This is a genomic window from Vibrio galatheae (assembly GCF_000967545.1).
Classification (GTDB): domain Bacteria; phylum Pseudomonadota; class Gammaproteobacteria; order Enterobacterales; family Vibrionaceae; genus Vibrio; species Vibrio galatheae.
Genome location: NZ_JXXV01000003.1, coordinates 1 through 57671, shown reverse-complemented (window position 1 = coordinate 57671; position 57671 = coordinate 1). Strand labels below are relative to the sequence as shown.

53 protein-coding genes, 1 tRNA gene and 1 other RNA gene (1 of these 55 running past the window's edge) are annotated in these 57671 nt (G+C 45.2%); 27 read left to right on the top strand and 28 right to left on the bottom strand.

Annotated elements, in window-relative coordinates; all coding sequences use genetic code 11:
- The 5 genes from sucA to sdhC form a co-directional block, all read right to left on the bottom strand.
- Window positions 1-2654: the 5' portion of a 2-oxoglutarate dehydrogenase E1 component gene (gene sucA, locus TW81_RS00630; RefSeq protein WP_045953795.1), read on the bottom strand. The gene continues 172 nt to the left of window position 1, outside the view; 2654 of the gene's 2826 nt are visible here — the first part of the coding sequence; the start codon lies at window positions 2652-2654; its stop codon lies beyond the left edge, outside the window.
- A 91-nt stretch (window positions 2655-2745) separates the two neighbouring features.
- Window positions 2746-3456: a succinate dehydrogenase iron-sulfur subunit gene (locus tag TW81_RS00625; RefSeq protein ID WP_045953794.1), complete on the bottom strand. Its 711-nt coding sequence runs from the start codon at window positions 3454-3456 to the stop codon at window positions 2746-2748.
- Window positions 3457-3474: 18 nt separating this feature from the next.
- Window positions 3475-5241 carry a succinate dehydrogenase flavoprotein subunit gene (gene sdhA / locus TW81_RS00620; RefSeq protein WP_045953793.1) on the bottom strand — a complete coding sequence of 589 codons (1767 nt, stop codon included), beginning with the start codon at window positions 5239-5241 and terminating at the stop codon, window positions 3475-3477.
- The gene (gene sdhD / locus TW81_RS00615) at window positions 5242-5586 is read right to left on the bottom strand and encodes a succinate dehydrogenase, hydrophobic membrane anchor protein (RefSeq protein ID WP_004744512.1); all 345 of its coding nucleotides are present in this window, start codon (window positions 5584-5586) and stop codon (window positions 5242-5244) included.
- Window positions 5580-5972, bottom strand: a complete 393-nt coding sequence (sdhC, locus tag TW81_RS00610; protein ID WP_045953792.1) for a succinate dehydrogenase cytochrome b556 subunit — start codon at window positions 5970-5972, stop codon at window positions 5580-5582. Before sdhC ends, sdhD begins: the two co-directional genes overlap by 7 nt.
- Before the next feature lie 395 nt (window positions 5973-6367).
- On the opposite strand from sdhC, the gene TW81_RS00605 reads away from it, so the two are divergent.
- Window positions 6368-7657 carry a citrate synthase gene (locus tag TW81_RS00605; protein WP_045953791.1) on the top strand — a complete coding sequence of 430 codons (1290 nt, stop codon included), beginning with the start codon at window positions 6368-6370 and terminating at the stop codon, window positions 7655-7657.
- An 82-nt stretch (window positions 7658-7739) separates the two neighbouring features.
- Here the strand turns inward: TW81_RS00605 and TW81_RS00600 are convergent, their stop codons facing one another.
- Window positions 7740-8498, bottom strand: coding sequence for a Nif3-like dinuclear metal center hexameric protein (locus TW81_RS00600; protein ID WP_045953790.1), 759 nt, complete (start codon window positions 8496-8498; stop codon window positions 7740-7742).
- Window positions 8499-8625: 127 nt separating this feature from the next.
- Here TW81_RS00600 and TW81_RS00595 point away from each other — a divergent pair, with 127 nt between their 5' ends.
- Entirely contained in the window at window positions 8626-9378 is a 753-nt protein-coding gene (locus tag TW81_RS00595; RefSeq protein WP_045953789.1) for a DUF1853 family protein, read from the top strand.
- Between the two features lie 73 nt (window positions 9379-9451).
- Here TW81_RS00595 and pgm read toward each other — a convergent pair whose 3' ends face one another.
- On the bottom strand, window positions 9452-11098 hold the full coding sequence (gene pgm / locus TW81_RS00590) for a phosphoglucomutase (alpha-D-glucose-1,6-bisphosphate-dependent) (protein ID WP_045953788.1): 1647 nt from the start codon (window positions 11096-11098) through the stop codon (window positions 9452-9454).
- Window positions 11099-11190: 92 nt separating this feature from the next.
- Window positions 11191-11730 carry a replication initiation negative regulator SeqA gene (gene seqA / locus TW81_RS00585; protein WP_045953787.1) on the bottom strand — a complete coding sequence of 180 codons (540 nt, stop codon included), beginning with the start codon at window positions 11728-11730 and terminating at the stop codon, window positions 11191-11193.
- Between the two features lie 92 nt (window positions 11731-11822).
- Here seqA and TW81_RS00580 point away from each other — a divergent pair, with 92 nt between their 5' ends.
- The 3 genes from TW81_RS00580 to fldA all read left to right on the top strand — a co-directional run bounded on the left by TW81_RS00580 (window position 11823) and on the right by fldA (window position 13479).
- Window positions 11823-12587 carry an alpha/beta fold hydrolase gene (locus TW81_RS00580; protein ID WP_045953786.1) on the top strand — a complete coding sequence of 255 codons (765 nt, stop codon included), beginning with the start codon at window positions 11823-11825 and terminating at the stop codon, window positions 12585-12587.
- 92 nt (window positions 12588-12679) lie between these two features.
- Entirely contained in the window at window positions 12680-12901 is a 222-nt protein-coding gene (locus tag TW81_RS00575) for a DUF2788 domain-containing protein (protein WP_045953785.1), read from the top strand.
- 44 nt (window positions 12902-12945) lie between these two features.
- The gene (fldA, locus tag TW81_RS00570) at window positions 12946-13479 is read left to right on the top strand and encodes a flavodoxin FldA (protein ID WP_045953784.1); all 534 of its coding nucleotides are present in this window, start codon (window positions 12946-12948) and stop codon (window positions 13477-13479) included.
- A gap of 37 nt (window positions 13480-13516) precedes the next feature.
- On the opposite strand, the gene TW81_RS00565 is transcribed toward fldA, so the two are convergent.
- A complete protein-coding gene (locus TW81_RS00565) occupies window positions 13517-14020 on the bottom strand; it encodes a DUF4442 domain-containing protein (protein WP_045953783.1) in 504 nt (167 codons plus the stop codon).
- 201 nt (window positions 14021-14221) lie between these two features.
- On the opposite strand from TW81_RS00565, the gene fcrX reads away from it, so the two are divergent.
- Window positions 14222-14671, top strand: a complete 450-nt coding sequence (gene fcrX / locus TW81_RS00560) for a ferric iron uptake transcriptional regulator FcrX (RefSeq protein WP_045953782.1) — start codon at window positions 14222-14224, stop codon at window positions 14669-14671.
- Between the two features lie 100 nt (window positions 14672-14771).
- On the opposite strand, the gene glnS is transcribed toward fcrX, so the two are convergent.
- Both glnS and nagE read right to left on the bottom strand, forming a co-directional pair.
- The gene (gene glnS / locus TW81_RS00555; RefSeq protein ID WP_045953781.1) at window positions 14772-16442 is read right to left on the bottom strand and encodes a glutamine--tRNA ligase; all 1671 of its coding nucleotides are present in this window, start codon (window positions 16440-16442) and stop codon (window positions 14772-14774) included.
- A 270-nt stretch (window positions 16443-16712) separates the two neighbouring features.
- Complete coding sequence (nagE, locus tag TW81_RS00550) at window positions 16713-18287, bottom strand: N-acetylglucosamine-specific PTS transporter subunit IIBC (protein ID WP_045953780.1); 1575 nt, start codon at window positions 18285-18287, stop codon at window positions 16713-16715.
- Between the two features lie 482 nt (window positions 18288-18769).
- On the opposite strand from nagE, the gene nagA reads away from it, so the two are divergent.
- From nagA to TW81_RS00525, 5 genes are all read left to right on the top strand, one after another.
- A complete protein-coding gene (nagA, locus tag TW81_RS00545; protein ID WP_045953779.1) occupies window positions 18770-19906 on the top strand; it encodes an N-acetylglucosamine-6-phosphate deacetylase in 1137 nt (378 codons plus the stop codon).
- A 2-nt stretch (window positions 19907-19908) separates the two neighbouring features.
- The gene (nagC, locus tag TW81_RS00540) at window positions 19909-21123 is read left to right on the top strand and encodes a DNA-binding transcriptional regulator NagC (RefSeq protein ID WP_045953778.1); all 1215 of its coding nucleotides are present in this window, start codon (window positions 19909-19911) and stop codon (window positions 21121-21123) included.
- A gap of 86 nt (window positions 21124-21209) precedes the next feature.
- Window positions 21210-22793, top strand: coding sequence for a cation:proton antiporter family protein (locus tag TW81_RS00535; RefSeq protein WP_045953777.1), 1584 nt, complete (start codon window positions 21210-21212; stop codon window positions 22791-22793).
- A gap of 214 nt (window positions 22794-23007) precedes the next feature.
- Window positions 23008-24672, top strand: coding sequence for an asparagine synthase B (gene asnB, locus TW81_RS00530; RefSeq protein ID WP_045953776.1), 1665 nt, complete (start codon window positions 23008-23010; stop codon window positions 24670-24672).
- 266 nt (window positions 24673-24938) lie between these two features.
- A complete protein-coding gene (locus tag TW81_RS00525; protein WP_045953775.1) occupies window positions 24939-25808 on the top strand; it encodes a TraB/GumN family protein in 870 nt (289 codons plus the stop codon).
- 209 nt (window positions 25809-26017) lie between these two features.
- On the opposite strand, the gene TW81_RS00520 is transcribed toward TW81_RS00525, so the two are convergent.
- Window positions 26018-26094 (bottom strand) — tRNA-Pro (locus TW81_RS00520).
- Between the two features lie 265 nt (window positions 26095-26359).
- On the opposite strand from TW81_RS00520, the gene TW81_RS18910 reads away from it, so the two are divergent.
- The 3 genes from TW81_RS18910 to rluF all read left to right on the top strand — a co-directional run bounded on the left by TW81_RS18910 (window position 26360) and on the right by rluF (window position 28363).
- Window positions 26360-26500 carry a DUF3149 domain-containing protein gene (locus tag TW81_RS18910; RefSeq protein ID WP_011078358.1) on the top strand — a complete coding sequence of 47 codons (141 nt, stop codon included), beginning with the start codon at window positions 26360-26362 and terminating at the stop codon, window positions 26498-26500.
- A gap of 158 nt (window positions 26501-26658) precedes the next feature.
- Complete coding sequence (gene smrA / locus TW81_RS00510) at window positions 26659-27240, top strand: DNA endonuclease SmrA (RefSeq protein WP_045953774.1); 582 nt, start codon at window positions 26659-26661, stop codon at window positions 27238-27240.
- A 97-nt stretch (window positions 27241-27337) separates the two neighbouring features.
- Complete coding sequence (rluF, locus tag TW81_RS00505; protein ID WP_045953773.1) at window positions 27338-28363, top strand: 23S rRNA pseudouridine(2604) synthase RluF; 1026 nt, start codon at window positions 27338-27340, stop codon at window positions 28361-28363.
- An 87-nt stretch (window positions 28364-28450) separates the two neighbouring features.
- Here the strand turns inward: rluF and upp are convergent, their stop codons facing one another.
- A complete protein-coding gene (upp, locus tag TW81_RS00500) occupies window positions 28451-29077 on the bottom strand; it encodes a uracil phosphoribosyltransferase (RefSeq protein WP_045953772.1) in 627 nt (208 codons plus the stop codon).
- Window positions 29078-29255: 178 nt separating this feature from the next.
- Between upp and purM the strand changes: the two genes are divergently transcribed.
- From purM to TW81_RS00480, 4 genes are all read left to right on the top strand, one after another.
- Window positions 29256-30296, top strand: a complete 1041-nt coding sequence (gene purM, locus TW81_RS00495; protein WP_045953771.1) for a phosphoribosylformylglycinamidine cyclo-ligase — start codon at window positions 29256-29258, stop codon at window positions 30294-30296.
- Between the two features lie 2 nt (window positions 30297-30298).
- The gene (gene purN, locus TW81_RS00490) at window positions 30299-30940 is read left to right on the top strand and encodes a phosphoribosylglycinamide formyltransferase (RefSeq protein WP_045953770.1); all 642 of its coding nucleotides are present in this window, start codon (window positions 30299-30301) and stop codon (window positions 30938-30940) included.
- Window positions 30941-31138: 198 nt separating this feature from the next.
- Window positions 31139-31345: a YaeP family protein gene (locus tag TW81_RS00485; RefSeq protein WP_045953769.1), complete on the top strand. Its 207-nt coding sequence runs from the start codon at window positions 31139-31141 to the stop codon at window positions 31343-31345.
- The gene (locus TW81_RS00480) at window positions 31345-31536 is read left to right on the top strand and encodes a DUF4250 domain-containing protein (protein ID WP_045953768.1); all 192 of its coding nucleotides are present in this window, start codon (window positions 31345-31347) and stop codon (window positions 31534-31536) included. Before TW81_RS00485 ends, TW81_RS00480 begins: the two co-directional genes overlap by 1 nt.
- Window positions 31537-31597: 61 nt before the next feature.
- On the opposite strand, the gene TW81_RS00475 is transcribed toward TW81_RS00480, so the two are convergent.
- Together TW81_RS00475 and purL are read right to left on the bottom strand one after the other, a co-directional pair.
- On the bottom strand, window positions 31598-31945 hold the full coding sequence (locus TW81_RS00475) for a DUF3622 domain-containing protein (RefSeq protein ID WP_045953767.1): 348 nt from the start codon (window positions 31943-31945) through the stop codon (window positions 31598-31600).
- Between the two features lie 158 nt (window positions 31946-32103).
- Window positions 32104-36000, bottom strand: coding sequence for a phosphoribosylformylglycinamidine synthase (purL, locus tag TW81_RS00470; RefSeq protein WP_045953766.1), 3897 nt, complete (start codon window positions 35998-36000; stop codon window positions 32104-32106).
- A gap of 280 nt (window positions 36001-36280) precedes the next feature.
- On the opposite strand from purL, the gene mltF reads away from it, so the two are divergent.
- Complete coding sequence (mltF, locus tag TW81_RS00465) at window positions 36281-37828, top strand: membrane-bound lytic murein transglycosylase MltF (RefSeq protein ID WP_045953765.1); 1548 nt, start codon at window positions 36281-36283, stop codon at window positions 37826-37828.
- Between the two features lie 198 nt (window positions 37829-38026).
- Window positions 38027-38161 (top strand): hypothetical protein, encoded by a 135-nt coding sequence (locus TW81_RS19590; protein ID WP_272786552.1) that lies wholly within the window; start codon window positions 38027-38029, stop codon window positions 38159-38161.
- Between the two features lie 46 nt (window positions 38162-38207).
- On the opposite strand, the gene tadA is transcribed toward TW81_RS19590, so the two are convergent.
- From tadA to TW81_RS00435, 6 genes are all read right to left on the bottom strand, one after another.
- Window positions 38208-38726 carry a tRNA adenosine(34) deaminase TadA gene (tadA, locus tag TW81_RS00460; RefSeq protein WP_084715780.1) on the bottom strand — a complete coding sequence of 173 codons (519 nt, stop codon included), beginning with the start codon at window positions 38724-38726 and terminating at the stop codon, window positions 38208-38210.
- 168 nt (window positions 38727-38894) lie between these two features.
- A complete protein-coding gene (locus TW81_RS00455) occupies window positions 38895-40454 on the bottom strand; it encodes an AbgT family transporter (protein ID WP_045953764.1) in 1560 nt (519 codons plus the stop codon).
- Between the two features lie 272 nt (window positions 40455-40726).
- Window positions 40727-41146, bottom strand: a complete 420-nt coding sequence (locus tag TW81_RS00450; RefSeq protein ID WP_045953763.1) for a prepilin-type N-terminal cleavage/methylation domain-containing protein — start codon at window positions 41144-41146, stop codon at window positions 40727-40729.
- On the bottom strand, window positions 41136-41558 hold the full coding sequence (locus TW81_RS00445; RefSeq protein ID WP_045953762.1) for a hypothetical protein: 423 nt from the start codon (window positions 41556-41558) through the stop codon (window positions 41136-41138). Before TW81_RS00445 ends, TW81_RS00450 begins: the two co-directional genes overlap by 11 nt.
- A complete protein-coding gene (locus TW81_RS00440) occupies window positions 41555-42205 on the bottom strand; it encodes a pilus assembly protein PilW (protein WP_045953761.1) in 651 nt (216 codons plus the stop codon). The genes TW81_RS00445 and TW81_RS00440 overlap by 4 nt, the downstream gene beginning before the upstream one ends.
- On the bottom strand, window positions 42186-42704 hold the full coding sequence (locus TW81_RS00435) for a GspH/FimT family pseudopilin (protein WP_045953760.1): 519 nt from the start codon (window positions 42702-42704) through the stop codon (window positions 42186-42188). The genes TW81_RS00440 and TW81_RS00435 overlap by 20 nt, the downstream gene beginning before the upstream one ends.
- Window positions 42705-42840: 136 nt before the next feature.
- Between TW81_RS00435 and TW81_RS00430 the strand changes: the two genes are divergently transcribed.
- Window positions 42841-43224, top strand: a complete 384-nt coding sequence (locus tag TW81_RS00430) for a type IV pilin protein (protein WP_275041431.1) — start codon at window positions 42841-42843, stop codon at window positions 43222-43224.
- 43 nt (window positions 43225-43267) lie between these two features.
- On the opposite strand, the gene dnaJ is transcribed toward TW81_RS00430, so the two are convergent.
- The 4 genes from dnaJ to grpE form a co-directional block, all read right to left on the bottom strand.
- A complete protein-coding gene (dnaJ, locus tag TW81_RS00425) occupies window positions 43268-44413 on the bottom strand; it encodes a molecular chaperone DnaJ (protein WP_045953758.1) in 1146 nt (381 codons plus the stop codon).
- Between the two features lie 212 nt (window positions 44414-44625).
- A complete protein-coding gene (gene dnaK / locus TW81_RS00420) occupies window positions 44626-46536 on the bottom strand; it encodes a molecular chaperone DnaK (protein ID WP_045953757.1) in 1911 nt (636 codons plus the stop codon).
- Between the two features lie 241 nt (window positions 46537-46777).
- Window positions 46778-48052 carry a dicarboxylate/amino acid:cation symporter gene (locus TW81_RS00415; RefSeq protein WP_045953756.1) on the bottom strand — a complete coding sequence of 425 codons (1275 nt, stop codon included), beginning with the start codon at window positions 48050-48052 and terminating at the stop codon, window positions 46778-46780.
- Between the two features lie 289 nt (window positions 48053-48341).
- Entirely contained in the window at window positions 48342-48938 is a 597-nt protein-coding gene (grpE, locus tag TW81_RS00410; protein WP_045953755.1) for a nucleotide exchange factor GrpE, read from the bottom strand.
- Between the two features lie 145 nt (window positions 48939-49083).
- Between grpE and nadK the strand changes: the two genes are divergently transcribed.
- The 3 genes from nadK to bamE all read left to right on the top strand — a co-directional run bounded on the left by nadK (window position 49084) and on the right by bamE (window position 52547).
- On the top strand, window positions 49084-49968 hold the full coding sequence (gene nadK, locus TW81_RS00405; protein ID WP_045953754.1) for an NAD(+) kinase: 885 nt from the start codon (window positions 49084-49086) through the stop codon (window positions 49966-49968).
- A gap of 380 nt (window positions 49969-50348) precedes the next feature.
- On the top strand, window positions 50349-52013 hold the full coding sequence (recN, locus tag TW81_RS00400) for a DNA repair protein RecN (protein ID WP_045953753.1): 1665 nt from the start codon (window positions 50349-50351) through the stop codon (window positions 52011-52013).
- Between the two features lie 174 nt (window positions 52014-52187).
- Entirely contained in the window at window positions 52188-52547 is a 360-nt protein-coding gene (bamE, locus tag TW81_RS00395) for an outer membrane protein assembly factor BamE (protein ID WP_045953752.1), read from the top strand.
- Between the two features lie 66 nt (window positions 52548-52613).
- Here bamE and TW81_RS00390 read toward each other — a convergent pair whose 3' ends face one another.
- Complete coding sequence (locus tag TW81_RS00390) at window positions 52614-52967, bottom strand: RnfH family protein (RefSeq protein ID WP_045953751.1); 354 nt, start codon at window positions 52965-52967, stop codon at window positions 52614-52616.
- Window positions 52957-53400, bottom strand: a complete 444-nt coding sequence (locus TW81_RS00385) for an SRPBCC family protein (protein WP_045953750.1) — start codon at window positions 53398-53400, stop codon at window positions 52957-52959. The genes TW81_RS00390 and TW81_RS00385 overlap by 11 nt, the downstream gene beginning before the upstream one ends.
- A gap of 118 nt (window positions 53401-53518) precedes the next feature.
- Between TW81_RS00385 and smpB the strand changes: the two genes are divergently transcribed.
- From smpB to TW81_RS00375, 3 genes are all read left to right on the top strand, one after another.
- Window positions 53519-54004: an SsrA-binding protein SmpB gene (smpB, locus tag TW81_RS00380; protein ID WP_045953749.1), complete on the top strand. Its 486-nt coding sequence runs from the start codon at window positions 53519-53521 to the stop codon at window positions 54002-54004.
- Between the two features lie 67 nt (window positions 54005-54071).
- Window positions 54072-54438: a transfer-messenger RNA gene (gene ssrA / locus TW81_RS18905) on the top strand.
- A gap of 165 nt (window positions 54439-54603) precedes the next feature.
- Window positions 54604-55842 (top strand): integrase domain-containing protein, encoded by a 1239-nt coding sequence (locus TW81_RS00375; protein WP_045953748.1) that lies wholly within the window; start codon window positions 54604-54606, stop codon window positions 55840-55842.
- Window positions 55843-55883: 41 nt separating this feature from the next.
- Here the strand turns inward: TW81_RS00375 and TW81_RS00370 are convergent, their stop codons facing one another.
- A complete protein-coding gene (locus tag TW81_RS00370) occupies window positions 55884-57422 on the bottom strand; it encodes a class I SAM-dependent DNA methyltransferase (RefSeq protein ID WP_045953747.1) in 1539 nt (512 codons plus the stop codon).
- Window positions 57423-57671: the final 249 nt, after the last annotated feature.

The following is a 57671-nucleotide window of genomic DNA, read 5'->3' as shown; positions in this document are numbered from 1 at the left end:
CAAGCACCTTGGTTTTGCGGCTCTTCTTGACACCAAACGTAGTCTTCTACATTGGTGTATTGCTCGATCGCTGCTTGAACCTCTTCCAGAGGGAATGGGTAGAGCTGCTCAATACGAACAATCGCCACATCATCTTGCTCATTGTTACGACGCTGCTCTAGCAGATCGAAGTAAACTTTACCTGAACAGAAGACAACGCGTTTCACCTTAGATGCTTCTAAGTTGTCAATCTCACCGATCGCTGCCTGGAAAGTCCCTTCTGCTAAGTCTTCAATAGAAGAGGTACACAGAGGATGGCGTAGCAGTGACTTAGGCGACATCACCACAAGCGGACGACGCATTGGTCTTACAACCTGGCGACGGATCATGTGGTAAACCTGAGCTGGCGTTGAAGGCACAACGACTTGCATGTTCTGCTCAGCACACAACTGCAAGTAACGCTCTAGACGCGCAGATGAGTGTTCTGGGCCTTGACCTTCGTAGCCATGAGGAAGAAGCATAGTCAGGCCACACAAACGTGCCCATTTTTGCTCACCTGATGAGATAAATTGGTCTATAACCACTTGAGCGCCGTTAGCAAAGTCACCAAACTGAGCTTCCCAAAGTGTTAAACCACCGGGTTCTGCTGTTGCATAGCCGTACTCAAATGCAAGAACAGCCTCTTCAGACAGCACGGAGTCGAATACTTCGAATGGCCCCTGCTTGTCATGAATGTTCGCCAATGGAACATAAGTGCTGGCGTCGTTCTGGTTGTGTAAAACCGAGTGACGGTGGAAGAAAGTACCACGACCCGAATCCTGACCAGAAATACGAATTCGCTTGCCATCATCGACCAGAGTTGCGTAGGCCAATGTTTCAGCCATCCCCCAGTCAATCGCTTTTTCACCACTCAGCATTGCTTGACGATCGTTGTAAAGCTTGTTGACGCGGCTTTGTAATTTATGGCTATCTGGGTAGCTACATAGGCGCTGACCAAGTTCAATCAGGCGCTGAGTGTCAAATTTGCTGTTCCACTCTGTATCCCAGTCATGACCAAGATAAGGAGACCAGTCCACCGAGTGCATTGCCATTGGGCGCCACTCTTTGACCACAACTTCGCCGCGATCTAACGCATCGCGATACTCGTTGACCAGTTGTGTGGCGGTATCAATACCAAAATCACCGCGTTCGATCAGTACATCAGCATAGAGCTTGCGTGGCGTCGGATGCTTTTTGATCTTCTGGTACATCAATGGCTGTGTTGCGTTTGGCTCGTCAGCTTCGTTGTGACCATGACGGCGGTAACAAACTAGGTCGATAACGACATCACGCTTAAATTCGTTACGGTAGTCAAGCGCAATACGAGTAACGAAAGCGACCGCTTCAGGGTCATCTGCGTTAACGTGGAAAATTGGCGCCTGAACCATTTTAGCGATGTCAGTACAGTACATGGTTGAACGCGTATCGCTCGGGTTCGATGTCGTAAAGCCAACTTGGTTGTTAACGACAATGCGTACCGTACCACCAACACGGAAACCACGTGCCTGAGACATGTTAAAGGTTTCAGCCACCACACCCTGACCAGCAATTGCCGAGTCACCATGAATAGTGATCGGCAATACTGTACTGCCGTCTGTATCACCTAAACGGTCTTGACGTGCACGTACCGAACCGATAACCACAGGGTTAACAATTTCTAGGTGAGATGGGTTAAATGCGAGTGCTAAGTGAACATCACCGTTTGGCGTTGCAAAGTCAGCCGAGAAACCTTGGTGATATTTAACATCGCCAGTTCCCCAAGTTTCATCGTGTTTGCCTGCAAACTCGTCGAACAGATCTTGAGGTTTTTTACCCAAGACGTTAACCAGCATATTTAGACGACCACGGTGAGCCATACCAATTACGACTTCACGCATACCGCTCTTACCCGCATGACGAATCAACTCTTTCGTCATTGGAATTAAGGCATCACCACCTTCTAGGGAGAAACGCTTCGCACCTGGGAATTTCGCGCCCAAATAACGCTCTAAACCTTCTGCTGCTGTCAGCTCTTCTAGGAATTCTTGCTTTTCTTCTTTGCTGAATGACGGCTGACCGACCACTGATTCTAGACGTTGCTGAATCCAACGTTTTTGTTCAGTGTCTGTCATGTGCATATACTCAGCACCGATAGAGCCACAGTAAATCTTATTTAATGACGAGTGGATGTCTTTCAACTGCATCGTCTCTTTGCCAATAGCAAAAGAACCGACGTTGAAAGTTTCTTCTAGATCGTCTTGGGTGAGATTATGAAAAGCAGGATCAAGCTCCGCCACCGTTGGACGTTGCCATAAACCTAGAGGGTCAAGCTGTGCCGCTTCATGACCACGAAAGCGGTAAGCATTGATTAACTGAAGTACTTTTACCTGTTTAGCGTCGACATCAGGATCACTAACTTGGACATTGTAATGCTTTGTTTCTTGAGCGAGTCGTCGGAAGTAGTCACGGACACGTGAGTGGGGTTGTTCCACCACCTCTTCTGAAGGCTTAGGTAGTCCCTCAAAAACACGTTTCCACTCCTCACTTACCAGATCGGGATCACTTAGATACAGTTCGTAGAGGTCTTCTACATACGTTGCATTGGCGCCAGCCAAGTGTGAAGACTCGAGCCACGCCTTCATCACGCCGTTGTGCATATTTTCCCTTAACCAGTAGTTTTCACGTTTGCTGCGGTCTACGCCGAGCTATTAAGAGCCGACTCAATTTGAATCGGCAATTTTTTGTTAATTACACAGAACGATTGACAAGCATGGTCTTAATATGACCAATTGCTTTCGTCGGATTTAATCCCTTAGGACAAACACTTACACAATTCATGATGCCGTGGCAACGGAAAACGCTAAATGCGTCATCAAGATTTGACAGACGTTCATCTGTCGCGGTATCTCGGCTATCTATTAACCAACGGTAAGCCGCTAGAAGACCTGCAGGACCAATAAATTTATCTGGGTTCCACCAGAACGATGGGCACGAAGTTGTACAACATGCACACATAATACATTCATACAGACCGTCTAGATGCGCACGTTCTTCAGGCGATTGTAGGTTCTCACGTGATGGCGGTAGTGCGCCATCATCAATCAAGAACGGTTTCACTTTCGTGTAGTTATCATAGAACTGCGTCATATCGACAATAAGATCGCGCACAACAGGTAGACCTGGTAGTGGACGGATGACAATTTTCTCACCGCTTAATGCTGAAAGTGGTGTGATACATGCCAAACCATTCTTACCATTCATGTTCAGACCGTCTGAACCACATACACCTTCACGGCAAGAGCGACGGAACGAGATGCTTGGATCTTGCTCTTTTAGCAAAATCAATGCATCAAGCAGCATCATGTCAGAGCCTTCTTCCACTTCAAGCGTGTAGTCCTTCATGTAAGGCTTTTGATCGACATCCGGATTGTAGCGGTACAAAGAGAAATTCAGTTTCATAATATTATCCTCCTTTCCTTAGTACGTACGTGCTTTCGGTGGGAACGCATCACGGTGAATAGGTTCCATGTTTACACCACGCTTCGTCATTGCTTCCGTTTCTGGGTTGTAGATTGAGTGACATAGCCACTGCGCATCATCACGGTCAGGGAAGTCAAAACGAGCATGTGCGCCACGACTTTCTGTACGGTAGTTCGCCGCTACAGCTGTTGCGTATGCTGTTTCCATCAAGTTTTCTAGCTCTAGACACTCAATACGTTGGGTGTTGAACTCGGTTGATTTATCAGCTAAGTGTGCGTTCTTCAGACGCTCACGGATAACTTTAAGCTCTTCAAGACCTTTAGCCATTGCATCACCTTCACGGAATACCGAGAAGTTGTTTTGCATACATTGTTGTAGGTCTTTACGGATTTGTGCTGGGTCTTCACCTTCAGTGCTGTTTTCCCAACGGTTGTAACGCTCTAGGGAACGCTCAATATCAGCTTCAGTTGCAGGTGTAGCCTCAGCTTGCTTCGCGAGAGTTTCACCTAGGTGCAAACCTGTTGCACGGCCAAATACCACCAAATCTAGTAGTGAGTTACCGCCAAGACGGTTGGCACCATGTACTGATACAGATGCAATTTCACCACAAGCGAATAGGCCTTGTACTTCAACATCAGCGCCGTTTTCATCTTGCTTGATAGCCTGACCTGAAACCTGAGTTGGGATACCACCCATCATGTAGTGACAGGTTGGGATTACTGGAATTGGTTCTTTAACTGGGTCAACGTGTGCGAATGTGCGAGACAGTTCACAAACGCCAGGTAGACGTGACTCAAGAGTATCTTTACCTAAGTGATCCAGTTTCAGTTTGATATGAGGACCCCATGGACCATCGCAGCCACGACCTTCACGGATCTCAATCATCATTGAACGAGCAACAACGTCACGACCAGCTAGGTCTTTCGCGTTTGGAGCATAACGCTCCATGAAGCGCTCGCCATCTTTATTAAGAAGGTAACCACCTTCACCACGACAGCCTTCTGTTACAAGAACACCTGCGCCAGCGATACCCGTTGGGTGGAACTGCCACATTTCCATATCTTGCATCGGTACGCCTGCACGTAGCGCCATACCAACACCATCACCTGTGTTGATGTGAGCGTTCGTAGTAGAAGCGTAAATACGACCTGCACCACCCGTAGCTAGGATGGTTGCTTTTGATTTGAAGTAACAAACTTCACCCGTTTCCATACATAGCGCTGTACAACCTAGAACAACACCGTCTTCGTTCTTCACAAGATCAAGTGCATACCACTCTGAGAATACGGTTGTTTTGTGCTTGATGTTTTGTTGGTAAAGCGTGTGTAGAAGTGCGTGACCAGTACGGTCTGCAGCTGCAGCTGTACGCGCAGCCTGCTCACCACCAAAGTTCTTTGACTGACCGCCAAATGGACGTTGGTAGATAGTACCGTTGTCGAAACGTGAGAAAGGTAGACCCATTTTCTCAAGTTCAATTACTGACTCAGGACCATTTTTACACATGTACTCGATAGCGTTTTGGTCACCGATGTAGTCAGACCCTTTGACCGTATCGTACATATGCTGTTCCCAATGGTCTTCGTGCGCATTACCTAGCGCAACCGTAATACCACCTTGAGCAGAAACAGTATGAGAACGAGTTGGAAAAACTTTAGACAGCAAAGCACAAGTTAGGCCTTGCTCAGAGATTTGCAGTGCAGCGCGCATGCCTGCACCACCAGCGCCGATTACTACGGCATCAAATTCGCGAACTGGAATAGACACTTACGCACCCCACAGAATAAATAGACCAGAGAAGAAGTAACCAAATAGAACAGCAATAATAGCTAGCTGCAGGCCACCACGAAGCTTGGCGCACTTAATGTAATCAGTCAGCACCTGCCACAAACCGATCCATGCATGGATCAAAACAGATACTAGCGCCAGCATGGTAAATACTTTGGTGAAAGTACCACCAAAGAACTGGGTCCAAGATACGTAAGAAATATCTGTGAAAGCACAGAAGCTCACTAAATAAATAGTGTAAAGCGTCATAATGATTGCCGTCGCACGAATCAATAAGAAATCGTGGACACCATTACGACCAAAAGATGAGATGTGTTTTACCATACCATAACCCCCGCAAGTAGAGACAGAACGGCCGTTGCTGCGAATGCAACCTTAGCGCTCATCGCACCAGATTCCAGCTCTTCAAAATGACCTAAATCCATTAGTAAATGGCGGATGCCACCTGCAATGTGATAGGCCAAAGCCGTTAGAATGCCCCATAGAATAAACTTCACAAAGAAACCATCGACAAGGTCAACAGCTTGTGCGTAGCCAACTGGGGAGGATAGAGAAATGGATAGTAACCAAAGTAGGATTCCGATTGCGACAAACGTAATCACACCAGATACACGGTGTAGGATAGATGCGATTGCGGTGATCGGAAAGCGAATGGTCTGTAAATCTAAATTAACAGGTCTTGACTTTCTTTCTTTCACGGGCTTGCTCACTCAGCTCCATTGAGCATTTATAGTTATGAACGAATTTTGATTGCAAACCTACAAAACTTAACATTTATTTAACACAAGACTGCAACAATCGTCCGAGTATTTTGTAAAATAATTGTTAACAACAAGGATTAAAACTTCACCTCACATTTGTTTCAAGCCTTGAATTTATAAGGTTTCCACCAAAATTTACTGCGCCACTATACGGCTGGCAACATTCTAATACAATTGATGTAACAATTTTTGCTACACAGACCAGATTTTTTACCTAATACGTTCAAAAAATCATAACAAGTGCACACATCAGATGAGAAAAATTGACTTTGATAACGAACACACGTAAAAAAATGGCACACAAACATCCTGGACGGATTAAATAATAAACAAAGGAGATTGTTATGGCAGATAAGAAAGCTACCCTTCATGTTGAAGGTCAAGCGCCTATCGAACTGCCGATTATGGAAGGTGCCCTTGGTACGCCTGTAATTGATGTTCGAACACTGGGAGCAAATGGATACTTTACTTTTGACCCAGGTTTTCTTGCCACTGCATCTTGTGAATCTCAAATCACCTACATCGACGGCGGCAAAGGCATTCTTTTGCACCGTGGTTACCCAATTGATCAGCTAGCAAACAACGCTGATTACTTAGAAGTTTGTTACATTCTTCTTTACGGTGAAGCCCCAACACGTGAACAATACGAACAGTTCAAAACAACTGTGACCCGTCACACTATGGTCCATGAGCAAATTGCGAGCTTCTTCCACGGTTTCCGCCGTGACGCTCACCCAATGGCTGTCATGTGTGGTGTGGTTGGAGCACTGGCTGCGTTTTACCACGATTCATTAGATATCAATAACGACACACACCGCGAAATCACCGCATATCGTCTACTTTCGAAAATGCCAACACTTGCGGCTATGTGTTACAAGTACTCTATCGGTCAACCATTCATCTACCCTCGTAACGATCTAAGCTACGCAGAAAACTTCCTACACATGATGTTCGCAAACCCATGTGAAGAATATGAAGTCAACCCTGTGGTTGCTCGTGCGATGGACAAAATTTTCACACTGCATGCTGACCACGAGCAAAACGCATCTACGTCGACAGTACGTTTGGCTGGTTCATCTGGTGCTAACCCATTCGCATGTATTGCCGCAGGTATTGCATCTCTATGGGGCCCTGCTCACGGTGGTGCAAACGAAGCGTGTCTGAAGATGCTTGAAGAGATCGGTAGCGTTGAAAACATTCCTGAGTACGTTGCACGTGCAAAAGATAAGGATGACCCATTCCGCCTAATGGGCTTTGGTCACCGTGTTTACAAGAACTATGACCCACGCGCAACAGTCATGCGTGAGACATGCCATGACGTGCTTAAAGAGCTTAATATCCAAGATCCACTGCTTGATGTTGCAATGGAACTGGAACGCATTGCATTGTCTGATGAATACTTCGTTTCTAAGAAGCTTTACCCGAACGTAGACTTCTACTCAGGTATTATTCTTAAAGCGATCGGTATTCCTGTCTCAATGTTCACGGTAATCTTTGCCCTGTCTCGTACCATCGGCTGGATTGCACACTGGAACGAAATGCACAGCGACCCACTAAACCGTATAGGTCGTCCTCGCCAACTATACACAGGTGAGGTACAGCGTGAATTTTCACCTCTTCATGAGCGTGAATAATAGCTGACTAGCAAAAAGTAAAGGGCTGACGTGCAAACGTCAGCCCTTTTTATTCGATGAGTTGTCACTCTCAACAACGATGTTAGACCGGATTATCAATATCGATAAACTCAACGTCCAACCCGTGTTCTTTCGCTAGCCACTCACCAAGGGCTTTAATGCCATAACGCTCAGTCGCGTGATGCCCTGCAGCAAAGTAATGGATATCTTGCTCACGCGCCGAGTAAGTCGTGCGCTCCGAAATCTCTCCTGAAACAAAAGCATCTAGGCCATTTTGTGCCGCTAGCTCGATATAATCTTGACCACCGCCAGTACACCAACCAACGGTTTCTATCATCTTGTGCGTATTATCTGGTGAGATATGCAAAGGCATGCGTTCTAAAACTCGCTGAATTCTTTCAGCAAATTCGCTTCCAGTGAGTGGCGACTTTAAACGTCCATACATGGCAACAGATTGCGCATGCCCTTCAAGCCCACCTTCAACTTCTATTTCTAACAAACGCGCCAGTTCAGCGTTATTGCCAAGTTCAGGATGGATATCGAGCGGTAGATGGTATCCGAGCAAATTAATGTCATTTTTGATCAGTGTGCGGATGCGCTTACCTTTCATACCACGAATAGGTTCTGGCTCGCCCTTCCAAAAATAACCATGGTGAACCAACAGCGCATCGGCTTTGAGCTCGACTGCTTTATCAATTAATGCTTGCGAAGCCGTCACGCCCGTTACGACCTTTTTAATCTGCCCTTTACCTTCGACTTGCAAACCATTAGGCGCATAATCTTTAATCAGGTGTGGAGATAACTTTTCATTGAGGATTTTTTCGAGTTGTAAGTTATTCATTCGGACTTCCATTACTTTGCTATTGGCTGACTCAATTCATTGTCGCAAAGTGTAAGTCAACCGCAGCAGTGATGCTAGAGGAAGTGCGTGTTACACTGCGCATAAGCACATAGTTATAGGTTCAAGGATGCATTCACTACAACGCTTTTATGATTGGATTTCGACGACGCCTCCGCTCTTCGAACCCAAGCCACCTTTCGAAGAGCTGAGTTCTCTCACTTGCCCCCCTTATATAGACGAGCAATATCAAGGCAACCCTAGGCTAGGCTTCATCTATCAACATTTGTGCACTCAGTTACTCAAAGCCAGTGATAACTACTCTCTACTTGAAGAAGAAATTCAGATCAACAAAGCTAACGGACAAACACTTGGCGCTATCGATCTTATCTTGCATAACCATGAGTTGCAGCGTAATGAACATTGGGAAGTGGCGATTAAGTTTTATCTTCTGCATCAAGGGACTTGGTACGGACCGAATGCTCACGACCAACTGGATAAAAAACTCGACCGAATGCTCTCTCATCAACTAAAAATGAGTAATGCGTCTGAATTCCTGCAACAATACCCCGAATATGACCAGCTCTCAGAACACGTATTGATTCAGGGCCGCTTATACACCAATCCTTTCTCGCCAGAAACCATTCCAGATGAATGTCTAGGTTTAAAGCTCAATCAAAGCCAAATTAGCGGCCATTGGTGTTACCAAAGCCAGTGGCAACAAATTGGTGAACCTCTTTATGAGCTCGACAAGCCACTTTGGGCAATAGGTCGCCAAGCATTCTCTCAACCTCTTGACAAACCAGAGGGGCGCTTTGTTCACGCACAAACTCGATCGGGCCAATTTTGGTTTGTTGTACCCGACAACTGGCCGAAGGGATAAAAGGCTGACCGGCAATGCCAGTAAATAAAAAGGCTGACATAATGTCAGCCCTTACAACGGTCATTTAATGAAATTACAAGCCTGCGTCAGCAAAAACTTGATTAACGATCTGTTGCGCTTCTTCTTCGATCTGCTTCAAATGTTCCGCACCTTTAAAGCTTTCGCAGTATATTTTGTAGATGTCTTCTGTACCTGATGGGCGAGCAGCAAACCAACCATTTTCTGTCGTCACTTTTAGGCCACCAATCGCAGCGCCATTACCCGGAGCGTGGGTCAAACGTGCGGTAATCGGCTCTCCGGCTAACGTCTCTGCCGTTACCATTTCAGCAGAAAGCTTAGATAGCACTGCTTTTTGCGGGCCATTAGCAACGGCTTGAATACGATTATATTCAGACGCACCATGCTTCGCCGCCAATTCTTCGTAGTACTGTTGCGGGTTCTTACCCGTTACCGCAGTGATTTCCGCAGCCAGCAAACATAAGATAATGCCATCTTTGTCCGTTGACCAAGGTGTTCCATCTTTACGCAAGAAAGAAGCACCTGCAGATTCTTCACCACCAAAACCAAATTTGCCTTCGTATAAACCATCAACAAACCATTTAAAGCCAACTGGCACTTCGCATAGTTCGCGTCCAAGGTCTGCCACGACACGGTCGATCAATGCACTTGATACCAGTGTTTTACCGACAGCCACATCTTTGGCCCAACCTTGACGGTGACGATATAAATAGTCAATACATACGGCAAGGAAATGGTTCGGGTTCATAAGCCCTTTCGGAGTCACTATGCCGTGACGATCGTAGTCAGGGTCGTTACCGAATGCTAAATCATACTCATCTTTAAGTGCAAGTAGACCTGCCATTGCATACGGCGATGAACAGTCCATACGAACCACGCCATCTTTATCTAACGACATAAACTGGAATGATGGGTCAATGGCTTCACTGACTAGCGTAAGATCTAAGTTGTAAGCCGCACCGATCTGGCGCCAGTAATCAATACCGCTACCGCCCAATGGATCAACACCGATTTTAAGGTTTGCGTTTTGAATCGCTTCCATATCAATAACGTTAACCAGATCATCAACGTATGGTTTGACGAGATCGCGTTGTTCAAACAATGCAGATGCTTTCGCCTCACCTAAAGGCATACGTTTGACACCCTTAAGGCCTTCTGCAATAAGCACATTCGCACGATCTTGGATAGCCTGAGTGAGCTCACCCTCCGCTGGGCCGCCATGAGTTGGATTGTACTTGATACCGCCATCTTGAGGCGGGTTGTGCGACGGAGTGATAACAATACCGTCCGCCTTGTCATCATGTTTAAGGTTGTAGGTCAAAATAGCATGCGAGACACCCGGTGTTGGTGTATAGCCATTATCTTGTTGAACAATGACGTGGACCTCGTTGGCAATAAGTACTTCAACCACAGTCGAAAATGCAGGCTCAGACAGCGCATGAGTATCTTTGCCAACAAACAAAGGTCCTGTGATGCCTTTTTCTACACGCACTTCAGCGACCGCTTGTGCAATGGCTAAAATATGATGCTCGTTGAAAGTTGATTTGTCTGCACTGCCACGGTGACCTGAGGTCCCAAACTCTACTTTATGGTCTGGGTTGGAAGGGGCAGGTTGAAGAAGAAAATAGTTCGAAACTAGGGCAGGAATATTGTGCAAATCTTGCTGCTGAGCTTTTTGTCCAGCTCTTGGGTGCATAGCCATTGTTGACATCCTTTCTTAAAAACATTAAGCAATAAAAAAACCCCATAATACGTCAACTAGGTTGTGCATTATGAGGTTTCAATCAGAATTCGCTAAATTGAATTCGTCACTTTTTCTATCAAGTCTGATGGAAAATTCATTCTCGCCATCAGTTGGTCAACCATCTGCCGTTTTCGGCTGGTATTGTTATTGGTAATAACCCAAAACGGTGAACCAGGAATTGCCTTGGGTTTGGTTGTATTACCGTTAGCCAGCAAAGTTTGTTCGTTGTCAGCGAAATAAACACGTTTGCGACCTTTAACCTGGGTAGCTTCAGAAAAATCACTTGGGTTTAGGCGATGCAGTGTTGAAAGTACCAACATAAAACGATCAATCGCTTTCTTTAGACCTGCAAACTCATCAGAGATCAGTAGCGAACGCATTTCTTTAATGCTATCCACTGCTTCTTCTTTTATTGCATCTTTACTAACCACGACACCCTTTGGTTGCGCCATAACCTTTGCTTGAGTATTGGAAGCTTTCGATTCCGCCATCAAAAGACGACGTAAAATATCGGAAGCACTCTCACCAATATGCTCGGTTTGACTTGCGATGTAACGGTATAGATCCTCATCAACCTCAATTGTTTTCATTCGCTTTTCACAATCTCTATGTTTAAACTCTGGGGGATTATAGCGAGATCTTTAAAGAGACTCTACGGTTTACCAGTCACGAATAAAATAAAATGTCACATCTGCTCAACTACAAACTCGAAGGTGAGGGTCACACCATAGTATTGATCCATGGATTGTTTGGTAACTTGGATAACCTTGGATTACTCGCACGCGACTTAAGATCCGATCATCAAGTGCTCAGCATCGATCTACGCAATCATGGCTTATCACTTCACAGCGATGAGCACAACTATCGATTGATGGCGCAAGACGTCTTTGCATTGCTGCAACACCTCCAGCTCAACAACTACACCCTGATTGGCCATTCGATGGGTGGTAAAGTCGCGATGAAGCTGGCAGAACTTGCCGAAACGAACATTAATAAACTGCTTGTTCTTGATATGGCCCCGGTAAAGTACACGGTCAGTCGTCATGACAATGTATTTGATGGCTTAAAAGCAGTCATCGAGTTAAAGCCAACACAACGTAAGCAAGCGCTCGATATTTTGGCCCAACATATTGAATTGGAAGGCGTTAGACAGTTTCTCGGTAAATCTCTATATAACAATGGAGAGCACTTGGCTTGGCGCTTTAACGTCACTAGCCTATGGAATAATTATCAAGAGATTCTTGGTTGGCAGCCGATCACTCCCATTGCAACACCGACGCTGTTTATCAAAGGGGGCGATTCGGATTACCTCACGGCCGAACATCAGCTCGATGTACAGCGGCAGTTCCCGAACGCCAAGGCCCACGTAATCGCCAATACAGGCCACTGGTTGCATGCCGAGAAGCCAGCAGAAGTACTGCGTGCAATCCGTAAGTTCATCACTTAAAACAGAATGAGAGATCTGTTGCGCTCTGCCCGTTAACTTTATTCAGTAACAGTGGTATAGTGCGCGCAAGTAATTTGGCAATAAGGGATTCCATGCTTTACGACTACATGAACATGCTTGAGTCAATTGGTCTCGATCTTCTTTTCGCGTCTATCTTTTTCTTAATTGGTATGGCGATAAAAGATGTCCTAAAAGCGGGTAATGTTCCTCCATTCGGTCGTCGAATTGTATGGTTAGTCCTATTCCTAGGTTGTGCTGGTTTTGTCGCTAAAGGCATTATTCAGCTTAGCTGGGAAGGTGGCGGTATCGGCTGATACTAAGTAAGCCCACAACAGAAATTAGTAAAGGTAACGAATCTATGGCAAGTGTAGGCATCTTCTTTGGTAGCGACACAGGTAACACTGAAGCTGTTGCAAAGATGATTCAAAAGCAACTAGGTAAACAACTGGTTCACGTTCAAGATATCGCAAAAAGCAGCAAAGAAGACATCGATAACTTCGATCTTCTGCTACTTGGTATCCCGACTTGGTACTACGGTGAAGCGCAATGTGACTGGGATGACTTTTTCCCTGAGTTAGAGCAAATTGACTTCTCAACTAAGCTTGTCGCCATCTTTGGCTGCGGCGACCAAGAAGACTACGCGGAATACTTCTGTGACGCGATGGGCACTGTGCGTGACATCGTTGAAGCTAAAGGTGGTACTATTCTTGGTCACACTTCAACAGAAGGTTACGAGTTTGAAGCTTCTAAAGGTCTCGTTGAAGGTGACGATAGCCAGTTTGTTGGTCTGTGTATCGATGAAGATCGCCAACCAGAGCTAACTGAAGAACGCGTGAACAACTGGTGTAAACAGATTCACGAAGAGATGTGCCTAGCTGAGCTAGAAGACTAATCACTCTTTTAAAAAAACCTCCCTTGCGGAGGTTTTTTTATGCCACCTGTTCTTCCCCATCTTCTTCGCGAAACTGCGGCTTCTTACGCACATACAGTTTGCGCTGTACCTCTGAAACTACATTGCCCTGCTTGTCTTTAACATAAATGATAAATTCAGGGAAACACTTATCACCATTGGCAGTCTGCATCAGGATATCGTCTAACTGATTTTGACTAACACAGAACTCTGCGAACAAATCACTTTGGCCCGGCTTAATAAAATTTATGCTCGCCTCTTTATCCCAAACATAATAGCGCTCACCTAAGATCCCCATTAGCATCAACGAGTAAACAGGATCCGTTAATGAGAATATGCTCCCCCCATATTGAGTACGATTGGCGTTTTTATTCCACCAACGCAACTTCAGTTTCATTCTGACTTCGCGGAAATCGTCACTAATAGAGAGTATTTTAATCCCTGCTCCCCAAAACGGAGGCCAGGAGTTGAGTGCCAACTTAACCAGCCCAGGTTTATAAATTTTAGCCAGTGACTTATTCATTTCTTGCCCTTAACTTTACATTCCCTTATTTGTTAACTAATTGTAACTGGTCTGATGTGTATTATCAGTGACTTCACACTTGTTTATAAAAAAATACTAGTAACCCTTTGAACTTCGTGGTTTATTGTTGAAGTGGACTACCCTATAATGATGGGAATATTGAATTCTGTTTATAACTGCAGATCATCAACAGGAAAGTATATGTCAGACAATAACCAAGCGCTTAAGGATGCTGGTCTTAAAGTTACCCTTCCAAGACTAAAGATTTTAGAAGTACTCCAGCAACCTGAATGCCAACATATCAGTGCTGAAGAACTGTACAAGAAACTGATTGATCTAGGTGAAGAAATCGGTCTAGCTACTGTATATCGAGTGTTAAACCAATTTGATGATGCAGGTATCGTAACCCGCCACCACTTTGAAGGTGGCAAGTCTGTATTTGAACTGTCTACTCAGCACCACCATGACCACCTTGTATGCCTAGATTGTGGTGAAGTGATTGAGTTTTCGGACGACGTCATTGAAGAGCGTCAGAAAGAGATCGCTGAAAAATACAATGTTATACTCACCAACCACAGCCTATACCTATATGGCAAATGTGGAGATGGCAGCTGTAAACACAATCCAGACGCACACAAGCCTAAGTCATAACCAATCTTAAAAGTGTTAGCAAAACGATTTTACTCTCGGTTAGACACAAATAAAAAAGCCAGTCGTAAGACTGGCTTTTTGCTATTTAAGTTAACTGTGATCACTTAGCTTCGATTTTAGCCCAAGTATCACGTAGACCGACGGTACGGTTAAACACCAATGCGTCTGGCTGAGAATCTTTGCCATCAACACAGAAGTAACCCATACGCTCAAACTGGAATCCTTGTTCTGCCTGCGCCTGAGCTAGACTTGGCTCAACGAAACCATTTAGCTTAACCAGTGAATCTGGGTTAATCGTTTCTGCAAAATTATCCGCTGCAGCTGGATTAGGTACGGTGAATAGACGGTCATACAAACGAATCTCAGCAGCTAGACCTTTATCCGCAGAAACCCAATGGATAACACCTTTCACTTTACGACCATCAGCAGGGTTCTTACCTAACGTGTCTGCATCGTAAGTACAGAAGATAGTCGTGATGTTGCCTTGCGCATCTTTCTCGATACGTTCCGCTTTAATCACGTAAGCACCGCGTAGACGAACTTCTTTACCAAGCACTAAGCGCTTGTATTTCTTATTCGCTTCTTCGCGGAAGTCTTCACGCTCAATCCAAACCTCACGAGTAAACGGAACTTCACGCTCACCCATTTCAGGTTTGTTCGGGTGATTAGCTACTGTCAAAGACTCAACTTTACCTTGCTCAAAGTTCTCAATAACCACTTTAACCGGGTCAAGAACGGCCATTGCACGAGGTGCATTTTCGTTGAGATCATCACGAATACAAGATTCTAAAGAGCTCATCTCAATCATGTTGTCTTGCTTAGTCACACCAATACGCTTACAGAATTCGCGAATAGATGCAGGCGTAAAGCCACGACGACGCAAGCCCGATATCGTTGGCATACGTGGGTCATCCCAACCATTAACTAGCTTTTCAGTCACAAGTTGGTTGAGCTTACGTTTAGACATCACCGTATATTCAAGGTTTAGGCGGCTAAACTCATACTGATGAGGTTGGCAATCAATAGTGATGTTCTCCAGCACCCAATCGTACAGACGACGGTTGTCTTGGAACTCAAGCGTACAAAGTGAATGCGTAATGCCTTCTAGAGCATCTGAGATACAGTGAGTGAAATCGTACATTGGGTAAATACACCATTTGTCACCAGTCTGGTGATGCTCTGCAAAACGCACACGGTATAAAACAGGATCGCGCAACACAATAAATGATGACGCCAGATCGATTTTCGCGCGAAGACACGCCTTACCTTCTTCAAAACCACCATCACGCATTTTTTCAAATAGTGCGAGGTTTTCTTCCGGTGAACGATCACGGTATGGGCTTGGTTTACCCGGTTGAGTTAATGTGCCACGGTACTCACGGATCTGCTCTGGACTTAGCTCTTCAACGTACGCTAAGCCTTTGTTAATTAATTCCACTGCATAGCCGTATAGCTTGTCGAAGTAGTTTGACGAGTAACATACATCCCCATCCCACTCAAAGCCTAACCAGCTCACATCATTCTTAATTGACTCAACGTATTCAACGTCTTCTTTTTCTGGGTTAGTGTCATCAAAACGCAGGTTACACTTACCCTGGTAGTCCTGAGCAATACCGAAGTTCAAGCAAATTGACTTAGCGTGACCGATATGCAGATAGCCATTTGGCTCTGGCGGGAAACGAGTATGCACGCTTGTGTGTTTACCATCCGCTAAATCTTTATCGATGATTTGGCGAATGAAATTCGATGGACGAGCTTCAGCTTCACTCATCTATAGCACCTCAATTGTTGTAGTATTGTTCAGAGAAAAATAGCGCTTTGGCCGCGATAGAACGCTCAAAGCATATAACGACTAATGATCCACAATTCTCGCCCATTACACAACTACAACAGAACGCTAATTGGCAAAAATAATGATTGAATTGACTATCAAGCGACACTCACTGGTCACCATTTCATCAAATTCTATTCGTTAACCAGAAAAAACAACAAAGCCTCCCGAAGGAGGCTTTGAACATTCACTTAATTCAGCGAAGCTTGATTAAGGAAGTTTTACTTCAGATAGGTCTTCATTTGCACCGATTGCTTTCATTTCGCCAGCAACGATTTCCGCAAGAGGACCAAGGATAACTTGAAGGTTATTCTCACCAAGTTTCACCACACCTTTCGCACCAAGCTTCTTAAGAACAACTTCGTCAGCTACAGAGCGGTCTTTTAGAGTAAGACGTAGACGAGTGATACATGCGTCGATTGAAGTTAGGTTGTCGTGACCACCTAGAGCTTTTAGGTATTGACGCGCTAGGTCGCCTTTCTTCGCATCACCAGCAGGTGCTGCAGAAGTTTCTTCATCGTCATCTTCACGGCCTGGTGACTTCAAGTTGAAGGCACGGATAGCGAAGCTGAATGTCACGAAGTATAGAGCACCGAAACCTAGACCGATTAGCAGTAGCGTTACCGGCTTAGTTGCTAGACCCCAGTTCAATACGAAGTCGATTAGACCCGCAGAGAAACCGAAACCGTGTAGCGTACCCAGCATGTTAGCAACAACTAGAGCAAGACCAGTAAACACAGCGTGCATTGCGTAAAGCGCAGGCGCTAGGAATACGAACATGAATTCTAGTGGCTCTGTGATACCCGTAAGGAATGAACAGAATGCTACTGAGAATAGTGCGCCACCTACTTGGCTGCGTTTTTCCGCTGGAGCTGCAAGGTACATTGCTAGTGCTGCGCCAGGAAGACCAAACATCATCACTGGGAAGAAGCCGTTCATGAATACACCAGCAGACTTATCACCACCAAAGTAACGGTGTAGGTCGCCAGATTTAACAGTTTCAGTTACTTCTTTAACCGTTGCAGTGATTTCTGGAGTTACAGAGTTAGCAAACTCAAATGTGTGAGCTTGGCCTGCAACTAGAGTCTTAGCAAGAGCTGGGTCTACACATAGCTGTTGCAGTGCCGGAAGAGCTTGACCAGCGGCTTGAGCACCCGTCACTAGTACTTCTTGACACGTACCCATACCGAACCAGAAGTAAGAGTTAAGAACGTGGTGAAGACCAACAGGGATAAGTGCACGGTTAAGCGTACCGTAGACAAACTGACCAACAGCGCCTGACGTTGATACTGCGTGAGCAAGTGCGTCTAGACCACCTTGAATTGAAGGCCAAACCACACCACCAATAGCACCAGCAACTAGGGCAAATAGACCTGCCATAATTGGAACTAAGCGCTTACCAGAGAAGAAAGCTAACCACTCTGGAAGACGGGTTGCATGGAAAGCGTTGTAAGAGTGACCCGCGATGATACCAGCGATGATACCGCCGAAGAATGACATGTTAATGTCAGCATTAATTGTTGTTGCTGTTGCTGTCAGTACGAAGTACGCAACGGCACCAGCTAGGCCTGCAGCACCTTGACCGTCTTTAGAAAGACCAATCGCAATACCTAGACCGAAAAGTAGTGGAAGTTGACCAAAGATAGCACCACCAGCTTGCGCCATGAATGGGATATCTAGCAGGTCTCCTTGACCCAAACGTAGTAAAAGCGCCGCTACAGGTAGTGTAGCGATAGGAAGCATAAGAGCTTTACCTAACTTTTGCGCATATCCGAGAATATTCACCTTAAGTTCCCCCTATAGGATTTTGTATTTTAGCTGAGCCACTTTTTTTAGCCGCTCAATTTAGTCCTGTTCAGTTTATGAAATTAATTTTGCTCCGCAAATTAAAACCTCATCATTTGTGATCATAATCACCAGAAAGCGCCAATCTGCGAGGTTTTTGCTAGCTAGATCATAAAACTTATTTTACAATACGAAAAAATAGCATTCATTGAGTCATTTTCGCGGTACTCTTACAAGACAAACAAGGTCAAAGTGGCTGTCAGGCAAGAGATTAATAACTTTTACCAATGAGATACAAATCACTTATTGATAAAGCATCTAGCAAGGTGTTTGCACTATAATGAGAACTCATTTTTTCGTTTGCTAAAGATATTTTGCGATCTAATTGAAGCTTACAAATAAAGTACCGCTATAGAGTAAATCACCCGCTTCAATTGACGTCTGAAGGTATTAAGATTCTAAACTATAAGGATTAGCTAACCATGTATGCGCTAACTAACTGTAAAATTTATACCAGCAACGATGTCCTCGTTGAACACGCCGTAATCATTAATAACAACCTGATTGAATCAGTCTGCCCTATTTCTGATTTGCCAGCGGGTATTGAAACGCTCGATTTAAACGGCGCCAATCTCAGCCCTGGTTTTATCGACCTACAGTTAAACGGCTGTGGCGGTGTGATGCTAAATGACGAAATTAGCGCAGAAACCATGCAGACAATGCACTTAGCAAACTTAAAATCAGGCTGTACCAGTTTTCTTCCAACGCTTATTACCTCTTCAGATCAAGATATGCGCCAAGCTGTAGAAGCAGCACGCGACTATCACGCTCAATATCAGAACCAATCACTCGGTCTGCACCTTGAGGGGCCATACCTGAACGTCATGAAAAAGGGCATTCATAGCGTCGACTATATTCGCCCTTCCGATGACAGCATGATTGATTACATGTGTGACAACGCTGATGTCATCGCAAAAGTAACGCTAGCTCCAGAACACAACGACCTCGCACATATTGAACGACTAAAAGCAGCGGGCATCGTGGTGTCAATTGGTCACACTAACGCCACTTATACAGAAGCACGTCAAGGCTTCGAAGCAGGTATCTCTTTTGCCACTCATTTGTTCAATGCGATGACACCAATGGTTGGTCGTGAGCCGGGCGTTGTTGGGGCTATTTATGACACGCCAGATGTCTATGCAGGCATCATTGCCGATGGGTTCCACGTCGACTATGCAAACATACGAATCGCTCACAAAATTAAGGGCGAGAAATTAGTATTAGTGACCGATGCCACAGCTCCTGCAGGCGCTGACATGGATTACTTTATTTTTGTTGGTAAGAAAGTATATTACCGTGATGGTAAGTGTGTTGATGAAAATGGCACACTGGGCGGCTCAGCACTCACTATGATTGAAGCAGTTCAAAATACGGTTGAGCATGTCGGTATCGCACTGGACGAAGCACTTCGCATGGCTACTCTTTACCCAGCTAAGGCGATTGGACTAGACAACAAACTAGGCCGAGTTAAAAAAGGTATGGTGGCTAACCTTACTGTTTTTGATCGTGACTTCAATGTTCAGGCGACGGTTGTTAACGGAAAATACGAGCAAAATTAAGAATGAATGGCGGACAAATAGGTAACGTAGATTTAGTAAAACAACTAAATAGTGCAGCTGTTTATAGGTTAATTGATCAGCAGGGTCCTATTTCTAGGATTCAAGTTGCTGATGTTAGCCAACTGGCACCTGCCAGTGTTACAAAAATTACCCGCCAACTTTTAGAGCGCGGCCTAATTAAAGAGGTCGCGCAGCAGGCATCGACAGGTGGCCGACGCGCTATCTCACTCACAACAGAAGTCGAACCTTTTCACTCTGTCGCGATTCGTGTCGGCCGTGACTATATTCAGTTCAGTCTCTATGATCTTGGCGGAAAAGAGCTTGCCGCCGACTACACTGAGTATTTTTACACCACACAAGAAGAGCTAGTTGAAGGTCTTCTGTCACATTTAAAAAGCTTTATCCAGGCAAATCAACCACTGATCAATCAATTGATTGCCATCGGCATTTCGCTACCTGGTCTCGTCAACCCTGAAACAGGTGTTGTCGAATACATGCCAAATATCTCTATCGACAACTTAGAGTTAGCTGAACTTATCAACAAGACTTTCCATGTTCAATGTTTTGTCGGTAACGACGTTCGGGGTATGGCTTTGGCAGAACACTATTTCGGTGCAAGCCAAGATTGCCAAGACTCGATATTAGTCAGTGTTCACCGCGGTACTGGTGCAGGGATTATCGTTAACGGTCAAGTATTCCTAGGTTATAACCGTAACGTCGGCGAAATTGGTCATATCCAGATTGATCCATTAGGCGAGCAATGTACCTGTGGCAACTTTGGCTGTCTTGAAACCGTCGCAGCAAACCCTGCGATTATAGAACGCGTCAATAAACTGATTAAACAAGGTTACGAATCAAGTTTAACTGAGCTTGAAACAATTCGTATCTCAGATGTGTGTGAGCACGCAAATCTTGGTGATGAGCTAGCCAAACAGAGCCTAGTTCGAGTGGGCAACCAATTAGGTAAAGCTATTGCCATTACCATCAACCTGTTTAACCCACAAAAGATCGTTATTGCTGGTGACATCACCCAGTGTGAAGACATTCTTTTCCCTGCGATTCGCCGTAACGTAGAGAACCAGTCACTCACCACATTCCATACCGATTTACCAATTGTCGCATCAAAGATTGATAAGCAACCGACATTGGGCGCTTTTGCCATGATTAAACGTGCGATGCTCAACGGGGTCTTGCTACAAAAATTGTTAGAAGATTAATCTTCTCCACCCAGTAAGCAACTAATTGAGTTAGAATAACGGGCTACATAGGTAGCCCGTTTTTTATAGGACGAAACAACACGAATATGGAACTGATTTTAATTTCAGCGGCCTTTGTCGCCGGATTTATCGCACTGAAATGTAACCTTCCGCCTTTGGTCGGTTTTTTATTAGCTGGGTTTGGATTGCATGCATTTGGCTTTCAGTCAAACAGCACAATCGTCACGCTTGCGGATCTCGGTGTCACCTTGCTGTTATTTACCATCGGCCTAAAGCTAGATATCAAAACCCTACTGTCAAAAGAAATTTGGGCAGGGGCGACCATACATAACCTTCTGTCTACGGCCATTTTTGCTATCGCGCTTATCTGTTTCAAATTCTTAGGTGTTGGCTCGCTTGCCAGTATGTCGGTCGAGCAAATCCTTTTACTTGGCTTCGCACTGTCATTCTCAAGTACGGTTTTTGCCGTCAAATCTCTGCAAGAGAAAGGGGAAATGAACGCAACGTACGGCACCATCGCAATAGGCATCTTGGTCATGCAAGATATCTTCGCGGTGGTATTCCTTACGGCATCAACTGGCAAACTACCCGAGTGGTATGCGATAAGTCTGTTTACCCTCCCCCTGCTTAGACCAGCTTTCTACAAAATGCTTGATTGGGTAGGTCACGGCGAAATGCTCGTTTTGCTCGGTATTTTCTTCGCACTGGTCGTCGGCGCTGGTCTGTTTGAATTAGTGGGCATGAAACCTGATTTAGGTGCACTGATCCTGGGTATGTTACTCGCTGGGCATAAAAAAGCGTCAGAACTATCGAAATCGTTATTTAACCTTAAAGAGCTCTTTCTGGTCTGCTTTTTCTTGAATATTGGTTTATCAGCCCAACCTACTCTGTCAGGGTTTGCACTCGCGATATTGTTCTTGCTACTCCTGCCACTGAAAGGGATTCTCTACTTCCTCGTACTGAATGTTTTCAAGTTCCGAGTCCGCACTTCTTTACTCGCCACCTTGAGCTTATTTAACTTCAGTGAATTTGGTCTAATCGTCGGTGGCTTAGCTTACAAAATGGGCTGGATGAACAGTGATATTATGGTCGCGCTGGCTATCGCTGTTTCGATTTCCTTTGTCTTATCCGCTCCGCTAAATCGTCACGGGCATGCACTTTACCAGCGCTCAGGTCGATGGCTGCGCGAGCATGCAGCAGAAAAACTCAATATCCGCGATCAACTGATTAACCCAGGCCATGCTCAAGTTCTTATTCTGGGCATGGGGCGCATTGGTACAGGCGCTTATGATGAACTTAGACATAGATACGGCAAAATTAGCCTTGGGATCGAAGTTCGTGAAGACGCCGCTCACGAGCATAAAGCTCATGGTAGAAATGTTATCGCTGGCGATGCTACGGATCCGGACTTTTGGGAACGTATTTTAGATGTGGCGAACGTTAAGTTGGTGCTGCTCGCCATGCCGCATCACCAAGGTAATCAGATTGCGTTAGAGCAATTAAGACGTAAAAATTTCCAAGGCCAAATCGCCGCTATCGCAGAATACCCCGATCAGCTTGAGGCACTTGTTGAAGGAGGCGTAGACGCCGCATTCAACATCTATAACGAAGCAGGCAGTGGTTTTGCGAGGCATGTCTGCGAACAGCTTAAACCAACATTCAGTAAATAATCGTTAATCAAAGGCAGCACTACGCTGCCTTTTTTACGTTCAACGAACAAAAAAACATCAACATCTAGACTTCATTCACCAAATGAAACATTTAATTAAATATTATTTAATCACACATAGATTTGTTAAACTTTTTTATCAAACACGGTTGATTTTTTTAATCAGAATGGCAAATTGAACCTAACAGATTAAATTTATTTTAAAGGGAAGTTGTATGTGTTCGATTTTCGGTATTTTAGACATTAAGAGTGATGCTGAAACTCTACGCCCAGTTGCGTTGGAAATGTCTAAAAAATTACGTCACCGTGGGCCTGACTGGTCTGGCATTTATTCATCGGATCGCGCGATTCTTGCCCATGAACGTCTTGCTATCGTTGGCGTAAATAGCGGTGCACAGCCACTGTACAGCCAAGATAAAAAACACATCCTTGCGGTTAATGGCGAAATTTACAACTACAAAGAACTTCGTGCGCGCTACGAAGGTAAATACGAATTCCAAACAGATTCTGACTGTGAAGTTATTCTGACTCTATACGAAGATATGGGTTCCGATTTGCTTGAAGAACTCAATGGTATCTTCGCATTCGTTCTATACGACGAAGAGAAAGACACCTACCTAGTGGGCCGCGACCATATCGGTATTATCCCTCTATACCAAGGTTACGATGAGCATGGTAACTACTACGTAGCATCAGAAATGAAAGCGCTAGTGCCTGTATGTAAAACAGTTAGCGAATTCCCTCCAGGTTGTTACTACGGCAGTGGCGACACTGAACCTCAACGCTACTACATCCGAGACTGGAACGAGTACGCGGCAGTTCAGGGCAACACAACGAGCAAAGAAGAGCTAACCGAAGCTCTAGAAGCGGCAGTTAAGCGCCAGCTAATGACAGACGTACCCTATGGTGTACTTCTTTCAGGTGGTCTAGATTCTTCAATCACTTCAGCCGTTGCAAAGCGTTTTGCCGCAATGCGCATCGAAGACGACGAGAAATCAGAAGCATGGTGGCCTCAGCTTCACTCATTTGCCGTGGGCCTTGAAGGCGCGCCAGATCTGAAAGCAGCACGTGAAGTCGCTGATCAAATCGGTACTGTGCACCACGAAATGACCTACACAATCCAAGAAGGGTTAGATGCGATTCGTGATGTTATCTACCACATCGAAACTTATGATGTAACGACCATCCGTGCTTCTACACCTATGTTCCTAATGGGACGTAAGATCAAAGCGATGGGTATCAAGATGGTACTTTCTGGAGAGGGCGCTGATGAGATCTTCGGTGGGTACCTATACTTCCACAAAGCGCCAAACGCGAAAGAGTTCCACGAAGAGACTGTTCGTAAATTGTTAGCTCTAAACATGTTTGACTGTGCACGCGCGAATAAATCTCTTGCGGCATGGGGTGTTGAAGGTCGTGTACCATTCCTCGACAAAGAGTTTATCGATGTAGCCATGCGTCTAAACCCTGAAGACAAAATGTGTGGCAACGGTAAGATGGAAAAGCACATCTTACGTGAGTGTTTCGAACACTACCTACCAGAATCTATTGCTTGGCGTCAGAAAGAACAGTTCTCTGATGGCGTAGGCTACAGCTGGATTGACACATTAAAAGAAGTGGCTGAAGCAAAAGTGACCGATCAGCAGATGGAAACGGCTGCATTCCGATTCCCTTACAACACGCCGACAACCAAAGAAGGTTACGTATACCGCGAAATCTTTGAAGAGCTATTCCCGCTTCCATCAGCAGCAGAATGTGTTCCAGGCGGACCTTCTGTGGCCTGTTCTTCAGCGAAAGCGATTGAGTGGGATGAATCCTTTAAGAACATGGCTGATCCATCTGGCCGTGCGGTTAAAAGTGTTCATAACGACGCTTACTAACCCTAACAACAAGAAAGAGGCTCAACAGAGCCTCTTTTTCTTTTCCTCGCTAAACTTTCACATCTTGTGTCTTGCTCTGCTCAAACTAACAGTTAGAGTACAGCGAAGAGAAACAAATCATTATTGACCCAACTCATCACTCTACAGTCAATAAAATAACGCCCACATTTGGTGTTTGATGTCGTACTATTTAAAGAACACACCATGTATCAATCCCTTGCGTGCTTATTTAATACATCGACAAATTATCTAACGAGGCTGATCTTATGTTTCGATTGTGGCTACTCTTTTTTACTCTCGCTTTCTCGGCATCTTCTAGCAGTGAACCACTCTACTGGCACGCGCAAAAAGGCCAGCTCAACTATCTGATTCTTGGTTCTGTTCACGTTGGTGATGAGAGCATGTACCCGCTGCCACAGACCATCACCAATAGTCTAAAGCAAAGCGACGGCCTGATTATTGAAACTGATATCAGAAAAAATGATGGAGTGACTTACCCACCCGTTTCGCTATTAACCAATGATGTGCTCGATGACAATCAGAAAGCGGAACTCAAAGGTATCGCAAACTTGCTTAACCTCGATTTCCATCTGTTGATGCAACTTCCACCTTGGACAACAGCCCTTACCATTACCAATAAACAGATCGAGTATCTTGGCTACCAGTCTGCACTAGGCGTTGATATTCACTTGATGTACAAAGCGACCACACAAAATATCCCAGTGATTAGTTTGGAAACTCTCCAGTTTCAAATCGACATGCTGACTAAACAGCCTAACTCAGGGAAAGAATTATTAGTGAGTGCTATTGAGGAGTTTGATCACTCAGAACAAACTGCTGACTGCCTAATTGAGAGTTGGAAAGTCGGCGATCAGGATAAGATGCTTGAATTTGGCAAGCTGACTGAAATTTCCCCTGAGCTTGAGCATATCTTTGTTACGCTGAGAAACGTTAATTGGGCAAAACAACTTGCAACGCCAAGCTGGTCGCCAGAAAAGAAGGGATCATATGTGATGGTAGTAGGCGCACTGCATCTGCTCGGCGAGCAAAGTGTCCTTAAACTACTCGAAGCTGATGGATTTAAAGTCACTCAGCTATCTAAAAGCCAGGTTTCTCGCTGTGAGTATAAACATTGACATGAGGGAGACGCCCCCAGTCAGACTCTAGTCCCAATATCCGTTCTTTAAAACGACAAAAGCCTGCTCAATAAGCAGGCTTTCTTTATGTGGTCGGTGAAGAGCCATATTCTAACTTCAGGCGAACCCCACTTAGGTCAAAGTCGCAGATTTAGAATTTAAAGGATACAAAAAAGGCTCTGTATTGCTACAGAGCCTTTTTCTAAAAGTGGTCGGTGAAGAGGGATTCGAACCCCCGACCCTCTGGTCCCAAACCAGATGCGCTACCAAGCTGCGCTATTCACCGAGATTTGTTTTCGAGCTCATTGCCCGTCAACGAAGGCGTATATTACGGATTCTGAATTTGAACGCAAGCCATTTTGGCTAACTTTTTGAAAATTTAAGTTCGTTTGTCTAAAACATCAGCGACGCGCGATAAAGTGTGAGCAAAAACACATCAATACAAACAAACCCGCAACCTAATAACAACAATTGATCCAGATCAGTGTTGCATAATTAACCACAGTTTACCTTAATCCCTGTCGTTACACTTTGTACTCTATGGAGGAATTATGGACTTTTGGCTTGATCTCCTATTTGGTAATGCGGTAGGTCTATCTTCAATGATTGTCATCTTTGGAGCCTTAGGTCTAATGCTGTTCTATGGCGGCTTCATCGTCTACAAAGTGATGAATGACAAATCTCCTCACTAGAATCGCTTAGCCCTATTCTCTGAATAGATATTCGCTATGCACCGAAGTAGATATCTTGTCTGCTTCGGTTTTTTATTTGTTCGGCAGCAAATTATTGATCCCCTGCCTAGTTTCAACGGTATAATACCGTTATTGATTTCCCACTCTGAGATGTTGTTATGTCTCACGACGATGATTTCGGCCTATTTCAACAAATGATGGGCGACGTAAAACCGCTCGAACACGACACGACCGAATACAGAAAAAAGCACCAAGTTACTGATGCCCAACTAGCGAAGCGTGAAGCAGCAATTTGGTTAGCTGAAGATGATCCCGAATACTTGTCCGTTGATCATGCCGACATGATCAAGCCAGATGATATTATCGAGTTCAAGCGTGATGGTGTGCAAGATGGTGTATATCGAAAGCTTCGACTCGGTAAGTACCCCCTCCAAGCAAGACTCGATTTGCACCGCAAAACCCTCAAAGAAGCACGCGACGAAGTGGTTAAGTTTCTTAAGCAATGTATGCAAATGGATATTCGCACCGTTGTGATTGTTCACGGACGTGGTGAAAAGTCGAATCCACCCGCGCTAATGAAAAGTTTCGTTGCTCAATGGCTGCAGCAAATCCGCGATGTTCAATGTGTCCACAGTGCGCAACGCTTTCATGGTGGTACTGGAGCCGTCTATGTCATGTTGCGAAAAAGCGCAGAGAAAAAACTCGAAACACGTGAGCGTCACCAAAAACGTCTGGGTTAACGCTCTGCACAATGCTAGAATGCGCGCCCTCTACGTGCTGACATTTTAATCAGCACGCTCTCTATTAACCGCCGTTGTGAAACGTTAGGAGAACAACATGTCACAAGATAACGCAAAACGCCTGAATAAATTTATCAGCGAGACCGGCTTTTGCTCGCGCCGCGAAGCCGACCGACTTATTGAACAAGGTCGAGTGACCATTAATGGTCAAGTGCCTGAAGTGGGTACTAAAGTCCAGCTTGGTGATGATGTCTGCGTTGATGGTAAGCCAATCGCCGCCGCGACCGATAAGCCTGTCTACATTGCATTGAATAAACCAACCGGCATTACCTGTACCACTGAACGCGATATTCCAGGTAATATCGTTGATTTCGTTGGTCATAAGAAACGCATTTTCCCTATTGGCCGCTTGGATAAGCCTTCTGATGGCTTAATTTTCCTGACTAATGACGGTGATATCGTCAACAAAATCCTCCGCGCAGGCAATAACCATGAAAAAGAGTATGTGGTTCGTGTCGATAAGCCCATTAGCGATGATTTCATTAAGCAGATGTCCTCTGGGGTCAACATTCTCGATACCGTGACTTTACCGTGTAAAGTCACCAGAGAAACCAAATACTCGTTCCGTATTGTGCTGACACAAGGTTTAAACCGCCAAATTCGCCGTATGTGTGAAGCACTTGGATATGAAGTATTCAAACTGCGTCGTGTACGAATTATGAACATTTCTCTAGATGGCATTCCAAATGGGCAATGGCGCTACCTAACCGACACTGAAGTCGCTGAAATTCTCGCGATGTGTGAAGGCTCAAGCGGCACAGAAGAAGCATCAAAAGTGGATGCGAAAGGCAAGCGTATTCGCAAAGCGACCGATGCAAAGTTATTTGATAGCCGCGAAGAAAACCAAGATTCGACAGCGCGCCGCAATCAGAAAACACGCACTTTTAAAGGGCGTAATGCCGACGAGTTCCGCCATGCACCAAATTCAAAAAAAGGTCGCAACAACGAAAGGCGAGAAGAATCCAAAAGCAAACCGAACAAAAGTAAAACATTCTACAAGCCTGCCAACGATAAACCGACAGCAAAACCACGCACGGGCAATACGCTGGGTTTAAAAAAGTAGCCACCCACTTACTTTAAGCGTAACAAGCAAACAAAAAGGGAAGCCGATTGGCTTCCCTTTCCTTTTTATAGATTCAAAATCTTCTATTTATAGAGTACCGAAGATCTTATCACCCGCATCACCAAGACCAGGAACAATGTATCCCTTATCGTTGAGTTTTTCGTCGATTGCAGCCGTGTACAACTCCACGTCTGGGTGCGCTTTTTCTAGTGCTTCAATACCTTCAGGTGCTGAAACAAGTACAAGCACTTTAATTGCCTTACAACCTTTCTCTTTAAGTAGGTCAATCGTCGCAATCATAGAGCCACCAGTTGCCAGCATTGGGTCAACAACAAGGGCAATGCGCTCATCCATATTCGATGCTAGCTTGTTGAAATAAGGCACTGGCTCTAGTGTTTCTTCATCACGGTAGATACCAACAACACTAATGCGCGCGCTTGGCATATGCTCAAGAACACCGTCCATCATACCAAGACCGGCACGAAGGATTGGTACTACAGTCACTTTCTTGCCTTTAATTTGATCGACTTCTACTGGACCATTCCAACCTTCAATGGTTACTTTTTCTGTTTCAAAGTCTGCAGTCGCTTCGTAAGTAAGTAGGCTACCAACTTCAGTTGCTAGCTCACGAAAGCGTTTAGTGCTGATGTCACCTTCTCTCATTAGACCAAGTTTGTGCTTAACAAGAGGGTGTTTTACTTCAACAACTTTCATTTCCATCTCCGGCTTATGTGGTGATTTTTAAACAAACCTCCAGATTATAAACGATTTCGTTGACAATTTCTTGCTCTAGGACAAAAGAAAAAACTTGCGCAAACGTTTGCTATATAGGTTTATCCGCTGTTAGAATAGCGCCGTTTTCATATCCAACTTTAAACCAGAGGACTTCCCTGTGAGTGCTGATAACACTTCTCTTAGCTATAAAGACGCTGGCGTTGACATTGATGCAGGTAATGCGCTTGTTGACCGAATCAAAGGTGCAGTAAAACGTACTCGTCGCCCAGAAGTAATGGGTGGTATTGGTGGCTTTGGCGCGTTGTGCGAACTGCCAACAAAATACAAGCAGCCAGTTCTTGTTTCAGGTACAGACGGCGTAGGGACCAAACTACGTTTAGCGCTGGATATGAAAAAGCATGACACGATAGGCATTGACCTAGTTGCAATGTGTGTCAACGACCTTATCGTTCAAGGTGCAGAGCCATTATTTTTCCTCGATTACTACGCAACAGGCAAGCTAGACGTTGATACAGCAGCAGATGTTGTCTCTGGTATTGCCGATGGCTGTGTTCAGGCAGGTTGTGCTCTAATTGGCGGTGAAACAGCAGAAATGCCAGGGATGTACGAAGGCGAAGACTACGATGTTGCAGGCTTCTGTGTTGGCGTGGTAGAAAAAGAACAGGTTATCGACGGGACGAAAGTTGCCGTCGGTGACGCGCTTATCGCAGTAGGTTCAAGCGGTCCACACTCAAACGGTTACTCTCTGATCCGTAAGATTTTAGAAGTCTCAGGTGCCGACAAGAACGAAGAACTCGAAGGTCGTACGATTGGTGAGCATCTATTAGAACCAACCAAGATTTACATCAAATCAGCACTGAATATGATTGAGAAGCATGACATCCATGCGATTTCTCACATTACAGGTGGTGGTTTCTGGGAAAATATTCCTCGCGTACTACCTGAAGGAACAAAAGCCGTTATCGATGGTAATAGCTGGGAATGGCCAGTCATTTTCAAATGGCTTCAAGAAAAAGGCAACGTGACCACGCACGAAATGTACCGCACCTTTAACTGTGGTGTGGGTCTGATTGTTGCTCTACCGAAAGACCAGGCAGCCGAAGCCGTTGCGCTTCTTAAACAAGAAGGTGAAAACGCTTGGGTTATTGGCGAAATTGCTCAAGCTGTTGCGGGCGAAGAACAAGTAGAGATCAAATAAACATGAAGAGCATTGTTGTTTTAGTGTCAGGTAATGGTTCAAACTTGCAGGCAATCATCGACGCATGTCAGACCCAAATAAAAGCGGGTCGAGTCACAGCGGTATTCTCGAATAAAGCGAACGTATTTGCCTTAGAACGAGCTGAAAAAGCAGGTTCTGCCGCACATTTCCTCGATCCTAAAGCATTCGATACTCGCGATGCTTTTGACCATGAGTTGATGAAGCAGATCGATGAATACAAACCTGATGTCATCGTGCTAGCTGGATATATGCGTATCTTAAGTGGCGAGTTTGTTCGCCACTACATGGGCCGCATGATCAATATCCACCCTTCTCTATTGCCTAAATATCCAGGTCTTAACACCTACCAACGTGCAATCCACGCTGGAGATGAAGAGCATGGTACTAGCGTTCACTTCGTCACCGAACAGCTTGATGGTGGTCCTGTCATTCTGCAAGCGAAAGTGCCAATCTTTGATGAAGACACAGTCGAAACCTTAACTGCGCGTGTCCAAACTCAAGAACACCGTATCTATCCTATGGTGGTTAAGTGGTTAGTTGAAGAGCGTTTAGTCATGAAAGATGGCAAAGAAGCCTACCTTGATGGCAACCTGCTGGGTATGCACGGTTACGCTCAAGAGTAAGGCTCTCAGATACTATGCAATCACAAGGCGAGCTTAGGCTCGTCTTTTTCTTTGTAGAATTCTCACAATCGATTGGAAGATGTGATTGATTTTCATACACCTGAGAAAGAGCTTTGCGCTAGAACAAGTCAACGCTTTGAGTTTATCAATCTGAGTGTGTATATTTGAGAGCAGTTATCATTTATCGGAGTATAAGCCATGCAAGTCTACGGCTGTTGTGAATTGGTGCGCGAGCTTTACGCGCAAATTGGTAGTGGCGACCAAGCCTACATACCTCAAGCAATCTCATGCGCAGTGAAAGCGCTCAATGAAATTGCTGCGGATGAATCTCTGCCCAAAGAAGCACGAGACAAAGCAGCATTTGCAGCTGCAAATTTACTGATTTCAGATTTCGAGGATAAGTAATGAACTTAGCCAACTTCGAGACAATGGATCCAGTCATGTTGATGAGCATTGTTAATATGAAGCTGCGTGACGATTTCGGCGGTGATCTTGATAAGCTAGTCGCGTATTTCGATATTGATAGATCCGCTCTTGAAACAAAGCTAGCTACTGCTGGCTTTGACTTTCTAGCCGAAGCCGGACAATTTCGCTGATTGCTTCCGCCTTAGTGATAAAAAAACCGCCGTACTCGGCGGTTTTTTATCAAACGGAGATTTACTCTTCGTCAAAAAATTCATCGGCTTGGTCGAGTTCAGCCTCTGCAGCTAGCTTAGCTTGCTCGATACGACGCGCTTTTTTCTCCGCCGCTTCTTGTGCTAAACGCTCTTCGCGTTCAGCACGGACTTTACGCGCTTCACCTTTGCGTTCATTACGCACAGCTTGATTTTGTACGAAACCAGCAAGTTCTTTTTCGGCCCACTGCTGTGCTTCGGCTTCAGTTTCAAAGCCTGTTTCGCGCTTAGATACTGATGTTTTGCGCGATGTCACTTGACGAGTAATCTCGGCACACCATCCATTACGCTTTTCGGTCACGCGGATAGCAAATTTTTTATTGTTCGACATAGTTATTTCCTAAGGGATTGTTGAGGGATATAGCCATCCCTTGGCAAGCGCGGTATTAGAGCATAGAAAGAGAGAAGTTCCTAGAGAATAGTCCCTAGAAAACAAAAGCGCAGACCTTTCGATCTGCGCTTAACATTTAATCTATCTGCTCAAAGTGATTAGCCGATATTCTTACGTGCATTTTGGAACATACGCATCCAAGCACCATTCTCGCCCCAACCTTCTGGAGACCAGGAGTTCGCTACTGTGCGGAACACGCGCTCTGGGTGTGGCATCATGATAGTTACGCGGCCATCTTGAGTCGTTAGACCCGTGATTGCGTTTGGTGAACCGTTCGGGTTATTCGGGTATTGCTGAGTTGGGTTACCGTGGTTGTCCACGTAACGAACTGCAACTGTACCTGAGGCTTCAATCGCAGCTAGGTGGTCAGCATCACGCACTTCTACGCGGCCTTCACCGTGAGATACTGCGATCGGCATACGAGAACCTACCATGCCATCGAAGAATACAGAGTCAGACTTCTGAACTTCGACTAGACTGAAACGAGCTTCAAAACGTTCTGATTCGTTGCGAACGAAACGTGGCCACAGGTCTGCACCTGGGATTAACTCTTTCAGGTTTGATAGCATCTGACAGCCGTTACACACACCGAGTGAGAACGTATCTTTACGCTGGAAGAAACCTTCAAACTGGTTACGCGCCTGCTCGTTAAACAAGATAGACTTCGCCCAACCTTCACCCGCACCTAGTACGTCACCGTAAGAGAAGCCACCACAAGCTACTAGACCTTGGTAATCTTCTAGAGCCGCTTGACCCGTTAGGATATCGCTCATATGAATGTCGGTTGCTTCAAAACCAGCGCGATCAAAGGCAGCTGCCATTTCTACATGCGAGTTCACGCCCTGCTCACGCAGAATCGCCATCTTAGGCTTCGCACCTTTCGCGATGTAAGGCGCTGCAATGTCTTCGTTTACGTCATAGCTTAGCTTAACGTTCAGACCAGGATCCGAGTTGTCTTTCTTAGCCTCAAATTCTTGGTCAGCACATGCTGGGTTATCACGTAGACCTTGCATCTTGTGCGTTGTCTCTGCCCAAATAGTACGTAGCTCAGTACGGTTACGCTCGATAACCACAGTATCACCAGAAGTGATCACTAGATCATCTGATGATTCTACAGAACCAATTACGTGTGAACATGCTTCTAGACCGTTTGCAGCAAGCGTTGAAAGTACAGTGTCTAAATCTTCGTTCTTAACTTGAAGTACCGCGCCTAGCTCTTCGTTGAATAGTGCTGCAAATGCATCATCACCTAGCGCTTCAATGTTCGCCTTCACACCGCAGTGACCAGCAAATGCCATCTCAGCAAGAGTCACGAATAGACCACCATCACCTTTATCGTGGTAAGCCACTACTTGGTCTTTTGCTACTAGAGCTTGAACACCTTCGTAGAAACCTTTTAGCTGTGCTGCGTTGTCGACGTCTGCTGGCTTATCACCAAGCTGCTTGTAAACCTGCGCTAATGCTGTCGCGCCTAGACGGTTTTGACCGTTACCTAAGTCGATAAGAACGAGTGACGTGTCTCCTTTGTCAGTGCGCAACTGAGGAGTAATTGTCTTACGCACATCTTCAACACGCGCAAACGCCGTAATGATGAGAGAGAGTGGCGACGTGACTTCTTTCTGCTCGCCGTTATCTTCCCACTTGGTTTTCATCGACATTGAGTCTTTACCCACAGGAATAGTCAGGCCAAGAGCTGGACATAGCTCTTCACCAACCGCTTTCACCGCTTCGTAAAGACCAGCATCTTCACCTGGGTGACCTGCTGGAGACATCCAGTTTGCAGACAGTTTAATCTGTTTGATATCACCGATATTTGTCGCAGCAATGTTAGTGATTGCTTCACCGACTGCCAGACGAGCCGATGCGCCGAAGTCTAGTAACGCAACTGGCGTGCGCTCACCCATTGACATCGCTTCACCGTGGTACGTGTCATAGCTTGCCGCTGTAACAGCGCAGTTTGCTACTGGAACCTGCCAAGGGCCAACCATTTGGTCACGTGCGACAAGACCTGTCACTGTGCGGTCACCGATAGTGATAAGGAATGTTTTCTCAGCCACCGTTGGTAAGCGTAGAACGCGATCCACTGCTTCGTTTAGCTCTATACCGTCGCGGTTAACTGCTGGGTTATTCGCTTTCAGTGTTTTCGCATCGCGGTGCATCTTAGGCGTTTTACCTAAAAGCACGTCCATCGGCATATCAATTGGCGTGTTGTCGAAGTGTGAATCTTCAAGTTTCAGTTCACGCTCTTCTGTCGCGACACCGACCACTGCGTATGGTGCACGTTCACGCTTACAAATGGCATCGAATATGTCCATGTTTTCCGGCGCAACAGCCAAAACGTAACGCTCTTGTGATTCATTACACCAGATTTCAAGTGGACTCATACCCGGTTCGTCATTTGGTACATCACGCAATTGGAAGATACCGCCGCGTTCGCCATCATCCACAAGCTCTGGAAGTGCGTTAGAGATACCACCAGCACCAACATCGTGGATAAATGCGATTGGGTTAGCCTCACCAAGCTGCCAACAGCGGTCGATCACTTCCTGACAGCGACGTTCCATCTCTGGGTTTTCACGCTGTACCGATGCGAAATCTAGATCTTCGGCTGATTGACCAGACGCCATTGAAGAGGCTGCACCGCCGCCAAGTCCGATATTCATTGCAGGCCCGCCAAGTACGATTAGGCTTGCACCCACTGGGATCTCTTTCTTCTGTACGTGTTCATCACGGATGTTACCCATACCACCAGCAATCATGATTGGCTTGTGGTAACCACGTATCTCTTCACCAGCATGAGAGTTAACCTTCTCTTCATACGTACGGAAGTAACCCAGTAGGTTTGGACGACCAAATTCGTTGTTAAACGCCGCGCCGCCTAATGGGCCTTCGAGCATGATATCGAGTGCGGTAACGATGCGACCTGGTTTACCAAAATCGGTTTCCCATGGCTGTTCAAAACCAGGAATACGTAAGTTAGATGTTGTGAAACCAACTAGACCTGCTTTTGGCTTACCACCAATACCCGTCGCGCCTTCGTCACGGATTTCACCACCAGAGCCTGTAGAAGCACCTGGCCATGGGGAAATAGCCGTTGGGTGGTTGTGCGTTTCCACCTTCATTAGGATGTGCGCTTTCTCTTGGTTATAGCCGTATTGACGTGTTTGTGGATCTGGGAAGAAACGGCCAACATCAGAGCCCACCATGACTGCCGCATTATCTTTGTATGCAGATAGTACGTTGTCTGGTGTCACTTCAAATGTGTTTTTAATCATCTTGAACAGCGATTTTTCTTGCTTCACGCCATCGATAGTCCAATCCGCATTAAAGATTTTATGACGACAGTGCTCTGAGTTCGCTTGAGCAAACATCATTAGCTCTATGTCAGTTGGGTTACGGTCAAGTTTGTTTACAAATGCATCGTACAGATAGTCGATTTCGTCATCGGCTAGAGCAAGACCAAGCGTCACGTTTGCTTGGTTAAGTGCTTCACGACCACCATTTAACAGGTCAACGTCGGCCACAGGTGCAGGATCGGCGACTTGGAAAAGCGCTTGCGCTGAATCAAAATCAGTAAACACCACTTCCATCATTCGGTCATGAAGGATCGCTTTCAGTTCAACCAATTGGAGTTCGCTCAGTGGCGCAGACGTTTCAATGTAATATGCAGTACCACGCTCTAAACGGACTACTTTATCTAGACCGCAGTTGTTCGCAATATCGGTCGATTTTGAAGACCAAGGCGAGATAGTGCCCGGGCGAGGGGTCGCAAGTAGCAGCAGACCTTCTGGCTCGTGCTCTTCAATTGTAGGACCGTAAGTCAGAAGTTTCTCTAGTTTGTCGACTTCTTGAGCGTCAAGGTCTGCTGATAGTTCAGCAAAGTGAGCAAATTCAGCGTAAACGCCAGTCACAGGCAGGCTTAATTCACGACAAAGCTCTAGAAGCTTGTTAACACGAAATTCAGATAGAGCTGGGGAGCCACGAAAAATTCTCATGTGCTTAGGTCTCTTATGCAATTGATTAAGGTGATATTGGAATAAATTCGCTATGTTCGAATTTATACCAATTCCACCTCTTCGTTGCGGGCGCATTATATAGTAATTTTTTTTACGACGAAACGGTTTGCGCAACCGTTTGCGTCATTTTTTTTGTCAAATTTAAAATACAGTGATTTGTCGGTAAGAAAAGTCCGCTAACAGGTTTCACGACCTAGCTACTTGCCTTGTTATGACACTCTGATATAAATGCCTTACTGGAAGTACGAGAATGCCCTTAATGAAAAATCACTGTCTATCAAGGCTTAAGTCACTATTCACCTTTGTTGTGACAGCATTATTGCTGTCTGGCTGCCAGATCGAATCAGAGCCAAAGAGCGAACTAGACCAAATACGTGAACGTGGCGTGCTACGTGTCGGAACCTTAAACAATCAACTCTCCTATTACATCGGTCCCGATGGCCCTGCTGGTCTCGATTACGAACTGGCGCGCGAGTTTGCCAATGAATTGGGCGTCCAACTAGAGATGAAACCCGCCTATCGCATCTCAAGCTTGTATCCAGCTTTAGAACAAGGCGAAATTGACATTATTGCCGCTGGACTAAGTCAATCTGCAGAACGTTTAAGTCGGTTCAGGCCGGGCCCTGCTTACTACTACGTCAGCCAGCAGGTGGTGTATAAGAAAGGCAGTTGGCGTCCACGTAATCTGGAGCAGCTACTTGATAAACAGCCAGAATTGATTGAAGAGAACCAAGGCCAAAACGTACTGAGCATCGTTGGTGACTCTCACTTCGATAAGACCTTGGCTGAAGTCCAACAAGCGCACCCTGAGTTCTCTTACCACATTGACCCTAATGCGGATGTCAACGACCTGCTGAAAGCCGTTTCGACCGGAGAATTACGTTTCACTGTGGCAGATTCTGTCGAGGTTTCACTTTCACAACGAATTTACCCAGATATCGCCCTCGCGTTTGAGCTGACCGAAGATCAGCCTATCTCATGGCTGTTGCGACCGTCACAAGATGAAAGCCTGTACGGTTTACTAATTGAGTTTTTTGGATCAGTAAACCAATCCGGTCACCTAGCCTCTTTGGAAGAAAAGTACATTGGTCATATTGGCAGTTTCGATTACGTCGATACGCGCGCATTTATCCGTGCTTTGGATAGCAAGTTGCCTAAGTGGTCACCGCTATTTAAGAAATATTCTGACGAATTTGATTGGCGCTTAGTCGCCGCATTAGCGTATCAAGAATCGCACTGGAATCCGCGTGCGAAATCGCCAACTGGTGTACGTGGAATGATGATGCTGACGCTGCCAACAGCAAAAAGTGTCGGTGTCACCAGCCGTTTGGATCCGGAGCAATCCGTCCGTGGAGGGGTGGAGTATCTACGCCGCATGGTCGAACGCATCCCTGATTCGATTGAAGAACACGAAAAAATTTGGTTTGCCCTAGCATCTTATAACGTCGGCTATGGCCACGTAATGGATGCAAGGCGACTGACCAAACGCCAAGGCGGCAATCCTGATGCTTGGTCAGATGTCAAAGATCGCCTACCTTTGTTACGCCAGAAAAAGTATTACAGCCAAACGCGTTACGGTTTTGCTCGTGGTGATGAAGCGCGCAACTATGTGGAAAATATTCGCCGTTACTATCAAAGTATTATCGGCCACGTTGAGCAACAATCTGTGTCTAACGATGAAGTGAATATGGACGACCTGATCGTAATTCAAGCCCCTGAAACTTCCACATCCAGCGCCAGCGAAGCCTCGGCTGCGCAACCAGCCGTTGCTGACAATGAATCGGAACAAGAGTTAGAAGAGGAATAACCCAGAGCGCAATCTGAATGGGGATTGCGCTTGATTTTCTTTGGCGAAGCCCAAATATAATAGCGTGATAAACAATGCTTGCGAACTTTCTTAAAATCGTAACAATGTCGGAGTATAAGACGTTAACCGTCGAAATATCAGTCGGCTTTGCGACAGTTCGCAATTATTCGAGTTTTAACCATAGTAGGAAGTTGTTTTATGCTGAGACGTAAAATGCAGTCAAAACGCCTTAACAAAACCGTTGCTGCAAACCGCCGTAAGCGCATGCTTAGCAACAATAAGAAAAAGGTCATTGCACGTCACCGTGCTTTTATGCAGTTAATCGCTGTATAATTCCACAAAGCAAACATCCTCGATTCACGAGATGTTTGCTTGAAACTCATTCCCCTTTCTTCTCTGCCTTTCTCGCTTTTTGCTCTTTGCGCCGACGTTTGAAAAAGCTTTGTAGCTGAGCCCGACATTCATCTTCTAGCAAACCAGGCTCAACGTCCGCATAATGATATGCCGCTTGATGTTCGAATAAATTCAATACCGTGCCAGCCGCACCTGCTTTGAGATCTCTTGCGCCAAAAACAATGCGCTTAACTCGACTATGAAGCAAAGCCCCGGCACACATAGGGCAAGGCTCTAAGGTGACATAAAGTGTCGTATCAAGCAGGCGATAATTTTGTAGCACTTGACCTGCCTTGCGCAACGTTTGCATCTCGGCGTGCGCAGTAGCGTCATGCTCACCAATCGACTGGTTCCACCCCTGCGCAATCACTTCACCTTGCTTTACTAACACAGCGCCGACTGGCACTTCACCTTCAGCTTCTGCTCGTTGAGCAAGCTCGATAGCCATGCGCATAAAGTGGTGATCTTGTTCGGAGAATTGTGGGGAATCTTGCTCAGTTGACACTATGATTGCTCATCGCAAATGTTGGAAAGAAGAGAGTATAACGTGTCACTTCGAGTATCACAAAACAGCGAGTCATCTGAGTGCGTTTCAAGCTGTTACTTACCACTGAACAATACAAAAAAGCCTCGCAACTTGGCGAGGCTTTGTCATCTATTCTAGATAAAACAATTACATGCTGTACGTGTATGGCGCTTGGATACCAAGAGGAATGCCCAATGCCCAGTAAGCGAGTAGGAACAGTGTCCAACCAACAAGCATCGCAATTGAGTAAGGCATCATCAGCGAGGCAAGCGTACCGATACCTGCCGATTTAATGTATCTCTGACAGTAAACGACGATCAGCGGGAAGAACACCATCATTGGAGAGATAATGTTCGATACAGAGTCACCAACACGGTAAGCCGCTTGAGACAACTCAGGAGAAATACCGACGGCCATCAGCATAGGTACTAGGATTGGACCAATCAATGCCCACTTAGCAGATGCAGAACCAACCAGTAGGTTGACCATCGCCACTAATAGAACCATACCGACGATAGTCGCTTGACCAGGCAGGTTCATCGCTTTCAAACCTTCCGCACCATATAGCGCTAACATAGTACCGATATTTGATTGACCGAACGCCGCCAAGAACTGAGCACAGAAAAACGACATCACGATGTAAGCGCCCATGCCTGACATTGTCGTGCCCATGGCTTTAATCACGTCATCACTACTTTTAAACGTACCTGCAACGCGGCCGTAAACCACACCCGGAATGATAAATAGGATGAAAATCAATGGCACAATCGACTTCATGATCGGCGCATCAAAAGCAGTGATTTCGCCACTAGGAGAGCGCTGTGCTGATGTTTCAAGTAACAGCGCGAATACTAACGCAGCAATACCCACCATCATCGACCAACCTGCATAGCGGAACGCTTTTGACTCTAGATCAGTAAACGTCCCCATTTCAGGTGCCTCTTCCGCATCTTCGTCGATTTCTACACTCGCTAAACGCGGTTCGATCACTTTCTCTGTCACATACCAACCGATAGCAACGATTAAGATTGAAGAAAGGCCGGTAAAGAAGATATTCGATAGTGGATTAACCTGATAGCTAGGGTCAAGCACATGAGCCGCGGTTTGCGTGAAACCCGCTAGCAAGGGATCAATACCTGCTGGAATAAAGTTAGCGGAAAAGCCACCGGAAACGCCAGCAAAGGCAGCAGCAATACCCGCCAGTGGGTGACGACCTGCGGCATGGAAAATGATCCCCCCCAGAGGAATAACCAATACATAACCTGCATCAGCAGCCGTGTGTGAAACAATAGCCACAAGAATAAGCACAGGTGTAATCAATTTATCCGGCGTGAACTTAAGCATTTTCTTAAGGCCAGTAGTAATAAAGCCTGAAGAGTCAGCCACACCAACACCTAGCATCGCCACCAATACGATACCAAGTGGGGCAAAGCTGGTGAATGTGGTGGTCATATTGGCTAAAAAGCTCGCCAGAGCATTGCCGGTCAACAGATTAGTCACCTCAAGAGGCGCACCTGTTCTTGGGTTTAGCAAGTCGAATGACACATTTGACAGCAACGCTGACGAAACCCAAACAATAACTAACGCCCAAAAAAACAGCAGCGCTGGATCAGGAATTTTGTTCCCTGCTCGTTCAATAAAATTTAAAAAGCGGTCCATCCCTCTCGACTTTGGTGACGGCGCATTTTTAATCGCTTGGTTACTCATGGTAACTCCATATTTGATGTTGTTGCGGTAGACCTTTATGTGTTTATTGTGTCGGCCTATATCTCACCATGAATTTTATTAAATCCCTTCAAATAAAGCACAGTAATCTAAAGGTCTTTCCATAATTGGAGACATACTTTGCAAAAACGCCTTCTACGTGCAACAAACATCAAACACAAACGCATAAGATTACGAAACAATAATTGAACCAAAATGCAAAACATAACGCATAGCAACCTATAAAGATAAAACCATAACAATCCGATATAAATTCAATCACTAGCAAACTCTGAATGTTCGGACAACATAGTATTGAGTGTGATCTGATGCTCTTCACGTAAACGATCACGCCACTTTGCCGTCATGGAGATTTGCTTTAACGAGCTTGCAATAACGGGGACTGGTAATGTCACTTCCCAACTCAGTTCCATATCTAATGCCGACTCAGAACCGTCACTTATAGAAGCGAAATCGGCGACAGGGATAGTCGAATTCGCTGTTTTGGCGCCGCGGGTACGCAACCATTCCAGTCTCTTTTCAATCAAATTAAGTGCGGTAACACTTTTGACAGCGTAGTCAGTTCTCTGCTCGATATAGACTTGCATTTTGATCAGTGACAAGCTCGCAATCCCAATCAACAACAAAGCAATCAGTACCTCCAGTAATGTAAAACCTCGCACGCTATTCGACATACCAACCTCCGCGAACCCACGACAACTGTTTTAACCCATTAACCTCTCGGTAACTAAAACGTCGGTTAAGTTGATAGTTGCTGCTATTGGCATGGATGACATAGTCTTGATTGGCGAGGGCTTCAATATACAAAGACTCAAGTTTTAGCTTTGGTTTGCATTCGTCAGCGAGCCAAGTATTCGCTGATGAAAGAACGGCCAATTGATCCGGAAAGGCATACACATACGCATAGGCACACTCGATACCCGCCTCTGAATGCCAGTGCGCCTCGCGTACTTTGAACTCATTCTGCGCTCTTTTGATTTGGTAGAACACAGCTTTAAAGCTCGCTAAGCTTAGTATTAGCGCCGCAATGAGCAACGCTGATGTCACCAATAAGGTTACTGCGCCTTTTTCGCGTGTCGAACTCATTGCCAGTTTCTCACCAGCGTTGTAGCCTCGGCTTGGTAAGCAACGTCACTATCAGTGACCAAATGTCCCGCTAAGACAATCTTAACCATTTGGCTCGATGCGCTTTCTCCTTCAATCGACTCACTTTGAAGCGTAAATCTGGAAACGGAGATTTGTAATGGGTTAAACATCTGGTAGCAGTAACCACCGGGACCAGATAAAGACGCCATAGATAACGTAAGAGGATGCGCGCTGTACTTTTCGCATATTTTCAATCCATCACCTTGATGGTTGTTCAAAGACGCTTCTCGCTTAAATACAACATTGCGAAAAGACTCCGCTCCACTTGGATTAACGCGATATACATAACCGACCAAACTTGAGTTAGCACCAATCTCCACCACGGAAAGCGCTCCCGATAATCGGGCACTCGATTGCTCTAACTGGTTAAAGCCGGCGCGCTGGATATCTTCTTTTATTTGCAGTACAGCAATAGAGAGGTTTTCGCTAACCAACAATTGTTTGCCTCTCTGTATCGCCAGCTTCTGGGCACTCAGAAAGACGCTACCTATCGTTGCAATAGTGATAAGACCGATTAGCGAAGCAAACAACAGTTCGATCAAAGTCACGCCTGTTTGACGTGTTGGTTTAACACGCGGGAAAGCCATAATCGCTGCCATTGACACCACAGATCATAATTCGATTGCCGGCAAACGAGCTTTTTAGACGTAGTGCTTTCGTTGGTTGCGCTTGCGGATAAAAACTCAAGCTGCCCGTTTTAGCCCGGCCACGGGCACCATCGAATTTGATCCTGTTGGCGCTGTAAGTCCAATCCAATTTTAGATCTTTAAATGCGCCGCCATGTAATAGCAGAATACGCTCCCCTAGCCCAACCTGATCAGAATCGGTGAGTGTTAGAGTCCAATCTTTGACCGCTGGGTGTGAAGATGAAGTGATGTGAATCCATAAATCACGATTTCGCCAAATCGCCTCTGAACGAGCTTGTCTGAGAAAACCAGCGAACTCACTCGCGGCTCGCAACATTTGGTTATTCACACTCAAGTGGTGAAAGTTAGGTAATGCAGTAGACAGTAAGACTCCCATGACAATCACAGTGATTAACAGTTCTAACAGCGTAAACCCGCGAGGCGTTTCCCAGTTTCTCATGCAACATCAAATGAAAAGAAAATTCAAACTTGATGCGATGCTACCAGTTAACAAAAAATGACCAAAAGCCAGAAGGGAAACACTGGAAATGATTCGAACAAATAGATGCAATGGGAGAAAAATAGGAGTAAAGGGAATGACCCTAGTCGAATTACTGATTGCTGTGGCGATCGTATCGATACTGACAACCTTCGCTTATCCAAGCTATCAGGCCTATCAATTGAAAGCTCATCGTACTGCTGCTCTTGCCGATCTAGCAAAAGTGCAACTTGAACTAGAGAGTCACTATCGCTCTAGCTATCAATCCGCGGCAAGTGCGGTCATAGTTCAAGGTGTCTGTCAGGTATGCAGCGTCGATAAGGATCATTTTTCGATCTCTATTTCCGCCACCGAGTCCCACTATACCATTTACGCAGTGCCACAAGGGATCCAGAATAACGACCTATGCTCAGGCTCCCGCTACAATCAACTCTCTCTCAATCAACTGGGTGAAATTGAACCAGAATCCTGTTGGCAATAAAAAAGCCTGCTCAGTAGCAGGCTTTTATACAATGTCTTAAATATTAGCTTGTCAGGTCATCGAAGAATTTCTTCACACCATTGAAAAAGCCTTCAGATTTAGGCTTATGCTTAGTTGCCGCTTCGCCGCCACATGACTCTTCGAACTCTTTGAGCAGTTCTTTCTGACGCGAGCTTAGGTTCACCGGAGTTTCTACCACTAACTTAACAATCAAGTCACCGATGCCACCACCACGAACGCCTTTCACGCCCTTACCACGCATACGGAACATACGGCCAGTTTGCGTCTCTGTAGGTACCTTTAAGCTAACTCGACCATCGAGTGTCGGTACTTCAACTTCACCACCTAGTGCTGCCATTGCAAAACTAACCGGGACTTCGCAGTAAAGATTGTTACCATCACGTTCAAAGATATGGTGGTCTTTAACATGAACTTGAACATACAAATCGCCTGCTGGTGCGCCATGTTCTCCTGCTTCGCCCTCGCCAGAAAGGCGAATACGGTCACCAGTATCGACGCCAGCTGGAATCTTAACGTTAAGGGTCTTGGTCTTTTGCTTGCGACCTTGACCATGACAGACGTTACAAGGCTCTTTAATGATCTTGCCTTTACCATGACAGGTAGGACAGGTTTGTTGAACCGCAAAGAAACCTTGACGCATCTGTACTTGACCATGGCCATGACAGGTACCACACGTTTCTGCAGACGTGCCTTTTTTCGCACCGCTACCATCACAAGTATCACAATGAACCAGTGTTGGCACTTCAATCTCTTTTGAAACACCACGGACCGCTTCTTCGAGCGTCAATTCCATGTTGTAGCGTAGGTCAGCACCGCGTTGGGCACGATGACCACCACCGCCACCACGACGGCCACCACCGAAAATATCACCGAATACATCACCAAAGATGTCGCCAAAATCAGCACCGCCGCCGCCGAAGCCGCCACCACCCATGCCGCCTTGTTCAAAGGCTGCATGACCGTACTGATCGTACGCCGCTTTTTTCTGCGAATCGGTTAAAACTTCATACGCTTCTTTTACTTCTTTAAACTTATCTGACGCGCTTTCATCACCCTGATTGCGATCCGGGTGGAATTTCATCGCTAAGCGCTTGTACGCTTTCTTAATATCGCGCTCTGATGCGTCGCGGCTTACGCCTAATACTTCGTAAAAATCACGTTTCGACATGTTCTTCGTCACCAATGTAGTACTGCAAACGGTGAGGGTTCCCAACCTATTGTTTTTGTGGGTCACCGCTTGGTGGTTGTATCATTCTAGATAAAGATTCGAGATTTCAGGTTCGAGAACCATTATCTAGCGTGACAACAAGTTACAAACATACGGGCGTGTGAGTTTCCTCATACGCCCGCATCATAATCAAGTTAAGTCAGAATCAAGAATTACTTCTTGTCGTCCTTCACTTCTTCAAATTCAGCATCAACAACGTCATCTTCTTGCTTAGGCTGTTCACCTGCTTCAGCGCCTTGTTGTGCTTGAGCTTGCTGCTGAGCGATTTCCATCAGTTTTTGAGCTGCAGTCATAAGTGCTTGAACTTTCGCGTCAATCGCTTCTTTGTCTTCGCCTTTACGCGCTTCTTCTAGCTCAGAGATAGCTGCTTCAATCTTCTCTTTTTCGTCAGCTGGAAGTGCATCACCTGCCTCTTCAACTTGCTTACGAGTACCGTGAATCATTTGGTCAGCTTGGTTACGTGCAGTTGCTAGCTCTTCGAACTTTTTGTCCGCTTCTTTGTTCGCTTCTGCTTCTTGAACCATTTTCTCGATGTCTTCATCGCTTAGACCGCCAGAAGCCTGGATAGTGATCTTCTGCTCTTTACCCGTCTGCTTGTCTTTCGCAGATACGTGTAGGATACCGTCCGCATCTAGGTCGAAAGTTACTTCGATTTGTGGCATGCCACGTGGTGCAGGCTGGATGCCCTCTAGGTTGAATTGACCTAGAGATTTGTTGTACATCGCTTGCTTACGCTCACCTTGAAGAACATGGATAGTTACCGCATTCTGGTTGTCTTCTGCTGTAGAGAAAACTTGGTTCGCTTTTGTTGGGATAGTGGTGTTCTTCTCAACTAGCTTAGTCATTACGCCGCCCATAGTCTCGATACCTAGAGACAGAGGAGTAACGTCTAGTAGCAGTACATCTTTCACATCACCCGCAAGTACACCACCTTGAACTGCAGCACCCATTGCTACTGCTTCATCAGGGTTCACGTCACGGCGAGCTTCTTTACCAAAGAACTCAGCAACTTTCGCTTGAACCATAGGCATACGAGTCTGACCACCCACTAGGATTACGTCAGTGATGTCACCTACAGATAGATCAGCGTCAGCCAGAGCAACTTTTAGCGGCTCAAGAGAACGTTGTACTAGGTCTTCAACTAGAGATTCTAGTTTCGCACGAGTAACTTTAACGTTCATGTGCTTAGGACCAGTCGCATCAGCAGTTACGTAAGGTAGGTTTACGTCTGTTTGAGTCGTAGAAGAAAGCTCGATTTTCGCTTTTTCTGCGGCTTCTTTAACACGCTGCATTGCTAGAGGATCAGTTTTAAGGTTGATACCTTGCTCTTTCTTGAACTCGTCAACTAAGTAGTTGATCATGCGGTTATCGAAGTCTTCACCACCAAGGTGAGTGTCACCGTTAGTTGCTAGAACTTCAAACGTTTTCTCGCCTTCAACTTCATCGATTTCGATGATAGAGATATCGAATGTACCACCACCAAGGTCGTATACCGCGATAGTGCGGTCGCCACCTTTCTTATCAAGACCGTACGCAAGCGCTGCTGCTGTTGGTTCGTTGATGATACGTTTAACTTCTAGACCTGCAATACGGCCAGCATCTTTAGTTGCTTGACGCTGAGCATCGTTAAAGTAAGCAGGAACTGTGATAACCGCGCCAGTTACTTCCTCACCAAGGAAGTCTTCTGCAGTTTTCTTCATTTTCTTCAGTACTTCCGCAGAAACCTGAGGAGCCGCCATTTTTTGGCCTTTCGCTTCTACCCAAGCATCACCGTTGTCAGCCTTAACGATTTTGTAAGGCATGATTTCGATGTCACGTTGTACTTCTTCGTCTTCAAAACGACGACCGATAAGACGCTTGATTGCAAATAGCGTGTTTTCAGGGTTTGTAACTGCTTGACGTTTTGCAGGCTGACCTACTAGCGTCTCACCATCTGTGTACGCAATTACCGATGCTGTGGTACGCTCACCCTCAGCGTTTTCAATTACGCGTGGTTTGTCGCCGTCTAGTACAGCAACACATGAGTTAGTAGTACCTAAGTCAATACCAATGATTTTACCCATCAGGCTATCTCCGAATAAATTTCTATTTTCGTTTCGCTATATCCCCTATGTGGGGATGGAGAATCGGGTTTCAACCCTTGCTCACAAACAAAAATAATGATGTTTGCTTCTCTATGCCCAATAGATAAGGGCGGCAAATGGCTTTTCAAGGGAGCAAACAAAAAAAAGTGAAAAAAGATTTGTTACTTAAAAAACAAAAGCGAGCCTTTGGGCTCGCTTGTAATCGTATTGATTTCAAAGATTAAGCATTCGCTTGCGCAGGTTTTGCTTCAACTTTTTCTACCTTGCCGATTTCGCCTTCCGTTTTTGCAACGATAGTGTTGACGGCAGTGTCGCCCACAACGTTAGACGATGTACAGAACATATCGTTGATACGGTCAACAGCAGCAATAATTGCCAAACCTTCTGGTGGAAGACCTAGTTGGTGAAGTAGAACACCGACCATAACCACACCACCACCTGGAACACCGCCAGCACCAATAGATAGAAGCAAGATAGTCAGGCCGAGAGTGAATACATCTGCAGTGTTGATTGGTTGACCAAATGCGTTAGCAACAAAGATAGTCGCCAAAGCGATGTAAATAGAGACACCAGACATGTTCATTGTCGCGCCTAGTGGTACACCAAAACCTGCCACTGATTTCGACACATTGAGTTTTTCAGTCAGAGTGCGCATGGTGACTGGAATTGTCGCGTTCGAGCTTGCTGTTGATAGCGAGAACAGGATCTGCTCACGAGTCGCACGTAAGAATGCTTTTGGAGAAGTTCCAGTCGCAATACCTACTGCCATTGGGTAGAACACAAAGATCCAGAACACTAGCATAGCCACAACAAGTGCAACGTAGCCAGCAACAGACATTAGTGTGTTTGCATCTAGAGTTGCACCTAGTTGAATCATCAGCGCAAATACACCGTATGGCGCAAGGCTCATCACGAGACCAACTAGCTTCATCATGATTTCGTTCGCCATCTTGAACGTACGAATCGCAGGGCCGCCACGTGAATCTAGCGCTTGAATTGCAAGGCCAGTCAAAATTGCCATAAAGATGATTTGTAGCATGTCACCGCTTGCAAACGCCTGAACAGGGTTGCTTGGCACGATGTTAACAACCAGCGAGAAAATATCTGGGGTTTCTGTAGTGGTTAATTTAACCGCTTCAGAGACAGTCCCAGCTAGATTAGCGTCTGCACCTGGTTGGAAAATCAGACCAACAGTCAGCGCTGCAGTAATCGCGATAATGGTGTTTACAATGTACAAAGCAAATGTTTTACCACCTAAACGACCAAACGCAGTAATGTCTTTTAGATCAACAATGCCACACACAATTGAAACGTACACTAAAGGAACAACAAGCAGTTTAATCAGTGAAACAAACATACCGCCAGCACCTTCAGCAGCGCCTAGAAGGTAAAAGTCAAAAAGGGCAACGCCACTAAATAAGTACTGGATAGCTGTACCGATCAGAAGACCAGCAAACAAGCCTACAAAAATCTTGCTTGAAAGCGATTTATCCATCATTCATCTCCAGAATGTTGTGTTTGTAATTTATGGTTTTATAGATTATTCCGCCACATTTACCGGCGGAGTTCGCACATAGTACACACAAACGTTACAAAATAAAGACTTTGTTTACGATAATGTTACAAGTTTCAAATTGGAAATTAATTTCTCAATAAAGATACATTTACGAATAATTCACTAAATCAACTATTTATAAAGCGGTATGCAATCTGGTCTGACAGGATAAAAAAAGAGAGGCGAATGCCTCTCTTAAGATAAGTAAAATTAGTGACGGGTCTAAAGACTATTTCGCAACCATAACCATTGCAGGGCGGATCACGCGACCATTTAATTCATAGCCTTTCTGCATCACAAACATCACTGTATTCGATTCGTGATCTGGACTTTCTTGAATTGACATCGCCTGATGCATTTCTGGATTGAACGCTTCGCCTTCAGGATTGATCTCTTTCAGACCGAACTTAGAAACCGTATCGACAAATGTTTTATGTGTCAGCTCTACCCCTTCAAGCAGCGGCTTGACTACTTCATTTTCGGTATCTGCTGCTTGAATTGCGCGCTCTAGGTTATCAATAACAGGAAGCAGCTCTTCAGCAAACTTGTTCAGCGCATACTTACGAGCTTTGTCGATTTCACCCTCTGTACGACGGCGCATGTTTTCAACTTCAGCTTTGGCACGTAGTACACTGTCTTGCTGCTCTTGAACTTTTGCTTCGCTTGTCAGTAGCGCAGCTTCCAGCTGAGCAATCTTAGCGTCTTTCTCATCACCAATTTCTTCTAGTTCAGCTTCTACCTCTTGTGCAGCCGCTTCAACCTTCTCTGCTTCTTCGATGATTTGATCTAGCTCTTCTTCAGTAACTTTGTTTTCTTCGTTGCTCATGATATCTCCAGAACTCAACTTTATCCGGCTCCCAGCAAATCACATTTATTACGCTGAGAGACACAAAAATTCGCATAAATAGCTAACTTGCCATTATTATGGGGATGAAGATTGTCGAATCAAGCCTATTTAGTGCGGAAAACTTATGAAAAAACCTTTTGAAGTGATCGCCATCATTGGAAAACCAAGAGATCAGCAAGCGATAGCGACTCATCGCGAGCTCTATACCTGGCTTCAAAGTGAAGGTTATAAAGTGTATATCGATGACAGATTAAGAGAAATTTTGAGTGATATCCCTAGTGATGATTTTGCTAGCCTGATTCAACTTGGTCGCATCGCTGATTTAGCCATCGTTGTTGGTGGCGACGGTAATATGCTTGGTGCGGCAAGAGTCTTGTCACGCTTTGATATTTCCGTCATTGGCGTAAATCGAGGGAATTTAGGCTTTTTAACCGATCTCAATCCAGAAGAATTTAAAACCGCTTTATCTAAAGTGCTGAGCGGTGAGTTTATTGAAGAGCAACGTTTTTTACTCGAAGCAGAAGTGCACCGTCATGGCCAAGTAAAGAGCCATAATGCCGCGCTTAACGAAGCCGTACTTCATCCGGGGCAAGTTGCACACATGATTGAGTTTGAAGTTTATATCGATGACAGCTTCGCTTTCTCGCTGCGTGCCGATGGCCTTATTGTCTCGACACCAACCGGCTCCACAGCTTACTCTCTTTCTGGTGGTGGTCCGATTCTATCACCAAGCTTAAACGCGATATCTCTCGTTCCTATGTTCCCTCATACCCTATCAAGCCGACCATTGGTGGTCGATAGCAAGCGTCAGATCAAGTTAGTGGTTTCGCCAGATAACAGAGGTACACTCGAAGTTAGTTGTGACGGTCAAGTCTCGCTCCCAGTGTCTCCGGGTGACGAAGTTCATATCTATCAAAGTCCGAATGTACTGCAATTGATTCACCCGCAAGATTACAGCTACTACCATGTTCTGCGAAATAAACTCGGCTGGTCGAGTCGCTTATTCTAGTCGTTAAGTGCGCAACGGCAGGACAGATACTTTGTCCTGTCATTGCTGATGTTAACCACGTACGTGAGACGTTTGCTAAGCAAAACCCTATCAAACCATTCAGCTAATATTTGTTTCGCGTTCATATCGCCTTCCCCCTGCTGCCATAATGTCGTTGTTTTATGTCCATCCCCTTACCAGCGCATATGCAGATCTAGATGGGTGAGGAATAAATTCAGTTACTCCTACTCGTCAACCGCAGCGCTACAAGATGAACTTATTTGCAGCCAGCAAGGTTCAGATCCGCTTCACAAAAATCTCGACGCATAACTTTACTGTATAAAGAAACAGTATATACTGTTCACATACACAGTATTGTTCATTTAAACAGGTACAACAAAATGCTGGCTCATCTAAGTGTTAATAATTTTGCAATTGTTAAGTCTCTACAGCTAGAGCTATCCAAAGGAATGACAACCATCACAGGTGAAACTGGCGCTGGTAAATCCATCGCCATTGACGCTCTCGGTTTGTGTTTAGGCGGGCGCGCGGAAGCCAGCATGGTACGTCAAGGTGAAGAAAAAACCGAAGTAAGTGCCGCTTTCTCGTTAGAGAGCAACATTAACGCCACACGTTGGTTAGAAGACAATGATCTGCTCGATGGTAGCGACTGTATTCTTCGTCGCATCATCAACAAAGAAGGGCGTTCGCGAGCATTTATTAACGGTAGCCCCGTTCCTTTGTCGCAACTAAAATCATTGGGCCAACTGCTGATCAATATTCACGGTCAGCATGCGCACCACCAGTTGATGAAAAGCGAATATCAAATGGCGATGCTTGACCAATATGCCGGACACTTAAACCTGCTAAAAAGTACCCGCAGTGCCTACCAACATTGGCGTCAGGCAGACAATAACCTTAAGCAGCTAAAAGAAAACAGTGCCGCCAATCAGGCACAAAAGCAGTTGCTTGAGTACCAAATCAAAGAGTTAAATGAACTCTCTCTTGGCGAGGAAGAATATGAACAACTCGAACAAGAACACAAACGTTTATCCAACAGCGGTGAGCTTGCCTCTACCTGCCAACAAGCGATCGAGCTTATTTACGAAGGTGAAGAAGTTAACGCGCTTGGTATTTTGCAATCAGCCAATCACTCCTTAATCCAATTGGCAGAATTGGATGCAAAACTCGCAGAGCTACCCAACATGCTGGCAGAAGCAATTATCCAAATCGAAGAAGCCAATAGTGAGCTGCGTAATTATTTAGACAATGTTGATGTCGATCCTGCGCGTATGGCATATGTAGAAGAGCGTTTCTCCAAGGTAATGTCGATAGCAAGAAAACACCATGTTATGCCCGATGAGTTGTATCAGCATCATCAAGATTTGTTAGCGCAAATAGATGCTCTTGATTGCTCTGACGAACGCTTAGAGTCGCTTGAGCAAGAAGTCGAAAGCAAATATCAAAGCTTTCTAACAACGTCAGAAAAACTGAATAAATCGCGCAATCGCTATGCTAAAGAGCTTAACAAGCTCATTACTGCCAGCATGCACGAGCTGAGTATGGAAAAAGCGCAGTTCCGTATCAAAGTTTCGAATCAAGGTACTCACCCATCTCCACTGGGTATGGATACGGTTTGCTTTGTTGTTTCCACGAACCCTGGGCAACCAATGCAGCCGATAGCCAAAGTCGCATCTGGGGGCGAGCTATCACGTATTTCGTTAGCAATACAGGTCATTACTGCTCAGAAAGTTGACACACCAAGCCTCATTTTCGATGAAGTAGATGTCGGCATCAGCGGCCCGACAGCGGCTGTGGTCGGTAAGATGTTACGTAAACTGGGCGAATCAACTCAAGTATTGTGTGTCACTCACTTGCCGCAAGTCGCGGGTTGTGGACATCAGCAACTCTTTGTTGCTAAGCAAACCAAATCAGGTAAGACAGAAACACAAATGCACCGTTTAGACAACGAACAACGTATCTCTGAGCTGGCACGCTTGCTCGGTGGCAGTGAAATTACTGACTCAACACTTGCTAATGCTAAAGAGCTGCTCATCGCTGCCTAAGCGCTATGGTATCGAGTCAAAGTTCCTTTCAAAGTAGAATTTTGACTCGACTTTGCAACCAAATTCAAAAATAACGGTCATAAACAATTCAAAATGCTCTCAGCTTTTTACTTTAGCGTCGCGCTTGTTTATTATCGGCTGAGTTTGATTTTTATCAGTTACAAGAATTTAAGTATGCAATTGAAAAAGTGGCTTATCGCTGTACCACTCGCTATGACAATGCTGACGGGCTGCTCGCTATTAGAAAAGTTGGTTTACCGCATTGATATCAACCAAGGCAATTATGTAGAACAAACTGCAGTTGATCAGTTGAAATTTGGCATGACGAAAGAGCAAGTACGCTATGTAATGGGTTCCCCAATGCTGGTAGAAAATGGTTACCCTGATACTTGGTACTATATCTACCATCACACTGAAGGCCATCATGACTCGATCCAGAAAAACCTTATCGTCAACTTTAACGGTGATGGTCAGCTAGTCAATGTCGTCGGTGATTTTCCAGCCAGTAACGATTTCTTCGAAAGTATTAACTAACGACAAGTAAGATATTTTTAAGGGTTGGCATTACGCCAACCCTTTTGTTTTCTGAGCGAGTAGTGACTAGTCTTCCTTACGTAACTGATTTTTCTTGCCACCCGTCACTGGATCGGCAGAACCTTCAGCTTTGGCTTGTTCTGCGCGCTTGCGTCGGATCTCTTTAGGATCGGCGAGCAGTGGACGATATATTTCAATACGGTCTTTATCACTTAAGGTAGTATCGAGCTTAACATTGCGGCTAAAGACACCGACTTTATTTTTTTCAAGATCAATCTCTGGATATAGTTCCATCACTCCTGACTGAGCGATAATCTCTTCAACCGTCATAGCTTGATTGACCACAAGGTTAAACACCCTCTGCTCGTGTGGCAAAGCGTACACGACCTCAACGTGAATCATTTCAGACTCAATACTCATAGGCTGGGTACACCTGTTTTGCACGCTTAGTAAAAGCATTAACCATATTGCTCGTTAGCTCATTAAAGATTTTGCCAAACGCCATTTCGATCATCTTACTTGAAAATTCAAATTCAAGTTTAAGTTCAACTTTACATGCCTGATCATCCAAAGGAGTGAAGAACCAACCACCCTTTAACGTTTTGAATGGCCCATCCACCAAACTCATGATAATGGCTTCGCCATCCACCAACTGATTTGATGTAGTAAACGTTTTACTAATCCCTGCCTTTGCAACATCAACGGAAGCCACCATCGCACTTGTAGTTGATTCAATCACGCGTGATCCGGAGCATCCAGGCAAAAATTCTGGGTAGCTAGCCACATCGTTGACTAAATTGAACATCTGCTGGGCACTAAATGACACCAAAGCAGAACGACTCACTTGCTTCATCTTGACTCCTCATAACAACCGCTTGATCTTCAAGCTTGATGCAATTTTACTTTTATTTGCACTCAGCGCAAATAAAGGGATTTCCTAACTTAATTCCTAGCCGTATAATGCAGCCACTATGGCAAAGAAAAAATCAAAACAAAAAGCGGGTAGCAATACCATCGCTGTCAATAAGAAAGCTCGCCACGAATTTTTCATCGACGATGAAATCGAAGCTGGCTTGGAGCTTCAAGGCTGGGAAGTTAAAGCCCTTCGCCAAGGCAAAGCCAATATCGCAGAAAGCTATGTATTTATGCGTGATGGCGAGGCCTTTGTGAGTGGCATGACCATTACCCCTCTTAATCAAGCATCGACACACGTGGTGGCGAACCCTACGCGTGTGCGTAAACTACTCATGAGTCGCCGCGAACTTGATAACCTGCTTGGTCGAATCAACCGCGAAGGTATGACACTTGCTGCGTTATCGCTCTATTGGTCTCGCTCTTGGGTCAAGATGAAAATCGGTGTCGCGAAAGGTAAAAAACTTCACGACAAACGTACTGATCTGAAAGAAAAAGATTGGGCTCGCGAAAAAGCGCGCGTAATGAAAAGCTCGCTGCGTTAATATTGAGCACTTAAACGCACAAGTCTAGACAGGTTATACTTTTCTGGTACTATGCGAAGAACACTTTGGGGCTGATTTAGGATTCGACAGGAATTTTGCAGTCTGAGGTGCATGCCGTGGGGCGGTTGGCCACGTAAAAAGCCGCAAAAAAATAGTCGCAAACGACGAAAACTACGCACTAGCAGCTTAATAACCTGCTCAGAGCTCTCTCGCCCTAGCTTCCGCACGTAAGACGGGGACCAACGAGGGATCAAACCCAAACGCGCTAGCCCGGACTCTCCCGCCTGAGAGATGAACGGCGAAGTTTAATTCAGGATAGTCATTCATTAGCGTGTCGGTTCGCAGGTGGGTGGTGAACTTAAAGATCGACTAAGCATGTAGTACCAATGATGAATGATTTTTGGACGCGGGTTCAACTCCCGCCAGCTCCACCAATTCATAGTTTAAAGACGTCCTAGGGCGTCTTTTTTCTTGCCTGTAACAACCAAAAATCAACAACTTAGCGTCCATTAGCATCCAAGGACGTCTCACTACTTCTTTGATCTTTGGGTACACAACAGGGTACACTGGTTTTAATGAGTTAATCTGGTGTACCCAACATGGCAAAAATAACTACTCGTCTAACAGACAAAGATATCAAATCAGCGAAGCCCAAGGACAAAGAATACAACTTGTTTGATGGTGATGGCCTTCGATTACGTATCAAGCCTAACGGTTCAAAACAGTGGATCTTTAACTACTACAAACCCATTACAGGAAAACGAGCAAACCTTAGCCTAGGTAGATATCCAGACTTATCTCTTGCCAATGCTCGTAAAAATGCAATGGCAGCCAGAGAGCTACTAGCTCAGGGGATTGATCCTCAAGAAGAACGAAAACGCCAAGAACTCGTTCACAAAGAAATCTACGAACATACCTTTGCCAAAGTCTCTGAAGATTGGTTCAACCTCAAAAAGCACGAAGTCACTCCAGACTATGCTGTCGATATCTGGCGCTCACTAGAACTTCATGTATTTCCGCAAATAGCGAATACACCAGTAAAAGATATCGATGCCCCACTCGTTATTGATCTACTTAGACCTATCGAAGCAAAAGGCAGCCTAGAGACGGTTAAACGCTTATCTCAACGCTTAAATGAAATAATGAATTACGCGGCAAACTGTGGTCTTGTAAAAGCGAATCCATTAACAGGTATTCGAGCCGCTTTCAAAAAGCCCAAAAAAGAAAACATGGCAGCACTAGCACCAGATGAACTACCAGAGCTAATGGGAGCTATCGCCAATGCCAGTATAAAGCGTACTACTCGTTGTTTAATCGAGTGGCAACTACACACTATGACTCGACCTTCTGAAGCCGCAGGCGCTAGATGGGATGAGATTGAGTGGGAAGAAAAGATATGGACCATTCCAGCCGAAAGAATGAAAAAAAGAAGAGAGCACCGCATCCCGCTCACAGAGCAGATGCTGGCGCTATTAGAAGTAATTAAGCCGATAAGCGGCCACCGTGAATACATATTTCCTTCAGATCGCGATCCGAAGAAACCATGTAACAGCCAAACGGCAAATATGGCTCTAAAACGTATGGGTTTTGCGGGAAGATTGGTTAGCCACGGTCTGCGGTCTCTCGCAAGTACTACACTCAATGAACAAGGTTTTGACCGTGACTTGATCGAAGCGTCACTGGCACACGTTGATGATAACCAAGTGCGTAGCGCCTATAACCGGACAGACTACCTTGAACGCCGCCGCCCTATGATGAGCTGGTGGAGCGGGCATATAGAAGAGGCCGCCAAAGGCAGTCTATCTGTTACAGGGACCAAACAATTAAAAGTTATCTAACTACTTAAATAGACCAAAAGGGGCTAAAGCCCCTTTTTATTCTACTTAATATCACCTAATCCAACAGCGACATCTTTAAATGCGGCTAATGCTGCTTCTAAATGATCGATGATTTCTTGCTGAAGTATCTCAGGAGAAGGAAGATTATCGAGATTATCCAAGCTATCATCTTTAAGCCAGAACACATCAAGGCTAGCTTTGTCGCGATTAATGAGTTCATCGTAGCTATAGTACTTGAAACGATTTGTCTCTATGCGTTGATGACGATTTTCAGGGTTATAACACTGAATAAACTCTTTCAAATCGCTTAGCATCATAGGACGTTGCTTAAGGGTAAAGTGCTTGTTGGTTCTTAAATCGTAAAACCAGATCCCTTTGGTATGCACTTTTTCATCACGTGGAGCGTTATCAAAGAACACTACGTTCGCTTTCACACCATTGGCATAAAAGATCCCTGTCGGTAGACGTAAAATAGTGTGCACATCGCAATTACTTAACCATTTACGGCGAATACGCTCCCCTGCTCCCCCTTCAAATAAAACATTATCAGGTAATACGACGGCTGCTTTACCAGTGTCTTTTAAACTCGCAACAATATGCTGTAAAAAGTTAAGCTGTTTGTTGGTTGTGGTCGCCCAAAAATCTTGGCGCTCATAGGTCAAGGCTTCTTTGTCTTCACCACCCTCAGCATTGGTAATCGTCATGCTGCTTTTTTTACCAAAAGGTGGGTTGGCTAAAACGTAATCAACCTTATCTTCGCCTTTGAGAGGTGTCAACAAAGCATCTGCACGCTCCACCTTCGGCTCACCATCAATACTGCCAATATTGTGCAAAAACAAATTCATTAAACACATGCGGCGAGTTGAAGGCACAATTTCATTACCAAAGAAAGTGTTATCACGTAAAAACTTTACTTGGTCTTTGTTGAGCTTGGATTTAGCAATCGTACTACTGTTGTCTTTTGCTGGGTTCCAGTGGCTCATACCTTTTTCAATCCACTGTGTATCACCATAAGTGATCCAGTCACAGGCACTCAAAAAGAAGCCGCCCGTACCACAGGCAGGATCTAAAATCGTTTTCTTAGGCTCAGGGCGCACACACGCAAGCATAGCATCAATGAGTGGGCGCGGCGTAAAGTACTGGCCAGCACCACTTTTAGTATCTTCGGCGTTCTTTTGTAGTAAGCCTTCGTATAAATCACCTTTGGCATCGGCATCAAGGCTGATCCAGCTCTCTTCGTCAATCATTTTGACAATGCGAGACAGCTTGGCGGGATCAGGAATTTTGTTTTCTGCCTTGTAAAAAATCGCACCAAGCATACCTGGTGCATCACCAAGTTTTTTTAAAATCCGACGGTACTGATTTTCTAATGCTTCTCCGGTTAGACCCACCAGAGACTCCCAATCATAACCGCTGGGTACTTGGGTTTTGCGTGAGTATGGCGGCAATGAGTATTCATGAGCCATTTTGAGAAACAGTAAGAAAGTTAGCTGCTCTAAGTAATCACCATAGCCAACACCATCATCACGTAAGGTATGACAATAGTTCCAAACTTTTTGTACTAATGCGGGGGCGTTCATTTCTACTATCCAAACATACAAACTGACAGCACTAGGGATTGCAGCTGTCTAAAGGGGCAATATTATACCGATTTTTGGCAGAATTTATTGTCTCTTTTGCCGTTATTCAGCGGCTTAAACGGCTCTGCCTATTTTTTTGAACATAATGAAAACAAAATCCGTTTACCAATACATCATGACTAGCAAGACATAACCCACTGTTGCCATTCATTATTTGATCTGAATTGGAACTGTAATGGTCAACTAAAT

Excerpts from the sequence above, each read along its gene's own strand:
- TW81_RS00625 (WP_045953794.1), bottom strand. The coding sequence starts at position 3,456 with ATGAAACTGAATTTCTCTTTGTACCGCTACAATCCGGATGTCGATCAA.
- sdhD (WP_004744512.1), bottom strand. The coding sequence starts at position 5,586 with ATGGTAAAACACATCTCATCTTTTGGTCGTAATGGTGTCCACGATTTC.
- TW81_RS00605 (WP_045953791.1), top strand. The coding sequence starts at position 6,368 with ATGGCAGATAAGAAAGCTACCCTTCATGTTGAAGGTCAAGCGCCTATC.
- TW81_RS00600 (WP_045953790.1), bottom strand. The coding sequence starts at position 8,498 with ATGAATAACTTACAACTCGAAAAAATCCTCAATGAAAAGTTATCTCCA.
- TW81_RS00595 (WP_045953789.1), top strand. The coding sequence starts at position 8,626 with ATGCATTCACTACAACGCTTTTATGATTGGATTTCGACGACGCCTCCG.
- pgm (WP_045953788.1), bottom strand. The coding sequence starts at position 11,098 with ATGGCTATGCACCCAAGAGCTGGACAAAAAGCTCAGCAGCAAGATTTG.
- seqA (WP_045953787.1), bottom strand. The coding sequence starts at position 11,730 with ATGAAAACAATTGAGGTTGATGAGGATCTATACCGTTACATCGCAAGT.
- TW81_RS00580 (WP_045953786.1), top strand. The coding sequence starts at position 11,823 with ATGTCACATCTGCTCAACTACAAACTCGAAGGTGAGGGTCACACCATA.
- TW81_RS00575 (WP_045953785.1), top strand. The coding sequence starts at position 12,680 with ATGCTTTACGACTACATGAACATGCTTGAGTCAATTGGTCTCGATCTT.
- fldA (WP_045953784.1), top strand. The coding sequence starts at position 12,946 with ATGGCAAGTGTAGGCATCTTCTTTGGTAGCGACACAGGTAACACTGAA.
- TW81_RS00565 (WP_045953783.1), bottom strand. The coding sequence starts at position 14,020 with ATGAATAAGTCACTGGCTAAAATTTATAAACCTGGGCTGGTTAAGTTG.
- fcrX (WP_045953782.1), top strand. The coding sequence starts at position 14,222 with ATGTCAGACAATAACCAAGCGCTTAAGGATGCTGGTCTTAAAGTTACC.
- glnS (WP_045953781.1), bottom strand. The coding sequence starts at position 16,442 with ATGAGTGAAGCTGAAGCTCGTCCATCGAATTTCATTCGCCAAATCATC.
- nagA (WP_045953779.1), top strand. The coding sequence starts at position 18,770 with ATGTATGCGCTAACTAACTGTAAAATTTATACCAGCAACGATGTCCTC.
- nagC (WP_045953778.1), top strand. The coding sequence starts at position 19,909 with ATGAATGGCGGACAAATAGGTAACGTAGATTTAGTAAAACAACTAAAT.
- TW81_RS00535 (WP_045953777.1), top strand. The coding sequence starts at position 21,210 with ATGGAACTGATTTTAATTTCAGCGGCCTTTGTCGCCGGATTTATCGCA.
- asnB (WP_045953776.1), top strand. The coding sequence starts at position 23,008 with ATGTGTTCGATTTTCGGTATTTTAGACATTAAGAGTGATGCTGAAACT.
- TW81_RS00525 (WP_045953775.1), top strand. The coding sequence starts at position 24,939 with ATGTTTCGATTGTGGCTACTCTTTTTTACTCTCGCTTTCTCGGCATCT.
- TW81_RS18910 (WP_011078358.1), top strand. The coding sequence starts at position 26,360 with ATGGACTTTTGGCTTGATCTCCTATTTGGTAATGCGGTAGGTCTATCT.
- smrA (WP_045953774.1), top strand. The coding sequence starts at position 26,659 with ATGTCTCACGACGATGATTTCGGCCTATTTCAACAAATGATGGGCGAC.
- rluF (WP_045953773.1), top strand. The coding sequence starts at position 27,338 with ATGTCACAAGATAACGCAAAACGCCTGAATAAATTTATCAGCGAGACC.
- upp (WP_045953772.1), bottom strand. The coding sequence starts at position 29,077 with ATGAAAGTTGTTGAAGTAAAACACCCTCTTGTTAAGCACAAACTTGGT.
- purN (WP_045953770.1), top strand. The coding sequence starts at position 30,299 with ATGAAGAGCATTGTTGTTTTAGTGTCAGGTAATGGTTCAAACTTGCAG.
- TW81_RS00485 (WP_045953769.1), top strand. The coding sequence starts at position 31,139 with ATGCAAGTCTACGGCTGTTGTGAATTGGTGCGCGAGCTTTACGCGCAA.
- TW81_RS00480 (WP_045953768.1), top strand. The coding sequence starts at position 31,345 with ATGAACTTAGCCAACTTCGAGACAATGGATCCAGTCATGTTGATGAGC.
- TW81_RS00475 (WP_045953767.1), bottom strand. The coding sequence starts at position 31,945 with ATGTCGAACAATAAAAAATTTGCTATCCGCGTGACCGAAAAGCGTAAT.
- purL (WP_045953766.1), bottom strand. The coding sequence starts at position 36,000 with ATGAGAATTTTTCGTGGCTCCCCAGCTCTATCTGAATTTCGTGTTAAC.
- mltF (WP_045953765.1), top strand. The coding sequence starts at position 36,281 with ATGAAAAATCACTGTCTATCAAGGCTTAAGTCACTATTCACCTTTGTT.
- TW81_RS19590 (WP_272786552.1), top strand. The coding sequence starts at position 38,027 with ATGCTGAGACGTAAAATGCAGTCAAAACGCCTTAACAAAACCGTTGCT.
- TW81_RS00455 (WP_045953764.1), bottom strand. The coding sequence starts at position 40,454 with ATGAGTAACCAAGCGATTAAAAATGCGCCGTCACCAAAGTCGAGAGGG.
- TW81_RS00450 (WP_045953763.1), bottom strand. The coding sequence starts at position 41,146 with ATGTCGAATAGCGTGCGAGGTTTTACATTACTGGAGGTACTGATTGCT.
- TW81_RS00445 (WP_045953762.1), bottom strand. The coding sequence starts at position 41,558 with ATGAGTTCGACACGCGAAAAAGGCGCAGTAACCTTATTGGTGACATCA.
- TW81_RS00440 (WP_045953761.1), bottom strand. The coding sequence starts at position 42,205 with ATGGCTTTCCCGCGTGTTAAACCAACACGTCAAACAGGCGTGACTTTG.
- TW81_RS00435 (WP_045953760.1), bottom strand. The coding sequence starts at position 42,704 with ATGAGAAACTGGGAAACGCCTCGCGGGTTTACGCTGTTAGAACTGTTA.
- TW81_RS00430 (WP_275041431.1), top strand. The coding sequence starts at position 42,841 with ATGACCCTAGTCGAATTACTGATTGCTGTGGCGATCGTATCGATACTG.
- dnaJ (WP_045953758.1), bottom strand. The coding sequence starts at position 44,413 with ATGTCGAAACGTGATTTTTACGAAGTATTAGGCGTAAGCCGCGACGCA.
- dnaK (WP_045953757.1), bottom strand. The coding sequence starts at position 46,536 with ATGGGTAAAATCATTGGTATTGACTTAGGTACTACTAACTCATGTGTT.
- TW81_RS00415 (WP_045953756.1), bottom strand. The coding sequence starts at position 48,052 with ATGGATAAATCGCTTTCAAGCAAGATTTTTGTAGGCTTGTTTGCTGGT.
- grpE (WP_045953755.1), bottom strand. The coding sequence starts at position 48,938 with ATGAGCAACGAAGAAAACAAAGTTACTGAAGAAGAGCTAGATCAAATC.
- nadK (WP_045953754.1), top strand. The coding sequence starts at position 49,084 with ATGAAAAAACCTTTTGAAGTGATCGCCATCATTGGAAAACCAAGAGAT.
- recN (WP_045953753.1), top strand. The coding sequence starts at position 50,349 with ATGCTGGCTCATCTAAGTGTTAATAATTTTGCAATTGTTAAGTCTCTA.
- bamE (WP_045953752.1), top strand. The coding sequence starts at position 52,188 with ATGCAATTGAAAAAGTGGCTTATCGCTGTACCACTCGCTATGACAATG.
- TW81_RS00390 (WP_045953751.1), bottom strand. The coding sequence starts at position 52,967 with ATGAGTATTGAGTCTGAAATGATTCACGTTGAGGTCGTGTACGCTTTG.
- TW81_RS00385 (WP_045953750.1), bottom strand. The coding sequence starts at position 53,400 with ATGAAGCAAGTGAGTCGTTCTGCTTTGGTGTCATTTAGTGCCCAGCAG.
- smpB (WP_045953749.1), top strand. The coding sequence starts at position 53,519 with ATGGCAAAGAAAAAATCAAAACAAAAAGCGGGTAGCAATACCATCGCT.
- TW81_RS00375 (WP_045953748.1), top strand. The coding sequence starts at position 54,604 with ATGGCAAAAATAACTACTCGTCTAACAGACAAAGATATCAAATCAGCG.
- TW81_RS00370 (WP_045953747.1), bottom strand. The coding sequence starts at position 57,422 with ATGAACGCCCCCGCATTAGTACAAAAAGTTTGGAACTATTGTCATACC.